This is a genomic window from Colwellia sp. 6_MG-2023 (assembly GCF_030547765.1).
Classification (GTDB): domain Bacteria; phylum Pseudomonadota; class Gammaproteobacteria; order Enterobacterales; family Alteromonadaceae; genus Colwellia.
Map to the genome: position 1 here is coordinate 173,014 of NZ_JAUOPP010000003.1, position 40,408 is coordinate 213,421.

General features: G+C 36.6%; 39 protein-coding genes. 3 read left to right on the plus strand and 36 right to left on the minus strand.

The window, feature by feature from the left end:
- Window positions 1–26: 26 nt before the first annotated feature.
- The 33 genes from Q4503_RS03460 to Q4503_RS03620 all read right to left on the minus strand — a co-directional run bounded on the left by Q4503_RS03460 (window position 27) and on the right by Q4503_RS03620 (window position 35,022).
- On the minus strand, window positions 27–797 hold the full coding sequence (locus Q4503_RS03460) for a VacJ family lipoprotein (protein WP_215973332.1): 771 nt from the start codon (window positions 795–797) through the stop codon (window positions 27–29).
- Window positions 798–905: 108 nt separating this feature from the next.
- The gene (locus tag Q4503_RS03465; RefSeq protein WP_215973333.1) at window positions 906–1,373 is read right to left on the minus strand and encodes a DUF2802 domain-containing protein; all 468 of its coding nucleotides are present in this window, start codon (window positions 1,371–1,373) and stop codon (window positions 906–908) included.
- Window positions 1,374–1,565: 192 nt separating this feature from the next.
- Window positions 1,566–2,060 carry a chemotaxis protein CheW gene (locus Q4503_RS03470; protein ID WP_215973334.1) on the minus strand — a complete coding sequence of 165 codons (495 nt, stop codon included), beginning with the start codon at window positions 2,058–2,060 and terminating at the stop codon, window positions 1,566–1,568.
- Window positions 2,061–2,154: 94 nt separating this feature from the next.
- Complete coding sequence (locus Q4503_RS03475) at window positions 2,155–2,943, minus strand: chemotaxis protein CheW (RefSeq protein WP_303601387.1); 789 nt, start codon at window positions 2,941–2,943, stop codon at window positions 2,155–2,157.
- A complete protein-coding gene (locus tag Q4503_RS03480; protein WP_215973335.1) occupies window positions 2,944–3,723 on the minus strand; it encodes a ParA family protein in 780 nt (259 codons plus the stop codon).
- Between the two features lie 15 nt (window positions 3,724–3,738).
- Window positions 3,739–4,746, minus strand: a complete 1,008-nt coding sequence (locus Q4503_RS03485; protein WP_303601388.1) for a flagellar motor protein MotB — start codon at window positions 4,744–4,746, stop codon at window positions 3,739–3,741.
- Window positions 4,743–5,489 (minus strand): flagellar motor protein, encoded by a 747-nt coding sequence (locus tag Q4503_RS03490; RefSeq protein WP_215973337.1) that lies wholly within the window; start codon window positions 5,487–5,489, stop codon window positions 4,743–4,745. Before Q4503_RS03490 ends, Q4503_RS03485 begins: the two co-directional genes overlap by 4 nt.
- Window positions 5,482–6,615, minus strand: coding sequence for a chemotaxis response regulator protein-glutamate methylesterase (locus Q4503_RS03495; RefSeq protein ID WP_303601389.1), 1,134 nt, complete (start codon window positions 6,613–6,615; stop codon window positions 5,482–5,484). The genes Q4503_RS03490 and Q4503_RS03495 overlap by 8 nt, the downstream gene beginning before the upstream one ends.
- Window positions 6,616–6,646: 31 nt before the next feature.
- Complete coding sequence (locus tag Q4503_RS03500) at window positions 6,647–8,776, minus strand: chemotaxis protein CheA (RefSeq protein WP_215973339.1); 2,130 nt, start codon at window positions 8,774–8,776, stop codon at window positions 6,647–6,649.
- A gap of 13 nt (window positions 8,777–8,789) precedes the next feature.
- On the minus strand, window positions 8,790–9,533 hold the full coding sequence (locus Q4503_RS03505) for a protein phosphatase CheZ (protein WP_215973340.1): 744 nt from the start codon (window positions 9,531–9,533) through the stop codon (window positions 8,790–8,792).
- A gap of 72 nt (window positions 9,534–9,605) precedes the next feature.
- Window positions 9,606–9,989 carry a chemotaxis response regulator CheY gene (gene cheY, locus Q4503_RS03510; protein WP_159818383.1) on the minus strand — a complete coding sequence of 128 codons (384 nt, stop codon included), beginning with the start codon at window positions 9,987–9,989 and terminating at the stop codon, window positions 9,606–9,608.
- Between the two features lie 57 nt (window positions 9,990–10,046).
- Window positions 10,047–10,766 (minus strand): RNA polymerase sigma factor FliA, encoded by a 720-nt coding sequence (locus Q4503_RS03515; RefSeq protein ID WP_215973341.1) that lies wholly within the window; start codon window positions 10,764–10,766, stop codon window positions 10,047–10,049.
- Window positions 10,767–10,845: 79 nt separating this feature from the next.
- A complete protein-coding gene (locus Q4503_RS03520) occupies window positions 10,846–11,688 on the minus strand; it encodes a MinD/ParA family protein (RefSeq protein ID WP_215973342.1) in 843 nt (280 codons plus the stop codon).
- Window positions 11,689–11,747: 59 nt separating this feature from the next.
- On the minus strand, window positions 11,748–13,346 hold the full coding sequence (gene flhF / locus Q4503_RS03525; RefSeq protein WP_303601390.1) for a flagellar biosynthesis protein FlhF: 1,599 nt from the start codon (window positions 13,344–13,346) through the stop codon (window positions 11,748–11,750).
- A 114-nt stretch (window positions 13,347–13,460) separates the two neighbouring features.
- Entirely contained in the window at window positions 13,461–15,563 is a 2,103-nt protein-coding gene (gene flhA / locus Q4503_RS03530; protein ID WP_215973344.1) for a flagellar biosynthesis protein FlhA, read from the minus strand.
- 84 nt (window positions 15,564–15,647) lie between these two features.
- Window positions 15,648–16,778, minus strand: coding sequence for a flagellar biosynthesis protein FlhB (gene flhB / locus Q4503_RS03535; RefSeq protein WP_215973345.1), 1,131 nt, complete (start codon window positions 16,776–16,778; stop codon window positions 15,648–15,650).
- A gap of 299 nt (window positions 16,779–17,077) precedes the next feature.
- Entirely contained in the window at window positions 17,078–17,860 is a 783-nt protein-coding gene (fliR, locus tag Q4503_RS03540) for a flagellar biosynthetic protein FliR (RefSeq protein ID WP_215973346.1), read from the minus strand.
- Window positions 17,860–18,129: a flagellar biosynthesis protein FliQ gene (gene fliQ, locus Q4503_RS03545; protein WP_215973347.1), complete on the minus strand. Its 270-nt coding sequence runs from the start codon at window positions 18,127–18,129 to the stop codon at window positions 17,860–17,862. Before fliQ ends, fliR begins: the two co-directional genes overlap by 1 nt.
- Before the next feature lie 29 nt (window positions 18,130–18,158).
- Window positions 18,159–18,920 carry a flagellar type III secretion system pore protein FliP gene (gene fliP, locus Q4503_RS03550; protein WP_215973348.1) on the minus strand — a complete coding sequence of 254 codons (762 nt, stop codon included), beginning with the start codon at window positions 18,918–18,920 and terminating at the stop codon, window positions 18,159–18,161.
- Between the two features lie 6 nt (window positions 18,921–18,926).
- Window positions 18,927–19,547, minus strand: coding sequence for a flagellar biosynthetic protein FliO (fliO, locus tag Q4503_RS03555; protein ID WP_215973349.1), 621 nt, complete (start codon window positions 19,545–19,547; stop codon window positions 18,927–18,929).
- The gene (gene fliN, locus Q4503_RS03560) at window positions 19,547–19,954 is read right to left on the minus strand and encodes a flagellar motor switch protein FliN (protein ID WP_215973350.1); all 408 of its coding nucleotides are present in this window, start codon (window positions 19,952–19,954) and stop codon (window positions 19,547–19,549) included. Before fliN ends, fliO begins: the two co-directional genes overlap by 1 nt.
- Before the next feature lie 54 nt (window positions 19,955–20,008).
- Window positions 20,009–21,073, minus strand: a complete 1,065-nt coding sequence (fliM, locus tag Q4503_RS03565; protein ID WP_215973351.1) for a flagellar motor switch protein FliM — start codon at window positions 21,071–21,073, stop codon at window positions 20,009–20,011.
- Window positions 21,074–21,197: 124 nt separating this feature from the next.
- Window positions 21,198–21,740: a flagellar basal body-associated protein FliL gene (gene fliL / locus Q4503_RS03570; RefSeq protein ID WP_303601391.1), complete on the minus strand. Its 543-nt coding sequence runs from the start codon at window positions 21,738–21,740 to the stop codon at window positions 21,198–21,200.
- 130 nt (window positions 21,741–21,870) lie between these two features.
- A complete protein-coding gene (locus tag Q4503_RS03575) occupies window positions 21,871–23,934 on the minus strand; it encodes a flagellar hook-length control protein FliK (protein WP_303601392.1) in 2,064 nt (687 codons plus the stop codon).
- Window positions 23,935–24,248: 314 nt separating this feature from the next.
- The gene (fliJ, locus tag Q4503_RS03580) at window positions 24,249–24,704 is read right to left on the minus strand and encodes a flagellar export protein FliJ (RefSeq protein WP_215973354.1); all 456 of its coding nucleotides are present in this window, start codon (window positions 24,702–24,704) and stop codon (window positions 24,249–24,251) included.
- Between the two features lie 99 nt (window positions 24,705–24,803).
- A complete protein-coding gene (gene fliI / locus Q4503_RS03585; protein ID WP_215973355.1) occupies window positions 24,804–26,153 on the minus strand; it encodes a flagellar protein export ATPase FliI in 1,350 nt (449 codons plus the stop codon).
- A gap of 60 nt (window positions 26,154–26,213) precedes the next feature.
- The gene (gene fliH, locus Q4503_RS03590) at window positions 26,214–26,999 is read right to left on the minus strand and encodes a flagellar assembly protein FliH (RefSeq protein WP_215973356.1); all 786 of its coding nucleotides are present in this window, start codon (window positions 26,997–26,999) and stop codon (window positions 26,214–26,216) included.
- A gap of 104 nt (window positions 27,000–27,103) precedes the next feature.
- Complete coding sequence (gene fliG / locus Q4503_RS03595) at window positions 27,104–28,159, minus strand: flagellar motor switch protein FliG (RefSeq protein WP_215973357.1); 1,056 nt, start codon at window positions 28,157–28,159, stop codon at window positions 27,104–27,106.
- Entirely contained in the window at window positions 28,152–29,852 is a 1,701-nt protein-coding gene (fliF, locus tag Q4503_RS03600) for a flagellar basal-body MS-ring/collar protein FliF (RefSeq protein ID WP_303601401.1), read from the minus strand. Before fliF ends, fliG begins: the two co-directional genes overlap by 8 nt.
- A gap of 192 nt (window positions 29,853–30,044) precedes the next feature.
- Window positions 30,045–30,407, minus strand: coding sequence for a flagellar hook-basal body complex protein FliE (gene fliE / locus Q4503_RS03605; RefSeq protein WP_303601393.1), 363 nt, complete (start codon window positions 30,405–30,407; stop codon window positions 30,045–30,047).
- A gap of 236 nt (window positions 30,408–30,643) precedes the next feature.
- Window positions 30,644–31,984, minus strand: coding sequence for a sigma-54 dependent transcriptional regulator (locus tag Q4503_RS03610; RefSeq protein WP_215973359.1), 1,341 nt, complete (start codon window positions 31,982–31,984; stop codon window positions 30,644–30,646).
- Entirely contained in the window at window positions 31,971–33,260 is a 1,290-nt protein-coding gene (locus Q4503_RS03615) for a PAS domain-containing sensor histidine kinase (RefSeq protein ID WP_303601394.1), read from the minus strand. The genes Q4503_RS03610 and Q4503_RS03615 overlap by 14 nt, the downstream gene beginning before the upstream one ends.
- A gap of 226 nt (window positions 33,261–33,486) precedes the next feature.
- A complete protein-coding gene (locus tag Q4503_RS03620) occupies window positions 33,487–35,022 on the minus strand; it encodes a sigma-54 dependent transcriptional regulator (protein WP_303601395.1) in 1,536 nt (511 codons plus the stop codon).
- Window positions 35,023–35,259: 237 nt separating this feature from the next.
- On the opposite strand from Q4503_RS03620, the gene Q4503_RS03625 reads away from it, so the two are divergent.
- From Q4503_RS03625 to Q4503_RS03635, 3 genes are all read left to right on the plus strand, one after another.
- On the plus strand, window positions 35,260–35,592 hold the full coding sequence (locus tag Q4503_RS03625) for a hypothetical protein (RefSeq protein ID WP_303601396.1): 333 nt from the start codon (window positions 35,260–35,262) through the stop codon (window positions 35,590–35,592).
- Between the two features lie 110 nt (window positions 35,593–35,702).
- On the plus strand, window positions 35,703–36,101 hold the full coding sequence (gene fliS, locus Q4503_RS03630) for a flagellar export chaperone FliS (protein WP_215973362.1): 399 nt from the start codon (window positions 35,703–35,705) through the stop codon (window positions 36,099–36,101).
- A complete protein-coding gene (locus Q4503_RS03635) occupies window positions 36,101–36,487 on the plus strand; it encodes a hypothetical protein (protein ID WP_215973363.1) in 387 nt (128 codons plus the stop codon). Before fliS ends, Q4503_RS03635 begins: the two co-directional genes overlap by 1 nt.
- Before the next feature lie 117 nt (window positions 36,488–36,604).
- Here the strand turns inward: Q4503_RS03635 and fliD are convergent, their stop codons facing one another.
- The 3 genes from fliD to Q4503_RS03650 all read right to left on the minus strand — a co-directional run.
- Window positions 36,605–38,674: a flagellar filament capping protein FliD gene (fliD, locus tag Q4503_RS03640; protein ID WP_303601397.1), complete on the minus strand. Its 2,070-nt coding sequence runs from the start codon at window positions 38,672–38,674 to the stop codon at window positions 36,605–36,607.
- Between the two features lie 65 nt (window positions 38,675–38,739).
- Window positions 38,740–39,147, minus strand: coding sequence for a flagellar protein FlaG (locus Q4503_RS03645; RefSeq protein ID WP_303601398.1), 408 nt, complete (start codon window positions 39,145–39,147; stop codon window positions 38,740–38,742).
- Between the two features lie 154 nt (window positions 39,148–39,301).
- Window positions 39,302–40,408, minus strand: a 1,107-nt coding sequence (locus Q4503_RS03650; RefSeq protein WP_303495252.1) for a flagellin, incomplete at its 5' end; no start/stop codon positions are given.

A 40,408-nucleotide genomic window follows, 5' to 3' on the forward strand; every position in this document is an offset into this window, starting at 1 on the left:
CGGTATATGTTTATAACTTTTTAATGTTAATCTTCAAATTCATCTAAAAGTGCATCTATTGCAGCTTCTTCATCTTCATCAATAACGATGGGGGGATTACCATCATACACACGATAATTCATATTTTGAAAGTATGCATTTTTAATAAACTCATAGGAGTCTGTAGAATTTTCCAGTAACTGCTCTTGATCTTTTATTGACGATCGACTTTCTAAACCGATAATCCCTAAACGCACTACATTTGGCCAAAAATCAATAACAGCTAAAGGCCAATATAAACGATCGACGTAATCACCTACTTCTTCTCGAACAGAGCTAGGACCAAGCCCGGGTATAACAATGTATGGGCCATCTCCGACACCATAAACTCCTAATACTTCACCAAACTCTTCTTGTTCAGTAGACCATTCAAAATCACTTGCAGGATCATAAAAACCAAATAAACCTATAGTAGAATTGAGTACAAAGCGTCCCGTTGCTTTAGCGGCATTTTCCATTTTTAATTGTAGTAAGTTATTAATAATACTTGCAGGTTCATTTAAATTTAATGCCATATTATGTAAGCCCGTTCGTAAAAAAATGGGCATATTGGTGGTATAAAATTCAGACAACGGCTTAGCAACATACTTATCGGCATAATCCCAAGTAAAAGTCCAAAAAGGCCTATTGATAGACTCTAGAGGATCTCTTGGATCACTTAAACCTTCCTGAGCTGAAGGGGTAGTTGAACATCCAGATAAAATAAAAAAAGAAAGTAAAAATAAAATTCTAATAGAGTGGCTTAAAGCGTCTTTCACGGGGATTGTTCCTTGCCATGTTAATGCTAATTAATATGAGTAAAGAAATATTAATAAAGGTATAGGTATAAAGAGAACTAGTTTAACTTGTTTTTATTTCAGAAAACACTAGCCCTTAGCTTTATTTTGATAAACAGAGATTAACATTTCAACCTCGGCGTAAGGAAGTTCGCACTCAGTTACGATTTCGTCAATATCAGCACCTATCTTCGCTAACTTTATTGCTCGAGAGTAGAATTTATCATCACCTTTATCAGTTTGTAATTGCGAGATAAGATCTTGTTGGGAGTTCAATTGAGATTGAATAGCCTTAATTCTATGCTCTAACTGCTTAGATACAAATGTGTTATCAGTTAATGATTTTTCTTGCTGTAGAGATAGATTACGTATCCTCGCATTTAAATCGTCGTTGGCTGATTGCAAGCTATTCACGAGTAATTCATGCGCTTGCGATTGAGACTCATAAACAGCAAACTTAGTGCTGTGCCGGGTTATTAAAACAAAAATAATAACCAAACATAAGATACTAATAACAAGTGCAACGATGGCAATAATAGGCACTGCTAGCAAAGACATAAATAGGCTAACTTACGGGTCTGTATAACAATCATAATAAGAGTAATTTCCAAAAAACGTAATTAAACAAGTGTTACCATTCACCAATGCAAAATAATTTATTAAAGAATATGGTTAACAGGAAGTAAAATGTAAGATACCGAATAAACCAATATCTTGGCACATACTCACCTGCTGACGTTCAAAAAACGATTAGAACTGTTTTAGTTCATCCCACTCTTCATCTGATAATAGTTTATCTAAATCGACTAAAATAAGTAGTTCACCATCACGATTAGATACACCTTGTATAAACTGAGCACTCTCTTCATTACCTACATTCGGTGCATCATCAATCTCAGAGGCTTTAAGGTAAACAACCTCGGAAGCACTATCAACCAATATACCTATCACTTGTTGTTCTAACTCAATAACAACGACACGAGTATTATCAGTAACATCACTAGGCTCTAAACCAAAACGAGAGCGAGTATCAATCACAGTGACAACATTACCACGTAAATTAATGATTCCAAGTACATAAACTGGAGCTCCAGGTACAGGCGCTACTTCACTGTAACGTAGAATTTCTTGTACTTGCATAACGTTAATACCATAAGTTTCATTCTCTAATTTGAACGTTACCCATTGAAGTACTTCATCATTTTCACCTTTTTTACCGCTTAAACTGCGTTTTTCGTCAGACATACCACTTGCCCCTCAATTATTTAAGACTTTTTAACTTATCTTTTAAGTTAATTATTATTTCGTATTTGTCGATTAAAGCTTACTAATGACATTATTAATCATCTTGATGAATTCCGCTACCATCATTAAGTAATTGAATTAATGAATTTACATCAAGTAAGGCGCACATTTTATCCTTTACTAAGCCAGCTAACCAAGGTCGCTTACTTGGTGCATCTAACCACTTTACTTCCTCTTGCTTTAAAACAACGGTATCAACTAGATTTTCTGCTGTTAAACCCCAAGCACTATTTCCTAGCATGATCACATACTGGTAATTTAATGAATCTTTCATCTTTTCATCGCACTTTTCGGGCATTACCCATAAGGCAGTATCAACAACATTAATTTTTTCATCTCGATATAACATTACACCTTTATACCATTCAGGTTTTCCCATTAATGCCGTTGTTTTTTCTATCGGATGAATACCACCTAATTCAACTAACGGCACTGCAACAGTTAAACCACCAACATTAAAAAACAATGCCTGAAAATCACCATTACGATAAGTTTTATCTTCTTGTGGAGGTAAACTAGCTGAGCTTTTTTGTGCAACTATGGTATCTTGACGTTGTTCTGGAGTTCCTTCATCAATTGATATTTTTTTAGTATCAATTACTTTATTTAAACTCTTTGTTGTTGAAACACTCGTTTCTTTAATATTTAATTCAGCATTAACATTCTTTAGCAGATTTTCTAACCGTTGTTCTTCAATTGATTTACTATCCTTTCTTTCCGGTAAATCATGTCTACTGCTATCTTCCATAGGGGGCTTATCTGTCAATAATTCTGACAGATAATTTTTCATAACTTTTTTACTAGCTGCTAATGATTTTGACATCTATTTGATACTTCTTTGCGATGGCTTCAATAAATAATCCAATAAATTTTTATAGGAAAAAACACCCCTAGAATTTGGTGAATAATGTGAGGGGACTTTCTGTGCTAAACTTGCATTTCTAAAATTTGTATCAACAGGGATAATATTTGGCCAAATGTTATTTGGATAGGTTTTCTGTAAATGTTTATAAGCTAAGAGTGATGCTTTAGTTCGCTTATCAAACATTGTTCCCACAATAGTATAATTAAAGGGTTTCCCTTGTTCTATTGCCATCATATCCATAGTTTTAACCATACGTTCTAAGCCTTTCAATGCTAAAAACTCTGTTTGTACTGGTACTATTATTCTATCTGACGCAGCTAATGCATTAACCATAAGCACACCTATAATAGGCGGACAGTCTATCAACACATAATCATAACTTTGCGACAATTTTAACATTGCCTTTTTTAACACTAACCCCATACCATTTCTGGCACCTAATGAGCGATCTAATGTTGCTAAGCCCATAGTTGCCGGTAATATGTCAATATTACTATATTGTGTTGGACATAAACTTTGTAGTATTTGCTCTTTAGATGCAACTTGAACGAATAAATCATAAACACTCAAGTCTAAATCTTCAGATTCAATACCAAAATAGTAACTTAAAGAAGCGTGTGGGTCTGTATCTACAAGTAATACCTTTTTACCACACTCAGCTAATAGACCAGCTAAAGCAATAGTAGTTGTTGTTTTGCCCACACCGCCTTTTTGATTTGCTACAGCCCAAACTTCCAATAGTTATTCCTATATTTAATTATCATCATTTTGTTGATTATTGCTTTGTTGAACCTTGTCTTCTGAAGAGCTCTCATTATTATTTCGTGTTGTAATTCTGATCCCTCCACCGGGCAACTGAATAACTTGGACTTTACCTGTATTACCATTTGCCTCTACAACGTTCATTTTATCTTTAACTTCTTCAATCGAATTACTAGGTGCTGCCAATGCTTCTACTTTTTTCAAACCATATTTCGAAACCGCAATCACAACTTTTCTATTCCGTGCTCGTCCTTCAGCTGTAGTATTATCGGCACTCGGTGAGTATTGCCCATAGCCTTCTATCGCCATACGAGCAGGGTTAACTCCTATCTTTTCCAATTCACGTAAAATAGCCGTTGCCCGAAAAACAGATAACTCCCAGTTAGATGAAAAGATTTCAGTGTTAATTGCTTGATTATCAGTATAGCCCCTTACTCTAACAAAGTTATTAACATCGCCAATAACATCATAAACAATACCTAAGATATTAGACGCAGTATTAGTGACAGAAGATGAACCGCTCGGAAATAATAAGCCACTATTAAGTTCTATCTCTAACCAATCACCATCAATTTTTACCTGAGAAAATCCTGACTCTATAAGATCAAAAAGTGCTGTGTGTAAATCAGCTTCTAAGGATGTTAAATTACTCCCGAGTTGTTCAGCTGAAATATTTAATAAATCTTTCTCATCATCAAATAACTCAGGACCCGCTTCTTCGACTATCCCATTTCCAAATAATATTTTATTAGATTTACTCGTATTAACATCAAGGATATCGTCGCCATGTCCTCGATTTTTTATTTTTTTATCATTTGCCTGAAAAACATGGCCAACTGATTCTGTAATACTTTCAAAAGCTTTATCATTTACCATTGCCATTGCATATAACACGACAAATAATGCAAAGAGAAGCGTCATATAATCAGCATAAGAAACCAACCAACGATGAACATTATCGTGTTCTACGTTATGCCTTCTTTTACGCAATCGTTTCACTGCTCTAACCTAAACGCTGAAAGTTTATTTTCTATCGCGTGTGGGTTTTCTCCATTAGCAATGGCGATCAACCCTTCAAAGATCATTTCTCTATACATAGTTTGTTGATGAACGATTTCTTTTATCTTATTGGCAACCGGCAGATAAATTAAGTTAGCAAAACCAACGCCATAAATAGTAGCAATAAACGCAGTAGCAATACCTTGCCCAAGCATTTCGGGCTCAGTTAAGTTCCCCATTGCATGTACTAAACCTAATACAGCACCAAGAATACCAATAGTTGGGCTATAGCCGCCCATCGATTCGAAAACATTTGCTGAGCGTAAATTATGCTCTCGATATAAATCTAAATCTAGCTCAAGAGACACACGTATATCTTCAATATCAGCTCCATCAACGAGTAAATTCAAGCCTTTTTGGGTATAACTATCCTCTTCATCAAGTGCTATAATTTCAAGCGATAAATAGCCACTCTCTCTGGACTTACTCGCCCAAAGAACAATTTTTTTTATTCCTTCATCAATATCATAGGTAGGCGGAGTAAATACCCACTTTAATAAGGAAAACGCATGATAAAATTGACGACTTGAAGACTGCAACATAACAGCCCCTACAGTACCACCAACAACAATAATCAATGCAGGTAACTCAAATAATGCACCGATAGAGCCGCCATCAAGCATGAAACCTAAATAAATAGCAAATAAAGCAAGTAAAAGTCCAGCAATACTGAGCCTATCCATGCCTTATTTCCTTAAGAATAGAGCTCGCGATAGCATCTAAAGGTAGAGATAATTGAGAAATACCTGCAACTGTTACCGCTTGTGGCATACCATATACGACACAACTTTGTTCATCTTGCGCCCAGATTGTAGAACCACTCGCTTTTAACATACGAGAACCTTCTCTACCATCAGCCCCCATTCCTGTTAAGATAACACCTAAGACATTACCACCAAATACTTTACCTGCAGAACCAAAACTCACATCCACACTCGGTCTAAAAGTGATTTTTTCAGAGGTATCATCCATGATTTTAATTTTGGCATGTTGCTCTTTACCCGTAATAATCATTTGACGGCCACCTGGTGCTAAATATGCACAACCTGGCATAAGCGTATCGCCATCACTTGCTTCTTTTACGTTAATTTTACATAAAGAGTTTAACCTACTAGCAAATGCATTAGTAAAAGTTGCCGGCATATGTTGAATTAAAATAATTGGCAATGGAAAATCTTGAGGTAATTGCGTTAATATTTTTTGTAATGCTACAGGTCCCCCTGTAGAGGTACCTATTGCTAATAAATTATATTTTTTTCCAGAAGAAGCTTTAAGCGATGAGGCTTGTTTCTGACTACTAATAGGAGTTTCAGGTACAATCGGCTTTCGAGTACCAGCCGGTACTTTACTGCTTATATTACGATTTACTAGTGTAGTGCGTTCTCTTGATAGATGACGTCTAGATACACCACCTTTTTTTGCGAGTTGAATTACACGTTGTCGTAATAGACTACCCGCCTCATCACTATTTTGTGCTATTTCACTAAATTTTTTAGGTAAAAAATCTAAGGCTCCTGCCTCGAGAGCATCTAGAGTGGCTTTGGCCCCTTGATGAGTTAGTGAAGAAAACATTAAAATAGCGGTAGGCGATCGCGCCATTATTTTTTTTACTGCATCAATACCATTCAAAACAGGCATTTCGATGTCCATAGTAATGACATCAGGTTTAAGTAAAAGAGCTTTATCTACCGCCTCTTGTCCATTAACAGCAACATCAATAACTTCTAGCTGTGGATCTTTATTTAAAATATCAGTGACTCGTCGTCTAAAAAAACTTGAATCATCAACAACGAGTACTTTATAGGTCATTTACTTCATCTACCTTTATAATTATTCTATTTTATGAGTGCAACTTTCTATTTACTGGCGATTTTTTAGCATAAAATTTTAGCATATTAGGGATATCTATAATTAACGCAATACCACCATCACTGGTAATAGTTGCTCCCGCCATACCTGGAGTTCCATGTAATAATCTATCTAGTGGCTTAATAACCACTTCTTCTTGCCCAATTAATCGATCAACAACAAAAGCAACTTGTTGGTTTCCTAGTTGCACTATTACAACATGACCTTGTTCTCGGCTTTTATTTTCATAATTTTTGACAAGCCATTGATCTAAATAAAATAATGGAATTGCTTTTTCACGAACAATAATAGTTAACTGGCCATCAACACTATTTGTTTTAGTTAAATCTAAGTGAAATATTTCATTAACTGCCGCAAGAGGTAATGCAAATGTTTGCTCACCAACAACAACCATTAACGTTGGTAATATTGCTAACGTCAGTGGCACTTTTATTTCTAAAATTGTGCCTACACCCATCTCAGAATCAATATCAACAGCACCATTTAATTGGGTGATTTTGGTTTTAACAACATCCATACCAACGCCACGCCCTGATACTTCAGAAATTTCTGTTTTGGTTGAGAAGCCAGGCGCAAAAATCAAACTAAAGGCTTCTTTGTCTGACATTCTTGCGGCGGTATCGACGTCTAATACACCACGTTTCATCGCTATTTCTTTTAACTTTTCAGCATTCATACCCGCACCATCATCTTTAATGGTTAACAGGATATGATCACCTTCTTGAGAGGCTGATAACGTAACAGTACCTTGACGTGGCTTTCCTTGAGCTTGGCGCACATCAGGCATCTCAATCCCATGATCCACAGAGTTACGAACCAAATGCACCAAAGGATCCGCTAAAGCTTCCACTAAATTTTTGTCTAAATCCGTGTCTTCTCCTTCCAACACCAACTGTATATCTTTATTAAGACTACGAGCTAAGTCTCGTACAACCCGAGGAAATCGTCCAAAAACTTTCTTAATAGGCTGCATACGAGTTTTCATTACCGCACCTTGCAAGTCGGTGGTAACGGCATCTAGATTTGAAACAGCCTTGGTTAAATTTTCATCATCAGACGTCAATCCAAGGCTTGTTAAGCGATTTCTAACTAATACTAACTCACCAACCATATTCATGATTTTATCAAGTCGTTTAGTATCAACACGCACGGTTGTTTCACCCTGAGGTGTTGATGGTTGCGCTGCTTTCTTAGCTACTGGTGGCTTACTTACCGCTGGTTTTACTTCTGCTGTAGCAGCTGGCTTTGAACTTTCCGTATTTGTTGTCACGGGAGTAGGCTTTGCCATAGAAGGTTGAGTTGGCGCAACTGAAGCTGCACTGCTAGCTTTAGGCGCATTACCTTTACCGTGCAATTCATCAAGTAAGCTTTCAAACTCATCATCATTTATTTCATCAGATGAATTATTTACAATAGAAGAAGATGTCTCTTTTACTTCTGACGAAAATGCTCCTTGACCATGAAGTTCATCCAATAACGACTCAAATTCATCGTCAGAAATTTCATCACTTGACTCTGGAGTAACAGGCGGCTTAACTGCAGGTTCAGGTGCAGATGAATGACTAGCACTGCCATGTAACTCATCAAGTAAGCGTTCAAACTCATCTTCACTCATATCCCCGTCTAAATCAGAGCTTGTATTATCTACAGATTCAGTTTCAGGGAGAGAAGTTTCAGGGATGGGGGCTTCAGGGATAGAAGCTTCAGCGCTTTCTGGCTGACTTAAACGGTGTAATTCTGCTAATAATTCAGCTTCAGCAGGTACTAGCGCCTCTCTATTTTTCACTAACGCAAACATATCATTGATAGTATCAAGCGCTGATAAAATAGTGTCCATTAACTCTGAATTTACTTTACGCTGCCCAGTACGCAGTAAATCAAATATATTCTCTGCACCATGACAAACGTCAACAAGGTCATTTAAAGCCAGAAAACCTGCGCCACCTTTAACTGTATGAAAACCTCGAAAAATTGCATTAAGTAAATCGGCATTATCAACATCATTTTCAAGTTCAACGAGTTGCTCCGAAAGCTGCTCGAGTATTTCACCCGCTTCGACTAAAAAGTCTTGTAGAATTTCTTCATCTGCTTCAAATGACATTCACTAACTCCCGTTAAAAACCTAAACTTGATAAAAGATCATCAACATCATCTTGATCTTCAACAATATCATTTCTTTTTTCTTTATTAACTATTGGCCCTTCAACTAAGTTATCACCGACTTTAGGCGCTGATTTAGTCTGTCCATCTTCTGAAGAAATACCAAATGCCGTCAACATGTTAATTAAGCTCTCTTCAACTTCACGTACCAAATCAATGACTTTACGAATAACTTGTCCTGTTAAGTCCTGAAAATCTTGAGCCATTAATACATCAGTCATCAAACCATGAATATGAGCCGTCTCTTTACCTGTCGTAATTAATAAGCTATCAATATCAACACATAAACTTTTAAACTCTTTTAAATCTATCTCATTGTTCATTAGTTTAGACCATGCAGGTTTAACTGCACTAACTTGACTAGAAATATCTTCAATTACTGGAAAAATAGACTCAACTGCATCCATCGTTTTATTTGCAGCTTCTTCAGTACGAGTAATCACATAATTCAAACGCTCTTTAGCATCAGGAATTTCAGCTGTTGCTAAGTCATTTAATCGAGAATCTAACTGAAAATTTGTTAAAGAGTCATGTAATTGACGAGTTAACTTACCTATTTCTGCAAATAGTTCAGAGTTAATTGGGTTTTGAATCGCTGCCACAAGTGCATCAGCTTTTTCTTGTTGTCCTGTTTCTAAAAGTTCAACTAAAGATTTAGCCTGCTCCAAAGAAACACGCCCCACCATTGCCATACTCATGCAAAGTCCTTAATACTTAAGTTAAATTAATCAATTTTCTGAAGTAGCTTTAACTAGCTAGTCTAAATAAAATTAACCTAGACGTTCAAAAATTTTATTTAATTTAGCTTTGAGTGTTGCAGCCGTAAAAGGTTTAACAATGTAACCGTTAACACCAGCCTGAGCTGCCATAACGATTTGTTCCTTTTTCGCTTCAGCTGTAATTAATAATACTGGGATATGGGCTAAACGTGAATCTGCACGTATAGCTTTCAACAAATCAATACCTTGCATTCCTGGCATATTCCAATCTGTTACAACAAAGTCAAAATCACCATTTTGAAGCATAGGTAAGGCAGTACTGCCATCATCCGCTTCTTGAATGTTTGTAAAGCCTAAATCGCGTAACAAATTCTTTACTATACGTCTCATTGTTGAAAAATCATCAACAACTAGCACTTTCATATTTTTATCCAAGGCACCCTCCGGCGAAACATTCAAAATTTTTATAGGTTAACACAGTTATAATTCTACTTAATTTTGCCAAGATTGCATACGTGCTTTTAATCGATGCATTGCTTGACTATGAATTTGACTAACCCGAGATTCACTAACATCGAGTACAGCGCCAATTTCACGTAAATTCAATTCTTCATCATAATATAGAGACAGTACTAGAGCTTCACGTTCAGGTAAAGAACTAATACATTCACTTAACCCTTCTTTAAAGGCACTATGCTCGATACTTTGATACGGATCATCACCGTGATAAGTTTCATCAAACTTCAGTGCATCTTCACTCATTCCTAAGTCTTCGATACCGAGTATTTTACCAGAACTGACCTCACTAAGTATATGATGATACTCATTTAATGAAATTTCAAGTTTTTCAGCAACTTCTATATCAGTAACATCTCTGCCTAATGTTGCCTCTAATTGCTTAATTGCCTCACTGACCATGCGGCTATTTTTATGTACTGATCTAGGAGTCCAGTCGCCACGGCGTATTTCATCTAGCATAGCACCTCGAATACGGATGCCAGCAAAAGTTTCAAAACTAGCGCCTTTAGTGTTATCAAAGTTATTTGCAGCTTCAAATAAACCAATCATTCCTGATTGAATTAGGTCATCAACAATAACACTTGCCGGTAATCGAGCAAGTAAATGATAAGCAATTCGCTTAACCAACACTGTATGCTGTTCAAGCAACACAGTTTTATCAATTAAATTGTTATAGGCTTTAGTTTTTGCCACTTTTTGCTATTCCCACCAAAATATTTTTATATATTTATAATTTATATCAGTTACTTGATAACACAATATGAACGAGATATTAGTAATCGAGTAGCTGTTCAATAAAGAACTCTAAATGACCTGATGCTTGTTTTGGTATAGGCCAGCTATTAACATTCTTTGCTAATTCCTTAAACGCTATTGCTGCTGGTGAGTTAGGAAAAGCTTCAACAATGGCTTGTTGTTTGCGTACTGATTTTCTAATATTTTCATCGAATGGAATAACACCAACTAACTCCAGTGCTACATCTAAAAATCTATCTGTTACTTTCGTTAGCTTGGAAAATAATTGTTGCCCTTCTTTAGGTGTACGAACCATATTAGCAACAACTTTAAATTTGAATACATTATGATCACGGCTTAATAGTTTCATTAATGCATAACAATCGGTAATTGACGTGGGTTCATCACAAACAACTAAGACTACGTCTTGTGCTGCTCGAGTAAAACTCAGTACCATATCCGAGATACCGGCTGCAGTATCAACGATCAGTACATCAAATTGAGTATTCATTTCACTAAAAGCACGAATCAACCCTGCATGTTCAGCAGGAGTAAGGTCAACCATCGATTGAGAGCCAGAAGTAGCCGGTATGATTTTTATATTACGGGGGCCTGTAATAATAATATCATCAAGCTCACATTCACCTGATAATACATGAGAAAGGTTTCGTTTTACTCTTAACCCTAACATCACATCGACATTAGCCAACCCTAAATCGGCATCTAGCACTAATACTCTTTTCCCTTGCTGTCCAAGGGCTATAGCCGTGTTTAATGAAACATTGGTTTTACCAACGCCACCTTTACCACCAGAAACTGCTATTACTTTAACTTTTTTTAAGTCTTGCATTTTTCTTAAGCCGCTCGCTTGATCTGCCATTTATTACTTCTTATATTATCGCTTTATTTTAACTAAAAATACTGCAATTTAAAATACATCTATATCGCCACCGCTGGCGTTATCGGCATTGGTCTTGCTGTACGTTGAACATAAGCTGCATTCTTCTTTGCTGCGTTTGCTGCCATTTTATCTGCAAGCGTAACTAATTTCTCAGCATTTGCAACTTTAATATCTTCTGGAACTCTTTGTCCATCAGTAAGATAACCTATTGGCAGGCCATTTTGAATTGAAGTTGTAATTATTTCGCCAACACTCACACTTTCATCAAGTTTAGTATAAATACAACCCGATAGTGGTACTTTTTTAAAGCGATCAACATTTTCTTGCATAACTTGCTGCTGGCTATTAGCAGCTAACACTAAGTAATTTCTTATTCTCACTCTAGCATTAGATACTAAATTAGCTAAATTTTCGGCTAAACGTATATCTCTTTGCCCCATACCGGCAGTATCAATTAAAATTAATTTCTTTTGAGAAAACTGTTCAAGCAACAAGTCTAATGCTTGGCTATCTTTTGCTAACTTAACTTGACAACCAATAATTTTTCCATAAGTAGCCAGTTGTTCAAAACCCGCTATTCTAAAGGTATCCGTTGATATAAGAGCAACTTGCTCATGGCCGTGAACTTGAGAGAAACGTGCTGCTAGCTTGGCAATTGTTGTTGTTTTCCCTACGCCTGTAGGACCAACTAATGCAACAATACCACCACGATGAATTATATCATTTTGCGTCGTATTAAGTTGTTCACCAATTAACTTAGTCGCTTGTTGCCAAGCTTGTTCATCATGGTATTTAGAAGGAACATAACCTGCTATTTGATCAGCAATTTGTTCATTTAAACCTAACCCTAATAAACGGTTAACTAACACAGCACGTTGAGGCTCTTTTTGCGCCATATCTTGCCACATAAGACCCGATACTTGATGTTCAAGTAACTTTCTTATTGAAGCCATCTCTTGTTGCATTTTATCAAAATCTTGTTGGCTAACATGACTATTTGCATCTACATCATGTTCTGACAAAGGGACTGACTGTAATTTTTCAGCCATTTGTTCAGCTTCTAATGAAGTGTGCCCTTCAAACTGAGTATGCTCATTATTATGATTTACTTCTGGTGCAGGAATTGTTCCATCAGGCTTTGAATGACGTAAGCGTTGAGTAAAATTACGTAATTGATCTTCAATATTCTCGTCTTCACTCACAACTTGATTATTCTGCTGAATATGCCCCTGTTGAGCATAAGCTTGCTCAGACTGATCATTAGATTGTTGGTTCGATGAATGATGCTGAACCTGCCGACTTAACAGTGCTGACAAACTATCAACAGGCTCGGTAGTACTGTTGGCGATATTATGACCTACCTGTGCTTCAGATACAGCGATATTTGTTGCCTCAGTACTTTGAATATTAACCGTATCATTTTGTATTTCACGGTTATTTTCATTAACTGTAGAAGGATTAACCTGTGGAGAAGGTGCACTTACTGGCGCTGATTGGCTGTAATCAACTGCAGCCATCAATTCAACACCTTCAGGTATTTTTTTATTAGACATGATTACGGCATCTACGCCTAATTCTTCTTTAATTTGTGCTAATGCGCTACGCATATCTTTGCCAACAAAACGTCTTATTTTCACAGTTAACTCCTTATTTAGCTACGAGCGACTAAACTTTACTCTGCAACTTATCATGCTCGATACTTATGCTGCTCGTTACTTTTTATTTGGTATTTTATTTACCCAAATTATTAGTTACTGCCCAATAGCACTTACAATTTTAATTTGTTTATCATCAGGTATTTCTTGATAAGAAATAACCCTTAAGCCTGGTATGGTATATTTTACAAATTTAGCTAACACTGAACGTAAAATACCGGATGTTAATAAAATTGGGGTATCACCGGCTAATTCTTGCTGCTGAGCACCCTCATTTAATGATTTTTGTAAACGTTCAGCTAAACCAGGTTCAATACCTGCACCATCATCTCCAGCCATCTGCATAGACTGATGCAACATTTGTTCCAACTCAGGCGCCAAGGTTATGACAGGTATTTCAAGTGCCGATCCGACCAGATCTTGAATAATAAATTTACGTAAGCTAATTCTTACCGCTGCGGTTAGCACTTCTGCATCTTGGCTTTTAGGACCGTACTCAACAAGTGTTTGTATAATTGAACGCATATCACGGACAGCAACACCTTCATTCATTAAACTTTGCAATACCTTAACAACGGTGCCCAGAGATAATGTATCAGGAATAAAGCCTTCAACGAGCTTAGGATAAGTTTTAGCTAGAATATCAATAAGATTTTGTACTTCTTCATGGCCTAACAGTTGAGCAGCATTATTTGTTAGAATTTGGCTTAAATGAGTTGCTAAAACAGTCGCAGAATCAACCACGGTATATCCTAATGTTTGTGCTTGCTCTCGTTGATCTTGCTTAATCCAAACAGCATCTAACCCGAAAGCAGGATCTTTAGTTGGTACACCATCAAGCTTTCCAAAAACCTGCCCAGGGTTAATCGCTAATTCTTGGTCGTGTCGTATTTCTGCACTTCCAACGGTGACACCCATTAATGAGATTTGATAACTATTAGGATCTAAATCTAGGTTGTCACGAATATGAACAGCAGGCACCAAAAAGCCAAATTCTTGTGATAACTTTTTACGCACACCTTTAATTCGGCTAAGTAATTCGCCACCTTGTGCTTTATCGACTAACGGAATTAATCGATAACCAATCTCTAAACCAATAACATCAACATGATTAACATCATCCCAACCCAATTCTTTAATTTCTTCTTCTTTTTGCTGACTTTGTACTTGTGCTTCTTCTGCCACTTTTTCTAATGCCATGGCTTTAGTAATTTTATGCTTGCTACCAAAATAAGCGAATGCAGCAATAACGCTAGCAAACAGTAAAAATGCAAAATGTGGCATTCCAGGAATAATACCAATAACAAACATAACGCCTGCTGCAATATAAAGTGATTTCTCTTGTCCTAGTTGGCTGCTTACTTGTTCACCCATGTCTTGCGAGGTATTTTGACGCGTTACTACAATTGCAGTTGCTACAGAAAGCAGTAACCCTGGAATTTGCGCCACTAAACCATCACCAATGGTTAATAAAGTATATATTTCAACAGCTTCATTAAAGCTAAGGTCATGCTGAACCATCCCAATCACTAACCCACCAATAATATTGATGAATAAAATTAAAATCCCTGCTACAGCATCGCCTTTAACAAATTTACTTGCACCATCCATCGAACCATAAAAGTCGGCTTCACTGGTTACTTCAATACGGCGCTCTCTTGCTTGCTCTGCATTGATAAAGCCAGCATTTAAATCAGCATCTATTGCCATTTGTTTACCTGGCATAGCATCAAGCGTAAAACGCGCTGTAACTTCAGCAATACGTCCCGCACCTTTAGTTACTACAACAAAATTGATAATAATTAGGATAAGAAATACAACTAAGCCAACGGCATAATTGCCACCAATAACAACAGAGCCAAAGGCTTCAATAACTTTACCAGCAGCATCTGTTCCTTCATGCCCTTCAAGTAAAACCACTCGAGTACTGGCAACATTAAGTGCTAAGCGAAGTATGGTTGCAATAAGAATAACGGAAGGGAAGGAGCCAAATTCTAAAGGCTTAAGCGTATAAACAGTGATTAATAACACCACCAAAGATAATGCAATGTTAAATGAAAAAAGTACATCCAGTAACCAAGCTGGCATCGGTAAAATAACCATACCAAGAGCAGCCATTACTAAAATAGGCGTACCTAGTCCTGAAATATGAGATAATTTTTTTTTATCGAATTTATTGAAAAAGGCGGTTAATTGCATTTGATACTGCTGCTCTTTATGATGAATTTTTGACGCTAACGATGGAATTGCAAAAGCTATACCAAAAGGTAAGACAGTACTACTTTAATATTTAAACTCATCGGGAATAGGTAATTTTTTAGCGATAGGGATAGGCTTTTTACCTCGCCCTTTTTTATGTTCATTAAGTTGAAAAATAAATGCTAGTACTTGTGCTACTGCTGCATATAGCTCTTCAGGGATATCTTGATCAACCTCTGCAGTATAATATAACGATCTTGCTAAAGCCGGTGACTGAACAATTTCAACGTCATGTTCTTTGGCAATGGTGCGAATATGTATTGCCATTTCATCTATACCTTTTGCTACCAGTTGCGGTGCTCCTCCCATATCAGCATCATACTTTAATGCCACGCTATAATGGGTAGGGTTGGTGATGACAACATCTGAATTAGGTACTTCGCCCATCATCCGTCGTTGCGACATTTCATATTGTGTTTGCTTGATACGCCCTTTAATTTCAGGGTTACCTTCAGTACTTTTATATTCGTCTTTAATTTCTTGCTTAGTCATTTTAAGTTGGCGTGTATGATTCCAAACTTGATAGGGTGCGTCTATAACAACAATAAGACCAATAGATAGCGCTAACGCTAAAAACATCCACAATAACATATTTACCGCATGACCAAAATTTAACGGTATAGCTTCTAAACTAAGCCCTAAAATTTGTGAAAAAAGCCCTTTAAGTAATAAAAAAGCGACAATAAAGACAACAAAAAACTTTAAAATAGATTTTACTAATTCAACGCCTGCTTGGACACCAAACATACGTTTAAAGCCAGCAAGCGGCGAAAGTCGACTTGCCTTTGGTGCCATAGCTTCCCAAGAAAAAGCCATCCCCCCCAACATGGTATTGCCAATGAATGCAGCGACCATAATAATAAAAAAAATAGCTAGAACGGGGAAGATAATATTGTTTGTTGCACTATAAATAACGCCTACTATAGCGTGTGGATCCATCGCTTCATTACGCGTTAATGAAAACAAGCGTTTCATCGAGCTTGATAAAGCATCAACCAAGGAGCTCCCCATTACCATCAGAGCAAAGGCACTTCCAACTAAAACAAACATGGTACCTAGATCTTTGGATCGGGCTATTTGACCTTTTTTTCGTGCGTCAGTGAGCTTTTTTGCCGTTGGCTCTTCACTTTTTTCACCGCTATCTGACTCAGCCATGCAGTACTACCCTAAAAATATAATGCTTTAAGTATACAAGTTCACTATAGTTCACATCCATATAAAATTCCTTAACTAACCTGAACTTGATTTAAGATATTTTTTATTACTTAAAACTTTTAATATGACTACTTTTATTATACGCCAGCTTACGCGTTTGTTACTTTAGTTCAGAAAACACGACGAAAACTTCGCGTTAATTGCTAATTTATGACAAGTAAATTTCACGATTAAATCAGAAAATAGTGGCTAGAGAAAGGTTTATTAGCCCAACACAAAATAACTGTACTTATTTGATATTATGGCCCTGCACAATCAATTAAGTAACAACTAAAGTCTAATGCTCTTTGCCATTGTAATTCAAAATGAGTAAGGAAGTTACCAAAGGTTAACCACATAATCAATAAGCCCGCCATCATAGTAATAGGAAACCCTATTGCAAATATATTAAGCTGTGGTGCGGCCCTAGTCATCACGCCAAATGAAAAATTAATTAACAACATCGCCGTTAAAGGCGCTAACGAAAGTGATAAAGCCGTTGCAAACATCCATTTTCCCCATAGTACCATTTCTTGATATTTAACACTGGCGAACTGTTCATTACCAATAGGAAGGGTGTCGAAACTCGCTACTACAAATTGCAAGTAAGCTAAATGACCATCCATAGTCCAAAAGAGTAATGTGGATAATATTAAGAAAAACTGACCAACCGCTGGTACGTTCATACCACTAGCCGGATCGACCAATGAAGCAAAACCTAAACCTGATTGCATGGCAATTATTTGGCCTGCTAAAGTAAAAGTATCAACGACCATCACGGTTATAAAACCTAAACTAATACCAATAAGTATTTGCTGCCCTATCAATAAGAAAGTAGTAAGAGATAAGAGTTGTTCGACATTAGTCGGCGGTATTGCGGGCATAATTGCGATGGTAAGCGCCACACATAAAAATAGCTTAATACGAGTCGGAATAGTACGAGCACCTAAACCAACCATCATCATCACTAAAGCAGAAATACGAGTGAAAGGAAGAATGAAATCTGCAATATATTGGCTAACAATTGACTCGGTGAACTCCATTAGTTTACAACGCTTGGAATACTAGCAACTAATCTGAAGGTGTAATCCATCAGTTTTTGTACCCCCCAATGACCGCCATAAATAACGGCGAGTAATGTAACAATTAAACGAGGTAAAAAGCTTAATGTTTGTTCATTAATTGATGTTGCAGCTTGAAATATAGCTACAAGCAAGCCGATAAATAAACTCGGTAAAATTACAGCACTTACGAGAAGGATTACTAGTAACAAAGCATCTCTTAATATATCTACAAAGACTTCTGGTCCCATCTTATATTCTCTTATATAACTAATATATGCTAAGTACCTAACCCATAACTGGTTGCAATAGTACCAATAACTAAATTCCAGCCATCCACTAAAACAAATAACATTAATTTAAAGGGGAGTGAAACAATCATAGGTGAGAGCATCATCATTCCCATCGCCATTAAAATACTCGCAACCACCAAATCAATAATCAAAAAAGGAATAAATAATATAAAGCCTATTTGAAAAGCTGTTTTTAATTCACTAATAATAAACGCTGGAATAATAACTCTCATGGGTAAATCAGTAGGTTGGTCAACAGCTTCAATTCCAGCCATTGAAGCTAAAGTATCTAAGTCTTTTAAGCGGGTTTGCTCAAGCATAAAGGCCCTTAATGGAACTTTACCTTTATCAATAGCCTCGACAGAAGTTAATTGATCTGCAATATAGGGCTGAATTGCCACTTCATTTATTTGATTGTAAACAGGTGTCATGATGAAGAGCGTCATAAATAACGTTAAACCAATAATCACCTGGTTTGATGGCGTTTGCTGTAAACCAAAAGCTTGACGAAGTATGGCCATCACAACCACAATACGTGTAAAAGAGGTCATCATTATAACAGCCGCAGGAATAAAGCTTAACGCTGTCATAAACATTAAAATTTGCAACGTTACTGAATACTCTTGAGAGCCATCAGAATTCGTTGTTAATTTTAAAGCTGACATTGATAAATCTTCAGCAGCAAAAGCACCAAAACTTAATGTTGATACTAACAATGAGAATAAAACCAACCAGGCAATTTTTTTCATAGTCACTTATTTATTATTTTTGATGTTATGTATTGTTTCATTAGTCGTGATACTACTATGACCTTCTGTTTTAACTGTATTTTTCTGAAGAAAAGACAGGACACCGCTAGATAAAGCTACAGCTTTTCCTGTTTGCACCTCTAGCGGTTTATCTAACGTTTTAAGTAAAGATACTTGCTGCGCAGAAACACCTAAAACCAATTGTTCTTCACCTATTTGAAGTACAACCACTCTTTCTTTAGCACCTAAAGATAAGTTGGCAATAATACTTAATCGATTTGAGTTTTGTTGTGTAAGATTAAAACGCTTTAAAACAAAACCACTAACAATAATTAATGCCAACACCATTAATAAAGACATAATCATGCTGCCAACATCAAGGTTTGAATTAACATGTTTACCGACTTCTGGCGCTTTTTCTGTAACGGCCGTTTCGTTTACATTCGCTGAATCTACGTTTTCAGCATTTTCAATCTCACTCTTTTTACCCACTTCAAGATCAACCTGAGAAGTTTCCTCACTGTTCGATGTCTTATTAAAAACTTTATTATCAGTCACTTCTTGTGCAAAAGATACCGGAGTAAACACAACCAAAGCACAAAAAAATAAAACGATTATTTTAACCATTATTTTAACTTCTTAATTCGTTCTATCTGACTAATTACATCCGTTAAACGAATACCAAATTTATCATTAACCACCACAACTTCACCATGAGCTATCAGGGTACCATTAACCAAAACATCAAGTGCTTCACCAGCTACGCGATCTAGCTCAACCACTGAGCCTTGATTAAGCTGTAATAAATTTCGAATACTAAGATTACTTCGACCAACTTCCATAGAGATAGTCACTGGAATATCTAAAATAGTATCCAGCTTACGTTTTTCTTCACCTGTGATTGGTCTTTCGTCTTCGGTCAATTCTTCTAATTCAACTTTTTTTGCTTGATTAGCTTTTTCTGCAGACGCTTCAGCTTGCTCATCTAATGCCTCATCCCACATACTTAAATCTTCTTCATTATCATCGCTCATACCGCTTGCCTCAATGTCAATTCTTTACAATTAATGTTCTATACCCGATAAGTATTACAAATCATCTTCTAAAAGTTCCAGTTCTGCGTCGCTGTCAAGGCGCTTGCCGCCTTTAGTCAAAATAGTTAATTCCGATTTAACAGATTCAGGACGTTTAATTTTTTCTTCTATTTTTAACGCTATATTTTCACGACTACGGCCTAGCTTAGCTCTAAAGGTAGGTAAGTCTTCAATTAAGACCGTAATATATTCAGGCATTTCTATCGGAATAATATCGCCTGCTTGTAGCTCCATTAACTGATTTAATGGTATGTCTACTTCTAAAAATTTAGTATTTAGTGCAACAGGCACATCCATAATTTCATCACGCAATGCCTTAGACCAGCGCATATCTGTATCTTCTTTATCACTTTGCACACCCGCATCAAGTAATTCTCGAATAGGCTCAAGCATTGCGTAAGGCAGAGCAATATGAAAATCCCCTCCTCCACCATCAAGCTCAATATGGAAAGAGCTGATAACAACCACTTCTGTTGGGCTTGCAATGTTTGCCATTGATGGGTTCACTTCTGAGTCTAAATACTCAAAAGAAACATCCATCACAGGCGACCAAGATTCTTTATAATCTTCAAAAATTAATTTTAATAACATTTGAATAATACGACGCTCGGTCGGAGTAAATTCTCGACCTTCAATTTTCGCGTGATAGCGACCATCTCCGCCAAAAAAGTTGTCAACTAAAATGAAAACTAAGCGTGCTTCCATGGTAATAAGGCCAGTGCCTTTTAAGGGACGAAAACGTACCATGTTTAAACTTGTAGGCACAAATAAAGTATGTATATATTCACCAAACTTTATCATTTGAATGCCGTTTATCGATACTTCAGCTGTTCTACGCATCATATTAAATAAGCTAATACGCATATGACGAGCAAACCGTTCGTTCACCATTTCCAACGTCGGCATACGACCACGAACAATGCGATCTTGCGAAGAAAAATCATAGTCAGAACTGCCATCCTCTCGAGTTGGGGAATCTTCAACTATTTGTTCTTCTTCAACATCATCAACACCATGTAAAAGCGCATCAATTTCGTCTTGGGATAATAAATCACTCACGCGTCATACTCTTTTCGCCCATATTGGCTTCATTTAACCTAGTTAATATACATTCATATGAACACTATCAACGGTCACTGTCATTGTAAACTAGCAGCCAATTATTCGCTGCTTTTTCAAAAAATTATTGCATTATAAAGCCGGTAAACAGAACTTTTTCAACCGTCTCATTTCCTTTAAGATCTTTCATTACTAGTTGTACTGCAGAAAGTGATTGATCTTTCAATACTTCCTTACCTACACTAGTTGCTAAATCGTCAGCATTGGCTTGTGAAAAAATATTTAATAAAGTACTTTCAATTAAAGGTATATGCATTTTAGCATTCTCTTCATTATCAGCACCTCGAACCAACAATTGTACACGTATTTCAATAAAACGATCACGAGTAGCGCCAGGAATATTAAAGCGAAATGGTCTTGGCATAGGAACATAAAGTGCTGAACCAACTTGAGCTGGTGCATTTTCATCAGCATTAGCTTCATTAGAGGAGCCTTGGCTAGATTTAGCTTGCTCTGATGTATCGCCTCCATTGCTCCCCATAAAAAAGTAATAGCCGCCACCAGCGATTAATACTACGGCTATGATCGCAATAATAATGATCATTTTTTTCTTTTTGCCGCCGCCATCTAATTCTAGTTCGTTTTTTTTACCTTTTTCGTCAGCCATAACTTACCTTTAGCTATTTATTAGTAAACATTAGTAAACTATATCCTTGAATAGCACTCTAGCCAATGTGTTTTCATCAACTTAGTGATATTTAGCCTAATTTATCTGCAATTTTATTCATATATTTTTTTTATGCATAATAATCGATAACTTTAGTTGAGGTATCCGATATTCTAGCTGATAAACTATGTTCTACCACATCACTAGCATCTGCCGTGTTTTGTGAGAATTGACTGTGGTTACCTCCACTACTTGCTTCAGCATCTGATTGCTGAGACTGTTGCTCAACATTCGCATCTCCAACATCAACACCTTGTTCAGCTAATAGATCTCTTAACTTATGCATGTTTTGCTCAAAAGCTTCTTTAGCCTGTTGATTTTGAACAACAAAATTAACAGTTGCTTGTTCACCTTGCAAGTTAACTCTTACTTGCACGTTACCTAATTCTGGCGGGTCGAGTGTAATATCAAATTGTTGTAATTTTTGTGAAATAACTAACATCACTTTATCTTTTACTGCATCGGCAAAATCTCGTCTAAAAATTGAAATAGTTTCCTGATGTAATTGGATGTTAGTTTTTTGACTTTGTACTACTTCGCCATTGGCTGTTAATGCCAATGCATCAGATGATTGTTGCTCTACTCTATCGTAAGCATCTTGTGTTGTCTTACTCGCCTCACCAATAAAATTACTACGATTATTCGGTTCAATAATATCTGCTGTAGTACTAGCCTTATTATTTACGCTCTTATTACCATCAGCATCTACTATTTTATTTTGCCCAATAAGTTTATCAATTGACTGTTCATTCAAGACTTCTTCAGGCTCAAACGTACTAGCTTCTTCCATGCTAGACGCAACTGAAGCTTGTCCTAAATTAGTCGGCACTGCATTTTTATTGATAACCTGTGAAGTTAAATTATCATTATTTTTTACTATGCCACTTTGAGTTTTACTACTTTCAACAACAGTATCAACTTCAGCTGTGGTTAACTCATTTTTTAAAACGCTAACCCCATTATCAGTTTTCATTAGCTTTTCATTAATTGTTGATTTTACTTCACTGTCGCTACCATCATCAGCTCCAATTGAAGTTCCTAACACCTCTTTTACCGATCCACTGATATTATTCGGGTTAACTTCTTTGCTAGCCGTCATAAGGTTTTGCTGTAAATTATCGCTTTTTACTTCAGTGCCTACTGGTATTGTACTTTGGCTTGCTATAGCTGTATCTACAAACTTCTGAGGAGAGGTATTTTCATCCTGAGGATTTATTTCCACTTGTTCTGCTATTTTATTATTAGCCATAACATTTTTTTCAGCTAATTTAGTTAAATCAGTTTCTAGGTTATTAGCACTCCCCTTACTCACTTTATCTTGAGCACTATTCACTAATTTTTCTGTAGACAACGTTTCATCAGTTGGACTTTCACCATCAATTAATAGTGTACTACTCGCCTGATTAGCCATAATATTTTCGTTAATGTTACTCCCTTTACCAATTTCTGGGTTTTTATCTTCAGAAATTAATGAATTAATTAACTTATCTGGTCCTTGAATAGCATCCGTTCCCACTTCTGTGGTTGAGGAAACAGCCTTAGCAACACTTGATAACCCAGTCGATAAACCTTTGTTTTTTAAAGATGTTTCAGTATTAAGTTTTGTTGTTTTCTCGTCAGGAATTTCATTAACATTCACTGCTGAAGCATCCACTATTGAAGGCACTGCTTTATCGGAAGAAGCCTCAGTCACTAGCGTTTGATTAACCTTTGTTAAAAAAGTCATAAGTAATTCTGATTCATCAACAATTTTTTTATCATCAGCATTTACTATACTTGTATCAGGTTCATCTTGATTGCCAAGAGCGGCAACTTCTTGCATATTTGTTGCCGGATCAGCGTTATCAACTACAGCCTGATGATATTCGGATCTATCTTGGATTTTATCATCCCTACTTATATTTTTTTGCTCAATAGCTGGCTTACTCGTTTTCGAAGAAGCTTTTTCATTAGAGACGATTCTATCATTAGGGGGATTATTTTCAGACTTAGTATGTTGCTTATTTTTAGAAAGCTGTATGTCTATATGCTGGGAAAATTTATCCTTTGGTGAAGTGGAATTTAAAGCACCTGCATCGTCTTTATTTTCGATACCTTGTGATACTTTCATGGATAAAACATTGAGTTGTTGCATAATAGCCCCAATTGCTAAAATTGATATAACTAAAGTATAACGACACTTTAACCAAACTATAAATTAAGAAAAAACTCCTTAACAGCTTTAGATAAGCAATAATCATTCCAGTTAGCTTTAAAATGCCTATAACGAGTGAATATAGTGTACAAATAATTTTAGTAGTGATGACGCTAGTTTTATCGCTTGAATATTCACTTACGCAAACTTACTACCGTTTGTTATTTAGGATTAAACTCCTAGGTCAAAATTAGCGTATAAATTGCAATTTAAGGTACACGTTTTATCGAGCCTAATAAGTATGTCCAACTCGATTAATAATTCGATTTTCGACGTAAAAATTGTTGGGTAGATATTTCATCAAACATACTTTGTTCTTTCTTGCTTTCAATCTTCATTAACGCTGCATTACGCTTATCAGTAAGCATTTCGACAGCCTGTACTTTTTGTCTTTGTTTGATCCACAACTCTTTACTTTGTTCAACTAACGCTTTAGCTTGATTCATCGCAATTTTAACTTGTTCTGCTGCATTATCGAGCTTATTAATGAAAGCATGATAGTGATTATAAGTAGCGCTATCCAAGCCAAGCGCTGTTCGTTCACTTAAACGCGACATATATTCTAATCGATAATCAGACACACTTTGTAAGCGAGTTAAATTTTGCTGATAATCATTTTCAGCATTGCGCAGTGCATTCTCCGCCTTCTCTTCCTTACTTTGCTCAAACTTTAATAGCGTGAGTAACTGCTTGTTATTATTTGCCGCCATAATATGTATTCCTTAAACGGTTAGCATGTTGAAGATACTTAACTTATTAGTCTTGAACATTTAATGCTAAGACTTAACGCGCTCAATTAATTCTTTTAATTAACGCTTCGCATTAGCCGTAGCAGCAGCTATTATTTCTTGTAATTGCTGTACACTTTGTTCAAAAGGTATTACTTCTTGAATCTGTTGTTGTAAAAAGAAGTTAATAACTGGCTGAACATTTATCGCTTGATCAATCCGAGGATCATTTCCTTTAGTGTAAGCACCGATAGCAATTAAATCTTTGTTTTGTTGATAAACAGAATAAATCTGTTTCAGCTGACGGGCTAGTTGTTGATGTTCAACATTAGTGACCATTGGCATTACACGAGAAATTGACCCTTCAATATCAATAGCTGGATAATGTCCTGCATCTGCAAGTTCTCGCGATAAGACAATATGGCCATCTAAAATAGCACGAGAGGCATCAGCGATAGGATCTTGCAGATCATCACCTTCTGTTAATACGGTATAAAAAGCAGTAATTGATCCTTGCCCTTCCCCACCATTACCAGCTCGTTCAACAAGTTGTGGTAATTTAGAAAAAACTGACGGTGGATAACCTTTCGTTGCAGGAGGCTCTCCCACTGCTAACGCTATTTCTCGTTGTGCTTGCGCGTATCGAGTTAATGAATCTAAAAGTAGTAAAACATCTAATCCTTGATCGCGAAAATATTCACTTATCTGTACTGCGGTTTCACAACCCTTTAACCTCATTAAAGGAGAGTTATCTGCCGGTGCAGCGACCACAACAGAGCGAGCGCGCCCTTCTTCACCTAAGATCTCTTCAATAAACTCTTTTACTTCTCGCCCACGCTCTCCAACTAAGCCAACGACAATAACGTCAGCTGTTGTTCCTCGTGTCATCATACCCATGAGTACACTTTTACCAACACCTGAGCCTGCAAATAACCCCATACGCTGGCCTTTACCAACGGTAATAAAGCTATTAATTGAGCGTACACCAACATCAAGTGGTTCAGTAATGGCTCGACGTGATAAAGGATTAATAGGGCTAGTATTTAATTTATAGTCATCATCATTTGTAATAGGTCCTTTCCCATCAAGCGGCTTTCCTATGCCGTTAATTACTCGCCCAAGTAAATTCATTGACAAAGGAAGGTGCATTTTAGCTGATATTGGAAGTACCCTAGCACCGGGTAACACACCACGCAGACTCTCTTCCGGCATAAGGTAAGTTATCTCTTGTGCAAAACCAACAACTTCGGCTAATAAATCACCATGAGCGGTCTCAACTAAACATTGGCTACCTATATGCGCTTTTACACCAACAGCCTCTAAGGTTAAACCCACAACACGTACTAGGCGACCAGCAACAGGCTCTTTAAATGGGTGTATAAATTTTTGACTGTTTTTTAATCTATCACTAATACGTTGGCTATCGACCATTATTTACCCTTCAACATGAGATAAAAGCGTAAATTTACTTACGCCTAACTAGTCAAAAAATTATTGATGTAAAGCATCCTGCAAGAAAGATTCCAATACTTGCTTTAAACGAGACTTCATCTGTAAATCAATGTTAGAAGTGCTATTTTCTATTTGGCAGCTTCCGACACTTAATTGTGGTGCCGGCAGCAATTTCCATCCACTTTCTTGAATGTGAGATGCACCAAACTGCTGTTCTACGCGTTTAATATCTTCAGGGTTTAAATATATTTGCGTTGTAGATTCATTACTAGGTAATGATTTGATACCGGCATTGATAGCAGCCATCAAAATATCGGGATTGGTTTTAGCTTCTTGTAAAACAACAGCTTCTGTTAATTGCACAACTAAATTTAGCAGTTGTTCTTCTATATTTTTTTCAACACTCGCTAAGGGCTTGTCTAACTGTTCAATTAAACTTTTCCAATTGTCACTTAACGTGTCAATCGTTTCTTTACCTTGAGCTAAACCTTGCTCTGTACCTACTTCAATACCTTGAATAGTACCTTCTTCAATGCCTTGTGCTTTGCCTTCTTCATAACCTTTGCCAAACCCTTCTTCCTTGCCTTGACTAAAGCCTTCATCATGTGCTGCTTGTCTTATTTCTTCAATTTCTTCTGCGGTAAGCGGCTCAGGCTCTTCAATTTCTTCTTCTGGCGGTTCAAAGCGCCATGTGCTCTTTTTTCCTAAAGCATTCGTATGACTTTCTTGGTTTTCAACCACTTCTGCTTGCACATTTGGATAAGACCAAACATCTAATTCTTCTGATTCTTTTGCTTTTATAATGCGGGGTGATGTTTTATTCATATTTTTCTCAAAACGGGTTGGTAACTTGTTAAACGAATACTTAATAAATCAAATAAGTATAAAGCCCAAACAGCAAATAAGTATTTTACTATCATCAATGACAATTATAAGAACTCATCGCCACCGCCACCACCAAGCATAATTTCACCTGCGTCAGATAATCGACGAGCAACGGCAAGAATTTCTTTTTGTGCAACTTCTACTTCACTAATACGTACAGGCCCCATTGCGTCAAGATCATCTACTAGCATTTCAGCAGCACGCTTCGACATATTACTAAGGAATTTTTCTCTGAGAGCTTCATCTGCACCTTTAATAGCTTTCATTAGCGCGTCTTGTTCAACTTCTCGTAAAATTGCCTGCATGCCTCTATCATCAACATCCGCTAAGTTTTCAAAAATGAACATTAAATCTTGAATTTGTTGACTCATTTCTTCGTCGTTTTCTCGCATCGAGTCCATCAGTGTACCTTCAACGTTAGTATCAAGATAATTCATGATATCTGCTGCAGCTTTCAAACCACCCATTTTGGCTGCTTGAGCACCTGCTTGGCCAGCAAATTGTTTTTCCATAATCTCATTTAATTCTTGAAGTGCGGCAGGTTGTACTTCTTCTAAGTTAGCAATACGCATCATCAAGTCTAAACGCACTTTATCTGTAAACTGGCTCATAATTTCAGCAGATTGCTCTGGTGCTAAATAAGACAGTACAATCGTTTGAATTTGGGGATGTTCATTTCTTATAATATTTGCCACTTGCTTAGAGTCCATCCATTTTAAAGAGTCTAAACCTTTTGACGCCCCGCCCATAATAATTTGATCAATGAGATTGCCAGCTTTATCTTCACCTAAAGCGGCCGTTAAGGCTTTACGAACAAAATCTTCACTTTGAAAACCAATAGTAGAAAAGTTTTGAATATCATGAATAAACTGTTTATGTACTGCGGTAATCTTCTCTTGTGTGAAGTCTTCCATTGCCGCCATAACAGTACCGACTTGTTGTACTTGCTTAGGCTCTAGATGCTTCAATATTTGTGCAGCATCCTCTTCAGATAGGCTTAACAATAGAATCGCAGCCTTCTCACTGCCTTCTAATTTACTAATATCAAAACTTGGTTTTGTTGCGGTAAGCTCTCCGCCTGTGTTTAATTCATCACTCATCTTCGGTCAACCAACTTTTAACTACTTGAGACGACAATTCAGGTTCATTAGCAACTAATGCTCGAACCGCTTTTAATATATCTTCATCACGATGAAGGTCTGGTAATTGTAAGCTACCATCAGGAGCAAAACCAACATTACCTGCATCGAAGTCTGACGTTAGCATATCCATGGTTTCATCACCAAGATCTATATGACTATCAAGGGATTTATCACCATAATCATCTGGTGAACTATCTGGGTAAATTAAACGTTTCAACATCGGACGAACAACAGCCATAATTAGCACTATAATTACTACAGCCGCCATCAGAAGTTTTGATAATTTCAAAAACCATAACTGTTCCCACATTGGCAACACATCAGCTTCACCAAGATCAATACGATTAAAAGGAATAGTAATAACTTCTAAAACATCCCCTCTTTGTAAATCAAAACCAATACTTCCTTGTAATAAACGTCGAATAGAAGCTATTTCAGCAACACTTCTTGGTATTTTAGCAACCGCTGCAACGGCTGTTTCTTCAGCTTCAGGGTCAACTGCAGGTGCGATGCCATCAACATAATCAAGTGCTACTGACACACTCACTCTGCGAACAACCCCTGTTTGCTGTTTGGTGTGACTGATCGCCTCATCAAGTTCATAATTTTTAGTTGATTCACTATGCTTTCTGGTTGGTGTTGACTTCACCTGTTGACCTTCTGCATCTTCTGGAATACTTGATTCAAGTGGTGGTTGGTTAGTTAAAGCACCAGGAATACCACCTAATAAACCACCAATAGTGCTATCTTCAACTTTCATTTCGCTGCGCAGCGCAGGTAAATCAGAGTTATAACGACGAGCGGTTTCTTCTACATTGGTAAAATCCATGGTTACATCCACTTGCGCAGTGTAATTACCTAGGCCAACGATAGGAATGAGTATATTAGAAATTTTATCCATATATTCTTGTTCGCGCTTTTGTTCAATATCTAATTCATTACGCGAACGAGCAGACACTGAATTTTGGCTGCCTGAATTTAATAAACGACCATTTTGATCTGTTACCGTTACACGATTAGGACTCATTCCTTGAACTGATGAGGCAACAATATCAACAACAGCATCAACTTCTTCAGCCGAAAGTAAACGTCCTCGCTGTAAAGTCAGTACTATTGTCGCTGAAGGATTTTTCTCGCGGCGAGCAAAAATATTCTCTTTTGGAATAGCAAGTAATACTTTCGCGCGTGAAACACTTTGTAATTCTTCAATAGTATTAGCGATGCGTTGTTCTCTACCATACTTTAAACGTTCTTGTTCTAAACGTTGACTAACACCAAAGCCCATATCTTGCATTACCATATCTTCGCCTTCTGTCGCTTCAGCTGATAAACCTTCGCGGGCTAATAATAACTTTATGGTTTGATATTCATCGGTTGGTACTGAGAGAGTGTTATTTTCTTGACGATAATCAACTTTATTGGCATCAAGAAAATCCATTGTTTTAATAAGTTGCTCTGTAGGTTGCTTCGCTAAAAAGCGGTATTCAGGTTCGTTCGCGAGGATAATGACAAAAACAGAAATAGCTAAACAGATTGATAGCGCGACAACTAAGGTGATTTGACGTAAGGTATCAGCATTACCTAAAGCAGCGGCAAAGCCTGATTTTTTTTCTTCAATAGCGTTATCATCACCATAATCATTGGCAATCATGGAACTATTATTATCTGTTGCTACCATTGAATTTGTATCTGCCACTTTACTTCTCCGCTTACTACTGCTATTTATTTTTCATACTCACATTTAAGTGAGAGTAAATCATCAAGAGCAAGGCGCTTGAATGAGTAATAGCTGGCCTATTGCGATTGAAAGCAACGCCGCTATTGGTTATTTGATCCGCTTAAATTACACTGGCATGCTCATAATTTCTTTATATGCTTCAACAAATTTATTACGTACTTGAACTGTAGCATCTAAAGCAATACCAGATTTTGACGATGCAATCATGACATCACCTAGCGAAACACTGCGATCTCCCATTTCAAAAGCCATTTTTTTAGCACCGGTATCTTGCTGTAATTCATGAACTGTTTTTAATGCATCAGTGAGTAAATTACCAAAATCATTACTTGATGAGTTAATTTTCCCTGCTGAATTAACACCTGGCATACCTTCCATATCACCACCAACGGCTGGAATCCTATTACCAGACGCTTGTAATGACATACTTTGCATTTGTGCGAATAAAGAATTAGTACTGATGTCCATAGTAGTCTCACTTGTGTCAATTTTTTGCTATAACGCAATAAAAATTATATATAACTAGTAATTCTGCAAGCATAGTGCCAATAGATTGCAAATATAGAATACACAGACAAGATAATTATAAACCAAATTAAAACAATAGGTTAAAAATATAGAATAATTAAGAATGAGGGGTGTTTAAGACAAAATAACGTCAGCTGCCTAAATGAACAGCTGACATTGAAAATAGAAAACATAATTTATGCAGGAATTTTAATACCTGAATCGCGCATTTTGGCAATTTTATAACGCAGGGTTCGCGGGCTAATACCTAAACGTTCAGCAACTTCTTTTCTACTACCGTGACAAGCTTGCAAGGTATCAAGAATAATTTGATTTTCTTGCAGCTTTAATTCGCTACCTAATTTATCTTCAGGTGCAATAATATTATCAACTTCATTAACACTTGATGTTTCAAAGTTTTCAATCATTAAGTTATTTGCATCAATCACTTGATTGCTTTGTAAAATTAAAGCTCTTTGAATAACGTTATCCAGTTCACGTACATTACCCGGCCAACTATAGGCATTTAATTTACTTCGGGCTGCCGCTGTAAATTCAGCAACTTGTTCGCCTGTTTTTTGACAGTAACTCGCCACCATATGCTGAGCCAACGGTATAATATCATCTGGACGTTGTGCTAAAGGCAGCCAAGTTAACGGGAAAACATTTAAACGATAATATAGATCTTCTCTAAAATCACCCTGTTTGACAGATTCCTTAAGATTACGATTACTCGTTGCTATAACACGCACATCCAATTTTATTGTTTTCCTACCACCTAAACGCTCTACTTCACGCTCTTGCAATACACGTAAAATTTTAGCTTGTAAGCCTAAATCCATCTCGGTGATTTCATCAAGTAAGATTGTCCCTCCTTGTGCCTGTTCAAATTTTCCAGGGCACGCTTGAATTGCTCCGGTAAAAGCGCCTTTTTCATAGCCAAATAAAGTGGCTTCTAGCATATTTTCAGGAATTGCAGCACAGTTAATTGCAATAAAAGGTTGTTGAGATCTAGGTGAATTATTATGCACATACTGCGCTAACACTTCTTTACCTGAGCCACTAGGACCAAGCACCATAACCGATGCCTCCGTTGTGGCAACTTTACGTGCTAAACTTAATAACTCAACACTGCTTTTATCCGCAACAATCGGCGTATTTTTATCAATCTCTGACAATGGTATATACTGGCTTACCATATTTAACAATACTTCTGGCGAGAAAGGTTTAGCAATATAATTACAAGCACCATGTTTCATTGCTTCAACAGCATCATCAATAGTGCCGTAGGCTGTCATCAATAATACCGGTAAATTAGGATGATTTTTTTTAATATTTTTTAATAAAGAAAGTCCTGACATACCACCCATTTGCACATCACTAATGACAATATCAACACTATAGTTTTTCAATAAAAGCAACGCACTTTCGGCTGAATCGGCTTCAATGCATTGATAATTAGCTAATGTGATAGTATCAATCAATGCTTCTCGTAAACCAGCATCATCTTCAACAACCAATATTTTATGATGACTCATGAGACTTCTCCTGTTGGTTTATGTTTTGTACTGATTCATATTGTGTTTCACTAGCCTTATTTAGTAACGGTAATTTAAGACAAAAATGTGCGCCTTCTCCCGGCTTACTTAAATAATTAACTTTACCTTGATGTGCTTCCATAACTGATTTCACTACCGCTAACCCAAGCCCTGTTCCCTTATGGCTAGAGGTATAAAATGGTTCAAATATTTTATCGATATGTTTAGTATTAATACCTGCGCCATTATCTTTAACACTAATATAAACAGTATTATGCTGACTATAAATTTGAATGTTAATCACAGGTTGTTTAACTTTGTTTGCATCTGTTGCTTGTAATGAATTATGAATAAGATTCTGAATGGCACCAGTTAACGCATTTTTATTCGCTAAAATAAAATGATCATTATCAGGTAAGTGAATATTAAGTTTCGCGTTCGCTTTAATAATTAATGCATCCATTGATTGGGTTGCATCATTAATCAGCTCATTAACTGACAACGATTTAACAACTTGCTCATTACCACTTTTAGAAAATAACAGCATGTCATTAACTTGCTGCTCTAAATCATGCAACCGTGAACTTAACTTCTCTTGGAAACTAACACGAGACTCATCAGAAATACTTTTATTCAATAAATTAGCGCTATATAACATAGCTGCAGAAAGTGGTGTTCTAATTTGATGAGCTAAAGTTGAGACCATTCGCCCCAATGATGACAGTCGTTGCATTTGACCGACTTTATCTTGTAATAAGCGGGTCTCAGTTAAATCAGTTATCATGATTAACTGTCCTGGTTGTTCACCTAAACTCGCTATCTCTAATTTAACACGACGACCATCTTTAAGAGATACTTCATGCCAATCATCGGCACGAGGTTTAAACGAACGAGCAATCACACTAAACCAAGGTTGTCCTAAAATAGGTTCATCAAGTAAAGCTCTAGCCACTTTATTAATTTTTACAACCACACCATTACCGTCTAGCATAACCAAACCGGTCGGCATCATTTCAATCAACTGATCAGCCATTTCAGTGTAATTTGAATGTCGATTTTTTTGTTGCAGAAAGTTTAGGCCAGGGTGTGTTTTTTTTTGTGGGCGAACTTCATTTGGAGTAGACTTATTTTGAGACAATTGCGCTCGTAATGACGCTAATTCACCAGGAAAAGCCTCTTTTTCTAATAAAGTTGAGTCTGCCAATGCATTCGTTAGCAGTGGGATTTTTACAGAGTTAAAACCATTATTAGCAATAAAATGCTGTGCAAGTGCCATAAAATCAACGTCCAAAATAAATTTATATCACGTTGACTAAAGCATTATACGTGCCACAGTTTTTATTCTTATTTATCAAAACTTTAAAGTGTTATTTTTACTAAAATCACACTGTCAAATGATTGGCATTAGCTTGACTCGTAAGGTTATTCCGAGTTTAAACTGTTATTTAAAAACACATGAAGGGGCCAAATTTCATCTATAACAGTTTGCATTAGCAGTATAGTTAGCCCGGTTTATGTAAATTATATTTACGCATTTTCTCAACAAGCGTTGTTCTGCGCATGCCTAAGGTTTCTGCGGCACGTGCTACAACATATTGATGTTTAACTAAGGACTGAGAAATGAGTGATACTTCTAACTCAGCGAGGTATTCTTTCAGATTGACTCCTTCGTTTGGCAAGACACTCTCATTTGAAATAGCGTTATGATTTTCGGCTACTAACGTCTGACTTTCACTTTGATTAAGGCCATCAATACCATCTTTATCGGTGATATCGTCATCGTTATCATCCTCGTAATCGAAGCCAGCAAATAACTCATTAATAGCCTCTCTTTCTCGTAATTCTTCTGGATACTCAGGTGTATATACTTCGGCATCAATATGTTGATATTTTTGCGGTAATTCAGCTACGTCGACAATTTGATCACCATACATAATTAGCATACGTTCAATTAGGTTAGACAATTCACGAACATTCCCTCCCCAAGAATGTTCCATTAATGACTCAATAGCTTTATCAGTAAAACGAACTGTTCTTTTTTGCTCTTGTTCAAAGCGAGCAAGTAACTCTTTTAATAATAGAGGAATATCTTCTTTTCGTTCTCGTAATGCTGGTGTTTCAATAGGAAAAACATTTAAGCGATAAAATAAATCTTCGCGAAAGTCACCAGTTTTAATCATATCTTCTAAATTTTGATGGGTTGCTGCAATAATACGCACATCTGCTCTTAAACTTTTACTACCACCAACACGTTCAAAAGTACGCTCTTGTAAAACACGCAATAACTTCACTTGCATTGGTTGTGGCATATCGCCGATTTCATCTAAAAATAAAGTACCGCCTTCAGCCAATTCAAAACGACCTTTTCGTGTTGAAATTGCGCCAGTAAAAGCTCCTTTTTCATGCCCAAACAACTCACTTTCTAATAATTCAGCAGGAATAGCGCCACAATTAACAGGGACAAAAGCGCCATTTGCACGTTCAGACAAATCATGAATATTACGTGCAACCACCTCTTTCCCTGTTCCTGATTCACCAAGTACCAACACGCTTGCAGGATTTCTTGCCACTTGTTCAATTAAAAAGCGAACATCATTCATTAACTTACTTGTACCCACCAAGGAGCGAAATAAAGCACTCGAATTAAGCTTAGGCCCTGTTCGGGGTAATTTATTGTGGTATTGATGACAATGATGGATAAGTTCAGTTAATTGGGCGTAGTTTAACGGCATAGTTAAGCTCGCAATAACATTAAAATAACCATCTAAAATATTAGCATCGACAACATCGTGTAACAGAAAAGGTATCTTAGGGTTATTTTCAACTAACTTTATGGTTTCAGATGACACATCCCCAGAAAGAATTATCGTTAATATATACTCACTTTCTTTAAGACACTCTTCTATGGTATTTGGAGGACATTGTATAAAATGCTCACCAATAAAGGACAATACTGTTGCCATTTGATGAGATCTACCCACATCATTATCAATAATAAGGATTTTTTTGTGACCTTGAGTATGATGTATTGAGTTCATAAGCAACTGTTAATTATACCGATTAGAATTATACTATTCATGATTCTATCAACTAGTATTAAATAGGCAACAAAAAATTGACACTAGAAGTCATTATTTTGTCACTTAGTTAATCGATTAAATAAATAAATGTATTTAGAAAATATACATTCAGCCGATAATAAGTATTAACTTAACTGCTACTTATTAAAAATTTTTAGGCTTATCATTAACTGTCAAAAAATACTGGCACAATATATGAATAATGATGATAAACCTATTAACTTAATGGAAAGTAAAATGCTAATTTTAAATGGTAGTGCTGAGTATATGTTAACAAATAATGAGCATGTTCAAGGCAGTCGATATGGCTTTAATATATTTGTAAAGAAAGATGATTTAAATTCTCAATTAGCCGATATAGAAAAATATCTTGTCGATAGAGGCTGGGATAACATTGAAATTACCGATAATGGCCTTATTGAAAATATTGAAGGTATAAACCATGCTATATTAATAGAAGCATTTAAAAAAGCACAACACGAGGGACTTTCAGTTGTTGTAAATAACAACGCTATAGAAAGTAACTAATGTAGAATATGTATAAAATGTATGCAACATGTAAAAATATATCGGTTGACTTACAAAATGTACATTTATTATTTAACACCTAGTCAGTGTTATTATCTTTGGAGTAAGTAATGGCCCATGTTTCACTAAAAAAATACCAGCAAACAACGGTAAGTAATGCAGGAGAAGCAACACCCTATCAATTAGTTGCTATGTTGTTTCAAAAATTATTGGACAATATTGCAACTGCTAAAGGTGCTATCGCTCAAAAAGACTATGCCAAAAAAGGTGCTCAAATATCAAATGCTATTGCTATTCTAGGTGTTTTAGAGGGGTCTCTTGACCATAGTCAAGGTGGTGATATTTCAGAAAATTTATCTGCTTTATATACATTTAGCTCTGAAAAATTATTTGAAGCGAGCACAAATAACGATATTGAATTATTAAATGAAATAGCACTTATTATTATTCCAATAAAATCAGGTTGGGACTCAATACCTCCAGAAGAACAAGGCAAGGTCAGTTTTTAATGCCAAATAAACTAAAAACTCGCCTTGAAAACATTGTAGAAATATCGCGACAAGCACTGTTGCAGCTTGAAATTCAAGTAAAGAATACAATTACGTCAAATGATGAAAATATATTAACTGATAATCTATCAATTAATGAAGTTCAATATCAACTAAACAGCGAACAATTACTTAATTTGCTCGCTAAACGTCAAGCACTTATTAGCCAGTTATTTGAAAACTACACACAAAAGCAACTTAGCGTCGAACTAACAATGATTAATGAGATGATCACCTTAGATCAAAAATTAACCTCGTTATCACAAAAGAATAAGCAAGCATTAGCAACACAAGTAACAAAACTAAAAAAAAGCAGTAAAGTAAGAGATCTTTATAATAAATATTAATTATAATCAACTAAATCACACTGAAAAAAACACCAATAAACACTTTAACAGTAAAGTGTCTAGTAGTGTTTCTCAGAATAATAGTACTGATTAACTCATAGCTTTATTAACTATAGGCTAGCTGCTAGATTTAACGACTCCAGGCATATTCTCTAATTGGGCTAGTAAATATGATCCAGTTGAGCTCAGCTGTGCGACAATAAGGTCCATCGCATTATATTGCGATAACAATCTTGCTTCTAATGACTCCATTTTTAACTGAAAAGCCTCATATTCAGTGTCTAACTTATCTAATTGAGCTGTTTTTCCATCCATTCGTTGTTGTATTATACCGTCACTGTCAGTATAAAAGCCAAGAAACTCATCCATATTATTAACAAATCCATTATCGCCTTCAGCTCCTAAAAAAAATGTTTGTACTCTATCAGGAGACTCTTCAATTAAGTCATCAAGCGTATCTTGCTCAAAACTTAGTGTTCCATCAAGTTCGGTACGAATACCTAATTGTGATAACGTTAATGTAGTGTCATTACCTGAATCAAATGCTTGATTGAATTGGCTACGAATTTTAGTCATAACCCCACGAAGTAAAGAGTCACCTGATAAAGCACCACCGCCGTTTTCACTTGAACTTCCTAATTGATCACTTAAAGCAACTAAAGCATTGAAACTTTCAACAAATGTGTTAATGCCTGCAGCTACATTATCATTATCTTCGGTAATTGTTATTCTACTAATATCATCACCAACATCATGTACTTTATTCGCAGTAATAGTCACACCATCAATAACATCTTTAAAAGTATTCTCACTATTAGTAACAGCAATAGTACCATCAATTATAATTGATGCATCTGCGGCTGCATCAACCTCTGACATATGTCCAATATTTGCGGTCGCAGTTTGATTAACAGAGCTAAACTGCGATATACCTGACATGTCATTATCGTCACCATCATCATCTAGTGCGGTTACCGTAATAGCGTGAACATCACCTGACTGTCGACTACTAAACATCAAGTGTTCATCACCAGCATCATCAATGACAATACTCGCTTTAATAGAGGTATTGTCACCATTATTATTAATCGCATCAACAATGTCATCTAATTTGTCTGTTGCGCTAATATTTACATCAAAACTATTGCCGTCAGAGCTAAATGATAATGTACCAGATCCTACGGTATCGTTTGAATCAAAACCATTCACTGAGGTTAATTTGTTTGTAGTATCTGAAGATAATCGAGATAAACCTGTCATATCGCTATTACTGACACTTGGCACATCCATATTTACAGATGCAAACTGAGAAATACCATTTAAATCACCATTACTACCATCACTATCAGCAGCAGTAACAGTAACCGCGTTAGCAGTTCCAGGTTCAATAGAATTAAACACTAAATGTTGGCCAGTACCATCGGTAACAATCCTAGCAACAACTGAGGTATTATCTTCACTATCATTAATAGCTGTTACAATATCTGACAACGTGTCGGTAGCACCAACAGCAATATCAAAATTATTACTACCTGAAGCAAAAGATAATGTACCAGAGCCGACAGTATCAGTTGAAGTAAACCCAGCGACTGAGGTTAATTTATTGCTTTGTTCAGTAGCATTGACCGTAATGGCATTATCTAGGCCTGTTTTTTTACTATTTAACACAAGGTGCTGACCTGACGAGTCAGTAATAATAGTTGCGCTAACAGATGAATTACTACTGCTATCATTAATCGCGTCACGAATATCACTCAACGTATCCGTATCAGAAACAACGATATCAAAAGTATTATCACCTGACGCAAATGAAAGGGTTCCCTCTCCTACCGCCTCATCGCCATCAATAGCAGAAGACAACAATTTATGTTGGGTAGCTAAAGCTAAAACTTCTACAGAATAATTCCCTACTTCAGCTTCTTTATCTGATGATAAACTAACAAAATCATCTCGCCCTGAAATAGTACGCTGTTGGTATTCATCTTCATCACCAAGAGCTCCAAAAGATGCGGTCACATCTTCTAAAGCTGACTTTAGCGCCCCCACTGCAGATATATCGGTAGTATATGCACCTTGCAGCGTAGCCATTCTCGACTCATAAGGCACACTTTCAGCACTAACCATTGCATCTACGATAGTAGAGACTTCAAGGCCAGATCCTATCCCGGTAAATGAAATACCTGTCATGAAAATTTCTCCTTTAACCTATAAAATTGAGAATATACTGCACGTAAAATTTAACTAAAAATTAATTAAACTTTTGCATCAACAAAACCACCAACCATCTCTGACAGTTTTGAGACTAAGGTTAAGACTTCTTCAGAAGGATATTGTTTAATTAAATCCCCTGAAGTCTTATCGATAACTTTAATAACATCTCGGCCAGAATCTTCATCAACCACAAATTTTATATTTCGATTTAAATCACCTATAAAATCTTGCAATTGTTGAGCCACCTTATCTAACTGTTCAACATTTAGGGGCTCATGATCAACAATATCTTCTGATAATTTTTGTGTATTATTTACTTGCTTATCTTCAGTAATAGTTTCACCGGTACTTTGGTCTATTGCATTCTTTTGAGTAATTGTATCACTAGTACGTTTATATTCTGACGCTAAACCTGTTAACCCTAGGTCATTACCATTTTGGACATTCATAGCATACTCCTTTTAAATCACCACGTACTTTTACAATGAACAACTTACCGTAAGAATCAGTATAAATTATCGTGATCAGTTTATCAAAACGAAAAGGAAAGAGCTGAGACCCATTCCCTTTCGTCATTTAAGTATAATCAAAATCTTCCATTTATTAACCAAGAAGACTTAATGCTGCTTGTGGTAATTGGTTAGACTGAGCCAATATAGTTGTACCCGCTTGTTGCAATATTTGGTTTTTCGTCATTGTTGCTGTTTCTGAAGCAAAATCAGTATCTTCAATACGGCTTCGTGACGCTGATACATTTTCTGCTACATTAGACAAGTTACTGATAGTGTGGCTAAAACGGTTTTGAACCGCACCTAAATCAGCACGTTGACTATCAATTTGTGCTAACGCTGCATCAATAGTTTGTATTGCAGATTGTGCACCAACACTTGTTGTACCAGATATATCAACATCTTCAACTGACGTTAAGGCAGCTGTACCACCTGTTGCAGCCATACTACCACCTAATATTTCATTAACAGAAGCACCCGACACACCAATTTTATCAGGTGAAGATAAATGTAGTTCAGAAGACACCGACTGAACACCCGCTGCAGTACCACCGCTTAATGTTGCAGTTCCTGTAGCATAAGCTTCAAGCTCAATACCGTTAACGCCAGTCGCTTTAATCGTTAAACTACCACCACTCTCAACAACATCATAACCATCTGCAACCATATCTTCAGCTAATCGTGCTGCATCGCCACCATAAGTCGCTAAGTCATAGGTATCCCCACCAATTTTTAAATCACCACCAGAAGCTGAGTCTAAATTGTCTAATGTTGCCTCTAGAGAGGCAGTAGCGGTAACTCCTGTCGCAGCTGCGTTGATAGTATCTGCAATATCAGCAGCACCATCACCAGCAGCAATAGCTACTGCTTTACCATTTAAACTCCAATTATCTGTGGTAGTGCCGTGGTTACTAGCAAGAGTTGCATCTTCTGCATCACCAAGATTTGTCGCTGCTGCTGCTGCTGTACCTCCCCCTGTGACTTCATAAGCCCCTATAGAGTCTGCTGCCATATTACCTAACGAAACATTAATGGTTTCATTGGCGTTAGAGCCTACTTGGAATTGTTTTGTACCAAAACTACCATCAAGCAATGCTGTAGCACCAAACTTAGTGGTTTCAGAAATACGGGTTAATTCTTGTTGCAGTGCACCTACTTCTTTTTGAAGCGCGGCACGGTCATCTGCACCATTTGAGCCGTT

Excerpts from the sequence above, each read along its gene's own strand:
- Q4503_RS03465 (WP_215973333.1), bottom strand. The coding sequence starts at position 1,373 with ATGTCTTTGCTAGCAGTGCCTATTATTGCCATCGTTGCACTTGTTATT.
- Q4503_RS03470 (WP_215973334.1), bottom strand. The coding sequence starts at position 2,060 with ATGTCTGACGAAAAACGCAGTTTAAGCGGTAAAAAAGGTGAAAATGAT.
- Q4503_RS03475 (WP_303601387.1), bottom strand. The coding sequence starts at position 2,943 with ATGTCAAAATCATTAGCAGCTAGTAAAAAAGTTATGAAAAATTATCTG.
- Q4503_RS03490 (WP_215973337.1), bottom strand. The coding sequence starts at position 5,489 with ATGGATAGGCTCAGTATTGCTGGACTTTTACTTGCTTTATTTGCTATT.
- Q4503_RS03495 (WP_303601389.1), bottom strand. The coding sequence starts at position 6,615 with ATGACCTATAAAGTACTCGTTGTTGATGATTCAAGTTTTTTTAGACGA.
- Q4503_RS03500 (WP_215973339.1), bottom strand. The coding sequence starts at position 8,776 with ATGTCATTTGAAGCAGATGAAGAAATTCTACAAGACTTTTTAGTCGAA.
- Q4503_RS03505 (WP_215973340.1), bottom strand. The coding sequence starts at position 9,533 with ATGAGTATGGCAATGGTGGGGCGTGTTTCTTTGGAGCAGGCTAAATCT.
- Q4503_RS03520 (WP_215973342.1), bottom strand. The coding sequence starts at position 11,688 with ATGGCAGATCAAGCGAGCGGCTTAAGAAAAATGCAAGACTTAAAAAAA.
- flhA (WP_215973344.1), bottom strand. The coding sequence starts at position 15,563 with ATGCAATTAACCGCCTTTTTCAATAAATTCGATAAAAAAAAATTATCT.
- flhB (WP_215973345.1), bottom strand. The coding sequence starts at position 16,778 with ATGGCTGAGTCAGATAGCGGTGAAAAAAGTGAAGAGCCAACGGCAAAA.
- fliR (WP_215973346.1), bottom strand. The coding sequence starts at position 17,860 with ATGGAGTTCACCGAGTCAATTGTTAGCCAATATATTGCAGATTTCATT.
- fliQ (WP_215973347.1), bottom strand. The coding sequence starts at position 18,129 with ATGGGACCAGAAGTCTTTGTAGATATATTAAGAGATGCTTTGTTACTA.
- fliP (WP_215973348.1), bottom strand. The coding sequence starts at position 18,920 with ATGAAAAAAATTGCCTGGTTGGTTTTATTCTCATTGTTAGTATCAACA.
- fliO (WP_215973349.1), bottom strand. The coding sequence starts at position 19,547 with ATGGTTAAAATAATCGTTTTATTTTTTTGTGCTTTGGTTGTGTTTACT.
- fliN (WP_215973350.1), bottom strand. The coding sequence starts at position 19,954 with ATGAGCGATGATAATGAAGAAGATTTAAGTATGTGGGATGAGGCATTA.
- fliL (WP_303601391.1), bottom strand. The coding sequence starts at position 21,740 with ATGGCTGACGAAAAAGGTAAAAAAAACGAACTAGAATTAGATGGCGGC.
- Q4503_RS03575 (WP_303601392.1), bottom strand. The coding sequence starts at position 23,934 with ATGCAACAACTCAATGTTTTATCCATGAAAGTATCACAAGGTATCGAA.
- fliJ (WP_215973354.1), bottom strand. The coding sequence starts at position 24,704 with ATGGCGGCAAATAATAACAAGCAGTTACTCACGCTATTAAAGTTTGAG.
- fliI (WP_215973355.1), bottom strand. The coding sequence starts at position 26,153 with ATGGTCGATAGCCAACGTATTAGTGATAGATTAAAAAACAGTCAAAAA.
- fliH (WP_215973356.1), bottom strand. The coding sequence starts at position 26,999 with ATGAATAAAACATCACCCCGCATTATAAAAGCAAAAGAATCAGAAGAA.
- fliG (WP_215973357.1), bottom strand. The coding sequence starts at position 28,159 with ATGAGTGATGAATTAAACACAGGCGGAGAGCTTACCGCAACAAAACCA.
- fliF (WP_303601401.1), bottom strand. The coding sequence starts at position 29,852 with ATGATTGCCAATGATTATGGTGATGATAACGCTATTGAAGAAAAAAAA.
- fliE (WP_303601393.1), bottom strand. The coding sequence starts at position 30,407 with ATGGACATCAGTACTAATTCTTTATTCGCACAAATGCAAAGTATGTCA.
- Q4503_RS03610 (WP_215973359.1), bottom strand. The coding sequence starts at position 31,984 with ATGAGTCATCATAAAATATTGGTTGTTGAAGATGATGCTGGTTTACGA.
- Q4503_RS03615 (WP_303601394.1), bottom strand. The coding sequence starts at position 33,260 with ATGGCACTTGCACAGCATTTTATTGCTAATAATGGTTTTAACTCTGTA.
- Q4503_RS03620 (WP_303601395.1), bottom strand. The coding sequence starts at position 35,022 with ATGAACTCAATACATCATACTCAAGGTCACAAAAAAATCCTTATTATT.
- Q4503_RS03625 (WP_303601396.1), top strand. The coding sequence starts at position 35,260 with ATGAATAATGATGATAAACCTATTAACTTAATGGAAAGTAAAATGCTA.
- fliS (WP_215973362.1), top strand. The coding sequence starts at position 35,703 with ATGGCCCATGTTTCACTAAAAAAATACCAGCAAACAACGGTAAGTAAT.
- Q4503_RS03635 (WP_215973363.1), top strand. The coding sequence starts at position 36,101 with ATGCCAAATAAACTAAAAACTCGCCTTGAAAACATTGTAGAAATATCG.
- fliD (WP_303601397.1), bottom strand. The coding sequence starts at position 38,674 with ATGACAGGTATTTCATTTACCGGGATAGGATCTGGCCTTGAAGTCTCT.
- Q4503_RS03645 (WP_303601398.1), bottom strand. The coding sequence starts at position 39,147 with ATGAATGTCCAAAATGGTAATGACCTAGGGTTAACAGGTTTAGCGTCA.